Below are 47,231 nucleotides of genomic sequence, written 5' to 3'. Positions count from 1 at the left end.
CGAAAACGATGGTCTTTTGGGAACGATAGATCTTTCCCAAAAGCCGTTTTCACACGAGAAGGGAGAACACTAGAACCGCTTGCGAACGCCCACAGGCGGTAGAGCGCGGCACGCTAAGCGCCGCGCTCGATCGGATTATTCAGCGAGGCTTTCGATAATTGGGCACTCCGGGCGATCATCGCCGTGACAGCGCTCAACCAAGTCGATCAGCGCCAATTGCATAGCTTTCAACGCGCGCGCCTTGCGGCCCAGCTCGGCAGCGCGCGCTTTCGCCAGCGCCTTAACTTCGGCGCTCGACCGATCCCGATCCGACCACAAGCCGAGTAGCGTGCGGATCTCCTCGATTGGAAACCCAAGGTCTCGCGCGTTGGCGATGAACCGCAGCCGATGAATGTCCACTTCCGAATAATCCCGGTAGCTCCCGCGCCGGAGCGGTGCGGGCACAAGGTCGATCTTCTCGTAGTGGCGGATCATGCGTTGCGAGACGCCGCTGGCCTCCGACGCCGCCCCGATGTTCATAGTTTCACCGTGTTCAGACGCAGCGCGTTGAGCACGACGGTGAAGGAAGAGAGGGCCATCGCAGCGCCAGCCAGCATTGGTGACAGAAGGATGCCGGCAACGGGGTAGAGCACGCCGGCCGCGACGGGCACGCCGACCCCGTTGAACAGGAATGAGAAGAACAGGTTCTGCCGAATGTTCCGCATCGTCGCACGGGCGAGCTTGCGCGCGCGCACGATCGCCGAAAGATCGCCGCGTGTGAGCGTCATGCCCGCGCTTTCTATCGCTACGTCGGTTCCCGTCCCCATCGCGAGCCCAACGTCGGCAGCGGCCAGCGCCGGGGCGTCGTTGATACCGTCGCCGGCCATTGCAACCTTGGCACCATCAGCTTTCAATTCGCCGATGATCCGCGCCTTATCTTCCGGTCGCAGATCGGCGCGTACATCGTCCAGGCCGCCCACGGCGCGCGCAACCGCATCGGCCGTCCCGCGATTGTCGCCCGTCAGCATGATAACGCGCAGACCTTCCTTGCGAAGAGCCGCGATGGCGTCGCGCGCCGAAGGGCGCACCGGGTCAGCAACCGCGAGCAAGCCCGCGAGTGCGCCGTCGATCGCGATCAGGATGACGCCGGCTCCCTCGCTCCGATGGCGATCGGCCGAAGCGTCGAGTGACTGGGGATCGGCACCGACCCGGCTCATTTGTGCGGCATTGCCGATCACCACCGATCGGCCGCCAACCGTGGCACTGACACCCATGCCGGTCTGCGAAGCGAAGTCTGCGACCGTGGCGAGTTGCAATCCGCGTTCCTTGGCGGCGACGACGATCGCGTGGGCTAGCGGGTGTTCGGACTGTCCTTCGACAGCCGCAGCGAGCGCGAGCATGTCGTTCTCTCCAACGGTGCCGGTTGCCTCGATCGCGACCAGCGACGGCTTGCCTTCCGTTAGCGTGCCCGTCTTGTCGATGACCAGCGTATCGACCTTATCGAGTGCCTGTAGGCTTTCGGCATTCTTGACGAGCACGCCGGCCTGCGCGCCGCGGCCGGTGCCAACCATAATCGACATAGGGGTCGCGAGCCCGAGCGCGCACGGGCAGGCGATCACCAGCACGGCGATCGCATTAAGAAGGGCGTGACCCATGCGTGGCTCGGGACCGACCAGCGACCACACCACGAAGGTCGCGACCGAGATCAGCACGACCAAAGGTACGAACCAGCCCGATACCCGGTCGGCGACCGCCTGGATCGGGGCACGGCTGCGCTGCGCTTCCGCGACCATGCGGACGATGCGCGCCAGCATCGTGTCCGAACCGACCGCGCCGGCTTCCATAACGAGGCTGCCCGTGCCGTTCACCGTCCCCCCCGTGACTGCGGCATCGACTTCCTTGAGGACGGGGGCCGGCTCGCCGGTGAGCATGGATTCATCGACCGAGGAGCGACCCTCGACCACCACGCCATCGACCGGGATCGCATCGCCGGGGCGGACCCGCAACCGATCTCCGGTTGCCACGTCGGCAAGGCTGACTTCTTCCTCTGACCCGTCAGACCGCAACCGTCGCGCTGTCTTGGGAGCGAGGTCCATGAGGGCGCGTATCGCGCGGCCAGTCGCCGCTCTGGCGCGCAATTCGAGAACCTGTCCGAGCAACACCAGTGTCACGACGACGCCGGCAGCTTCGTAATAGACTGGGACCATGCCCCCGTGCATCCGGAACGTCGCAGGGAAGATGCTGGGCGCGAGTGTTGCGACCAGGCTGTAGAGGAATGCCGCACCGACGCCGATCGCGATCAGCGTGAACATATTCAGATGGCGGGTGCGAAGCGACATCCACCCCCGCTCGAAAAACGGCCATCCCGCCCACAGCACAATTGGCGCAGTGAGTGCGAGTTGGACCCAAGGCGAAGCGGTAGGGCTAACAACATGGAGCCCAAACATCTCGGCGAACATCGAAACAATGAGCAGCGGAACGGTGAGCGCTCCTGCTACCCACAAACGCCGGGTGAAATCGACTAGTTCTGGATTGGGACCGTCATCGAGCGACGGCTCTTCCGGTTCGAGGGCCATGCCGCAAATGGGGCACGTTCCCGGCCCTTCCCGACGAATCTCAGGGTGCATGGGGCACGTCCACATCGCTCCCGGGGTTGCCACCGGCTCGGGCTTTGGCTTGGCCCCAAGGTAGGCATCAGGGTCAGCGACGAACTTGGTTCGACACCCTGCACTACAGAAATGATACTCGTGCCCGGCATGCTCGGCATGGTGCGCTGTTTTTGCCAGATCAACGGTCATGCCGCATACCGGGTCGGTCACTGTGGCAGAAGGTTCTCCGCCCGCTTTCCCTGAGCAGCATCCTTCCTTGGCAGCTTGTGGAACAGCCGGAGATTTGGAGGACGAGCAGCAGGACGCGCCCGCCTCGCGCTCGATCGCAGCAGCTTTATCAGCTTGCTTGTTCGAGCACCCGCAGCCCCCGGCCAAATGGGCGTGGAAATCAGGGTCGTTCATAGAAAAACTCCTTCAACCCGAGAGCATGTAGGGTCTGACACCGTGTCAGGGTCAAGCCCCCCTTCCAACGACTCACGGCACCTAATTAAATTACGTCGCAAAGCTCGATTGCCCTCAAACCAATAGCTACATGGCCGACGCAGGGGGTTCGAGCGTGCCGAGCCAACCTACCAGCACGAGGATCGCGACCACGCACGAAGCCTCGACTGCAAGACTTGTTCGCAAGGTTCGCAGCGCGCCTTTATAATCGCCTGCTGACACCGATCGTTCGAATGCCGGTGTAAAGCGGAAGCGGTTAAGGGAAGCGAGTCCGAGCATCCCACCCAACAGCACAAGCTTGGCGATCAAGAGCCTGCCGTAGACCGTCGTGCCGAGGGTCGGGAGATTGCCAAGGCCAACCAACAGCCAAGCGTTGATGAGGCCGGTGATGACGATCGTACCGACGACAATCGTGCCGGTCAGACCGAACCCGTGCAGCGCTCGATAGGTCAGTGCGAGGTGGGCGGCATCGGTGCGCCGCGCTGGTCGTGTCACCAGCAGCCCAAGCCCGAGCAGCGCTCCCACCCACGCACCAGCGCTCAGGAGATGGAGGATATCGGCCGCCAGATGCACCCACCCGGTCGCGCCTTCGTCCATCGCCCCGTGCCCCGTCCAGGCGAGCGTTGCGAGAGCGACGCCGGAAAAGATGGCGACCAAGCCAAGCGGCATCGTGCGCCGCGCCGCTATTAGGGCAGCGATAGACGCCACCAAGAGCGCGATCATGCGTACTTTCCATGCCGTGCCCGTTGCGGAGTCAGAGAGCAGCATTCCGACTGCTTCCCGATCGATCGGCCACGGAGGTGCACCTGCCATCGCGGCTGCGAGCAGCGCGACCGCTATGCCGGAGAATAGCAGGGCGAGAAGCCCGGTCCCGAACAGCCAAGGGCGGAAGGCAAGCGCGTTGCCGCGCTCACCGACCTTCAACCCGTAGAGGCCGAATGCCGAGAGGCCGAACAGCCCGCTCAGCGTCACGTAAAGCGCGAAGCGAACCGCGATCAGCGGCCAGTCGGCTTCCACCTTACTTCACCGTGAAGGCGTAGTTTCCGGTGATGCGGTGTGTGTCGGTCGAGACCACATGCCAGGCAAGCTTATAGCTACCCGCGCCGAGCGGCGACTTGGGCGTGACGACGAGGGTGCGACCGTCCGAGCCGACAGTTGCGGTCCCGACGACTTTCATTGGTGCGTGCGTCATGCCGCCATGCCCGGTCATCATCAGATCCGCACCGGAAAACTTGGGCATCAGCTTCTCGCTGAAGCGCAGTGTGACATTGGCGGGCTTCGCGACCATCGCATTCGGTGCCGGGGATGCGGATACGAGTTTGGGATGGGCCTGGGCGGCTCCGGCAAGGCCGAGAAGGACGACAGCGGTAGGAAGGAAGACGCGACGCATGGGAATACTCCGATCAGGTTCGTGCCTGTTCTACGCGGCCCGGCCGCTCGCCCCTCATGACGGAAGTCGAGGGGTGATGGGCATCGCTGCGTAACAAGTGGTAGAGGCGCGGAGTGGACAGCATGGACGATCTAGACAGAACATTGGCGAGGCTCGCGGGCGCACCCGTGCCGGCATCGCTGGACGGGATCGAAGCGCAGGTGTTCGCACGCATCGGTGCGCAGCCCGTCGCACGGTTGACCGGATTGGGCGTCGGGGGCGTGATGGTCGCAGCGCTCGCGATCGGCATGGTTGGCGCGGAACTTCCGGCGACCGCCAGCCCTGCGGTGTCGCTTTCGCCGCTCGGGGGCGCATCACCACTGGCGCCATCGGTCTTGCTGATTGGTGAGCCATGACATCGACCAAGCGGCTTATCGTCTGCGTTGTACTGGCCTTCCTCGCGGCTATCGCAGGCGTATTTCTTGCGCGCGTGTTGCTGCCCCAGCCTAAGCAACCGGGCACCGCCTTGCACGAGGTCCTGCACCATAAGCTGGCGCTTGATGGCAATCAGCAGGCCCGGCTGAAAAGCCTAGAGGACCGGTTCGCGGTGCAACGCCACGCGCTGGAATTGGAAATGCGCGCGGACAATGCACGGCTAGCCGAGGCCATTGAGACCGAGCATGGCAACGGCCCCAAGGTGACCGCCGCGGTCGATCAGAGTCATGCGGCGATGGGCGAGTTACAGAAGGCAACGTTGGCGCATATCTTCGCCATGCGGCAGCTTTTGCGCCCGGATCAGACCCCCCAATTCGATGCTGCGGTGGTGAAGGCGCTCACCGACGACCAGGGGTGAGCCTCGATTGGACCACCCTGTCCGACGGCGAACTGGCGACGCTCAGCATCGCTGGCCGACAAGCGGCATTCTCCGAAATCATGCGTCGCTATCGTCAGCCTATATTCCGGCTCGCGCGCGCCTTTGTCGGCGAGGCCGACGAAGCGCTCGATTTGGTTCAAGAGACGTTTGTCGCGGCGCATCAGGCGATGCCGCGCTACGATACACAGCGGGCGATGAAAGCATGGCTTTCTACGATCGCCGTCAACAAATGCCGGGATTGGGCAAGGAAGCGCGCGGTCCGTCGGTTTTTCTCCTTTGCCGCACCGCTCGACGAACAGGCCGAGACGATCGCGGACGATCAGGTAGCAATCGATGACGCAGCAGCCGATCGGCAGGAACTTGCCAAAGTGACGCGCGCCATCGCGACCTTGCCGATGAATCTCAAAGAACCGTTGGTGCTCCGCACGATCGAGGGTTTGAGCCAGGCGGAAACGGCCGATGTATTGGGGATCAGCCAGAAGGCGGTCGAAACCAGGCTATATCGGGCTCGCGCGCGCCTCGCCGAAAATTTGAAAGAGAACCAAGGGGTAGGCGCACGGGACGCGTAAGAGGTGAGACGGGCCGGCAGCGGCTCAATCCCAAGGAGCTACCATGTCGCGCGTTCTAGACCGCCGCCAATTGCTGCGCGGTGCCACTCTTGCAGGAGGCGGTGTTGCGCTGTCGGCATATATGCCGGCATGGGCGCAGCCTGTTTCCGCTGGTATTGTGAAGCCGCTGCCTACTGTATCGGGTGATGAAATCCGGCTCCGGGTCGCGCACCAGATGATGATGATCGACGGACGGCAGAGCCACGCCATCGGCATTAACGGCACTGTGCCCGCACCGCTGATCCGGCTGCGGGAAGGTCAGACCGTGCGGCTGCATGTCGAGAACGGTCTTGATGAGCAGACCTCGTTGCACTGGCACGGCCTGATCGTGCCGTTCCAGATGGACGGCGTGCCGGGCGTTGCCTTCCCCGGCATCGATAAGCGCACGACCTTCACCTACGAGTTCCCGATCGTGCAGGCCGGCACCTATTGGTATCACAGCCATTCCGGGTTGCAGGAGCAGATGGGGCTCTACGGCCCCATCGTGATCGACCCCAAGGGCGTTGACCCGATCCAGTCGGATCGCGAGCACGTTATCGTGCTGTCCGACCACAGCCAGCTCCACCCGCATCGCATCTTCATGAAGCTCAAGAAGCAGTCGGGCTATTTCAACCGGCAGCAGCAGACGCTCGCCGGCCTGCTCAAGGGCGAGGACCAGCCGCTCAAGGATCGCCTCGATTGGGGCAAGATGCGGATGGACCCGACCGACGTCGCCGACGTGACGGGTTCAAACTACACCTATCTCGTCAACGGGCATGGGCCGCAGGACAATTGGACGGGGCTGTTCAGGCCGGGCGAGCGGGTGCGGCTGCGTGTCATCAATGCGTCCGCGATGACGACCTTCAACGTCCGGATTCCGGGGTTGAAGCTGAGCGTTGTCCAGGCGGACGGCCTCAACGTCCGTCCCGTTGAGGTCGACGAGTTCCAGATCGGCGTGGCCGAGACCTACGACGTGATCGTCACTCCATCGGACGAGCGCGCCTACACGCTGGTCGGTGAGAGCGTGGACAGGTCCGGCATGGCGCGCGCAACGCTAAGCCCCCGCGAAGGCATGGCCGCTGAAGTCCCTCCACTTCGCAAGCGCCCTGTCGCCACCATGAAGGACATGGGGATGGACATGAACATGGATATGTCGGGCGGCGGTTCGATGCAGGGCATGGACCATAGTGGCATGCCTGGAATGGATCACGGATCAATGGCCACGGCTGAAAAGCCCGCCGCTGCGATGGACCACGCGCAGATGGACCACGGTGCTGCCGGTGCCGGCGCGGGCGGAATGGCCGGGATGGATCACGGCGCGATGCAGTCGGGTGCTACGATGCCAGGCATGGCAGGTGCGCCCGACGCCGCAGGTGGTATGGCAATGGGCGGCATGGCGGGCATGGACATGAACATGCGCGACTTTTCGAAAGCGCCGGGCGTGAAGAAGGGGCCGGGTGTCCAGACCATCTCGCCGATGCCGATGGATCGTACCGGCGACCCCGGTCAGGGTCTGGAGAATGTCGGGCATCGTGTGCTGAATTACCGCGATCTGGTCGCGGTCGATCGCAATCCCGATCTGCGCGCGCCGTCGCGCGAGGTGCAGATCCACCTTACCGGCAACATGGAACGCTACATGTGGGCGCTCGACGGTGAAAAGCTGTCCGAGGTGAAGGCACCGATCCCATTTCTTGCTGGCGAGCGCGTCCGCGTCACGCTGGTCAACGACACGATGATGGGCCACCCGATCCACTTGCACGGCCACTTCTTCGAATTGGTGACGGGGCACGGCGCGTACAGCCCGAGAAAGCATACCGTCATGGTCCAACCGGGGGGCAAGGTCAGTTGGGACGTGACCGCCAACGAGGGCGATTGGGCATTCCACTGCCACATGCTCTACCACATGCACGCGGGCATGATGCAGGTCGTCCAGGTCCGTTCGGCGAAGGGAGAGGCGGCATGAAGGCGCTGCTTCTCGCCGGGATCGGCGCGCTGGTCGCCACGGCACCTGCCACGGCGCAGACGATGGACCATTCAATGATGCCGGGCATGAGCATGCCGGGCATGAAAATGCCGGCGAAAAAACCGACCGCTAGATCGAGACCGGCCACAAAGCGGGCCCCTGCCAAGAAGGCAGCGACTAGGAAGGTCCCGGCAAAGCGTCCCTCCAAGCCTGCAGCCGATCCACATGCCGAACACACGATGCCCGGCATGGACATGAGCGGTGCGAACGCGGCCGATCCGCACGCCGGCCACGACATGTCCCAAATGTCAGGCATGAACCCTGCTCCGGCTACCGCAACAGGCGAGCACACCGGCCATGATATGTCGGCGATGCCCGGCATGGATATGGCACCCGGCCAGCCAACGCAGCATGACATGTCTTCAATGCCGGGAATGGCGACCGTGCCTGTCGGTACAGACCTGAAGCCGGGCAATGCGCCCGCGCCTGCACCATCTCCGGTGCTGGCAGCGTCTCGCTATTACGGCGAGGCAGCCATGAGCGATGCCAACCGCGACCTGCGCCGCGAGCATGGCGGAATGACCTACTACCAAGTGCTCTTCAACCTTGCCGAGTATCAGGCGCGCAAAGGCGGGGACGGCTATCGATGGGATGGCGAGGCTTGGATCGGGGGAGACATCAACCGTCTCACCCTGAAGAGCGAAGGCGAGGGCACATTTGGCAAACCGCTCGAAGCGGCCGAGGTGCAGGCGCTCTACAGCCGTGCGCTCGATCCCTATTGGAACCTTCAGGCGGGCGTCCGCTACGACTTCAAGCCGAACCCTTCTCGCACCTACGCGACGGTCGGGATCGAGGGGCTTGCGCCCTATTGGTTCGACGTCGAGGGGGCACTGTTCCTTTCTGACAAGGGCGACGTGCTTGGCCGAGCCGAGGCATGGTACGACGAGCGAGTGACACAATTCTTCGTCCTTCAGCCTCGCGTGGAAGCCAACTTTGCAGCCCAAGACGTGCGCCAGGACGGCATCGGATCGGGGCTTACGGACCTCGAACTCGGGCTCAGGCTGCGCTACGAAAAGTCGCGTGAGTTTGCGCCCTACATCGGCGTGTCGTGGGAAAGGCAATTCGGCGACACGGCACGCTTCACGAGAGCACGCGGTGATGACACGGGCGGCTTCAGCTTCGTTGCCGGCGTGAGGACCTGGTTCTGAGGAGCGGCAGGCTCCGCCTTCATGTCGGTGCCAGCAAGCTTCATCGCTGGCTGGCACTGATTATCGGGGTGCAGCTACTGCTCTGGTTCTCCAGCGGCTTGTTGATGAGCATCCTGCCGATCGAGCGGGTACGAGGAGAACACCTCGTTGCACGCGAGAACACGGCGACGATCGATCCGGCTCAGGAGTTTGCTTCCCCGGCATCGGTGTTGGGCGCTGCCCCCGGCCCGGTGCGCGAACTGCGCTACACGACCTTGTTCGGACAACCCGTCGCCGAGTTGACGATGGCTAACGGCACGGTCCGGATGCACGACGCCCGGACCGGTTTGCCGATGCAGCGTATCGATGCGCCCTTTGCGCTACGAGTTGCACGCGCGGCATATCGCGGCCCCGGTGTCCCTGTTGCGTCCGTCATGTTTGCTCGAACAGCGAGCACGGAGTTTCGTGGCAAACTGCCGGTCTGGCGTGTGGAGTTCGAGGACGCCGAGACGACGCGCGTGTTCGTGTCACCGGAGAACGGTAGGATTGTCGGTGTCCGAACGGGTACGTGGCGGCTCTATGATTTTTTCTGGGGCCTCCACATCATGGACTGGAAAAACCATGAGAACTTCAACACCCCTTGGATGATGGCATTTGCAGCTGGGGGGCTAGCCCTTGCGGTGGCAGGCGTGGTGCTGCTCTACATGCGCTGGCCGCGCCGCAGGCAAAGAAAAGTCCAAGGGGTGCACGACGTTGCCGCGTAACTCTCTCTAGGTGGGGGATACCTCGGGAGAACGACTATGAAGACCATTACCACGATCGGCATGTTAGCCGCAGCGCTCGCCGCCAGTCCGCTTGCCGCACAGAGCAGTATGGCGGGCATGGATCATAGCCAGATGCAGGGAATGGATCATTCCAAGATGATGAATGATCCGGGCAATCCTTACGCCGCATCCGAGATGGACATGCATCAGAAGATGATGGCCGCGAAGCAGGGAGACGCATCGGAGATGTGGACCCGCAAGATGATCGAACATCATCGTGGAGCCGTTACCATGTCGCGCGTGGCGCTTCGGGACGCGAAGGATGCCGACACGAAGCGGATGGCGCAGATGACCATTACGAAGCAGGAAAAGGACATCGCCGAGCTTCAGGGCTGGCTCAAGTCGCATGGCAAGCGCGCCCAATAAGGCCGCTGGCAGGAACCCCGCCCCCGGGCGGGGCTTCACCAAAGGAGTTTAGCAATGAAGTTTACGATCCGGAGTGCGATCGTCGCCGCAGCGATGATGACCCCGGCTGTGGCCTTAGCGGCGAACAGCATTGCCATGCACCGCGATCCAGGGTGCGGCTGTTGCGAGCAGTGGGCCAAGCAGGTCCGTCAGCAGTTCGGGCGCAACGTGCAGATCATCGATGACGCTCACCGCGATGTGCTTCAGCGCAAGATGGGTGTCCCCGCCGACCTCAGTTCATGTCACACCGCGGTAGTCGACGGTATGGCATTTGAGGGCCATGTACCGATTGCCGACATGAAACGGGTGCTTGCCCAGCATCCCAAAGGCGTAAACGGGCTTGCCGTGCCGGGTATGCCGGTGGGATCACCTGGCATGGAAATGCCGGGCATGAACGCACAGCCCTATGAGGTGATCGCGTTCGGACCAACCGGACGCAAGGTGTTCGCCCGCCATTAAAAGAGGGAGGCGCGGACGCCTCCCTCCCATTTACTTTTCATGCCCGACATGTCGTGGCCGGCATGGTCTTTACGCCTGCCGCTTTCATGTCGGTGCAGGGCGTTGTCGGAATCGATAGTGGTTTGAAGATCGTGAGAGCTTTCATAACTTAACATATCCGCTATGCCGGATGCATGGATAACGATTCGGCTATCATTGCGCTTGGTGCGCTCGCGCAAGGCACACGCCTCGACGTGTTTCGCCTGCTGGTTCGCCACGAACCGGACGGCATGGCGGCGGGTGAAATTGCCCGTCAGCTCGACGTGCCGCAGAACACCATGTCCGCGCACCTCGGCATTCTCGCGCGCGCCGGCATCGTGCGCTCGGAACGGCATAGCCGGTCGATTATTTACCGTGCCGATCTAGACGGGCTGCGCGCGCTAACGCTGTTCCTCGTCAAGGATTGCTGTGCCGGCTCGCCTGAACTGTGTGCGCCGCTCCTGGCCGAACTCACCCCCTGCTGCTGAAAGGACGCCCCGTGGCCGTCGATATCGTGATCTATCACAACCCCGAGTGCGGCACGTCGCGCAACACGCTGGCGATGATCCGCAATGCTGGCATCGAGCCGCACGTCATCGAATATCTGAAAACCCCACCCTCGCGCGTGTTGCTGGTCGAGCTGATCGACCGCGCCGGGATCACGCCCCGCGATCTGCTACGCGAGAAGGGGACGCCCTATGCGGAGCTGGGCCTTGGTGACGATGCGCTGTCAGACGACACGCTGGTGGACGCGATGATGGCGCATCCGGTCCTCATTAACCGGCCGCTGGTCGTCTCGCCGCTCGGCGTGAAGCTGTGCCGACCGTCCGAAGCGGTCCTCGATCTGCTGCCTGATGCCCAACAGGGCGCGTTTGCCAAGGAAGACGGCGAACAGGTTGTGGATGCTTCGGGCCAGCGCATCGCCTGATGCTGCTCGCGTTCGCTATCTTCGTCGTCACGATCGCGCTCGTCATCTGGCAGCCCAAGGGCCTGGGCATCGGCTGGAGCGCGCTAGGCGGCGCGGCCGTCGCGCTACTCGTCGGGGTCGTTTCGCTCTCTGACGTGCCGGTGGTGTGGGGCATCGTCTGGAACGCGACCGCGACGTTCGTCGCGATCATCATCGTCAGCCTGTTGCTCGATGAAGCCGGGTTCTTCGAATGGGCGGCGCTCCACGTTGCGCGCTGGGGCGGGGGGCATGGTCGTCGGCTGTTCGTGCTGATCGTCCTGCTCGGGGCGGCGGTGTCGGCGCTGTTCGCCAATGACGGCGCCGCGCTGATCCTGACGCCGATCGTCATCGCGATGCTGAGGGCCCTGGGATACAAGGACAAGGCGACGCTGGCGTTCGTCATGGCGGCGGGGTTCATTGCCGATACCGCAAGCCTGCCGCTGATCGTCTCCAACCTCGTCAACATCGTGTCGGCCGACTTCTTCCGGATCGGCTTTGCCGATTATGCCTCGGTGATGGTGCCGGTCGATCTGGCGTCGATCGCCGCGACGCTGGTCGTGCTGCTGCTGTTCTTCCGGCGCGACATACCCGCCAGCTACGATGTGGCGCAGCTCCGCGCGCCCGCTGATGCGATCCGTGACCATGCCACATTCAAGGCGGGCTGGGTCGTCCTCGCCCTGCTGCTCGCCGGCTTCTTCTTGCTCGAACCTATCGGCGTGCCGGTCAGCGCCGTCGCTGCTGCCGGTGCCGTGCTCTTGCTGGTCATCGCCGCGCGCGGCCATGTCATCCAGACGCGCAAGGTGCTGGCCGGCGCGCCGTGGCAGGTCGTGATCTTCTCGCTCGGCATGTACCTGGTCGTCTATGGCCTGCGGAATGCCGGACTGACCGACCATCTTGCCGGCCTGCTCGATCGCACCGCGCAAGGCGGCGTTTGGGGTGCGGCGTTCGGCACCGGGATCATTGCCGCGCTGCTGTCGTCGGTGATGAACAACATGCCGACCGTTCTGGTGGGTGCGCTGTCGATCGACGCGACGCACGCCACGGGCGCGATCAAGGAAGCCATGATTTACGCCAACGTGATCGGGTGCGACCTTGGCCCGAAAATCACACCGATTGGCTCGCTCGCGACGCTGCTCTGGCTGCACGTCCTCGGGCAAAAGGGCATCCGGATTGGCTGGGGCTATTACTTCAAGGTTGGTGCGACACTAACGATCCCGGTGCTGCTGGTAACGCTCGCGGCACTCGCGATCAGGATCAGCATGGTATGACGGCACTCGTCTATCTTGCCGCGTCGCTTGCGGAAATCGCAGGGTGCTTTGCCTTTTGGGCATGGTTGCGGCTGGACAAATCGCCTCTGTGGCTGGCTCCGGGCGTGGTCTCACTTATGCTGTTCGCCTGGCTACTGACACGCGTGGATAGCGACGCAGCGGGGAGGGCCTATGCTGCCTATGGCGGCGTCTACATCTGCGCATCGCTGATCTGGCTCTGGGCTGTCGAAGGGGTAAGGCCCGATCGCTGGGACGCGGGTGGAGCTGCACTTTGCCTGATCGGCACCTGTATCATTCTGCTTGGCCCAAGGACCGCCTGATGCCGCTCCGCACTCTCTCCGATCCTGATAATCTGCCCGCGCTTGATCGGCGCTATGCGCTCGATCGTCCTGCCCTTGGGCTGGGCGCTGGTGATCCACCTCCGCGCATACTGTTGCTCTACGGCTCCCTGCGGGAGCGATCCTTTTCGCGGCTATGCGTCGAGGAAGCTGCTCGCCTGCTGCAATTCTTCGGCTGCGAAACGCGGATCTTCGATCCTTCGACGTTGCCGTTGCCCGATCAGGTGACGGGGGACGACCACCCGGCCGTTCACGAGCTGCGCGAACTGTCGATGTGGTCGGAGGGGCATGTGTGGTGCAGCCCCGAGCGGCATGGCCAGATTACTGGCATCATGAAGCTGCAAGTCGATCACCTGCCGCTGTCGATGGGCGGCATGCGCCCAACGCAAGGCCGCACGCTTGCCGTCATGCAGGTGTCGGCGGGATCGCAGTCGTTCAACAGCGTGAACACCCTGCGCGTCCTCGGCCGTTGGATGCGAATGGTGACGATCCCCAACCAATCCAGCGTAGCCAAGGCGTTTGCGGAGTTTGACGACGCCGGTCGGATGAAGCCGTCCAGTTATTACGATCGGATCGTGGATGTGATGGAGGAGCTGGTGCGCTTCACGGTCCTGCTACGCCCGCACACCACGCAGCTTGTCGATCGCTATTCCGAGCGAAAGGAGGCAGGTATGCCGATCGATAGCGCCACGGACCTTTCGAGCATCGCAACCTCACCAACGTATCGGAAAGGCCAGTAAAGTCCGCTTAGTGTGGCAAACCGCTCCTGCGACATTGTGCATCACTGAGTGTGCTTCTAGATGCATCCAATGAAACGCCGGGCTCGCCCACTGTCCAAGATATTGCATTCCATGGCGTTTTTCGTCCTGGCCGTGATGTTGCTGGTCCGGCTTGGCCCGCTCTGCGAGACGATGGCGATGGCCGCGCCTCCGGCTGCGTCCGCGATGATGGACTGCGCCAGCAAATCAGCAGGCGCTCCCATCAAAAAGGCGCCTGCGTCGGCTTGCGCTATACCGTGCGTTGCAGTTGCCGGCGAAACCGTCGAACATATCGAGCTGGTTCCGTCCTCCCGTCTATCGCCATGGCCAGCTCCACAGACGGGCCTTTTAGGCGTGGCATACGCTCCGGCCACACCCCCTCCGCAAACCGTGTGAAATTGAACATCATCACACGTAAGTTTCGGAGAATATCATGACCAAGTTTAAGCTCATCAGCGCTGCCTTCGCCCTCACTCTGTCGACTGGCGCATTCGCCGCTGTCGCCAATTGCTGCGCCGACATGGCGTGCTGCAAGGACGGTGCGGACTGCTGCAAGGATGGCGCAAAAGCCAAGGCCGCGGACTGCTGCGATCATGCTAAGGGCGGCATGAAGCACGGCTGAAGCTGGATAGGGGCGGGCAACCGCCCCTATTTTTCTAGTCTACGTCTACTCGGCGCGGCACGCCGTCCCGCCACGGTCGCTGCGACGAGCGGAGAGTTACCTTCAGGGTTGAGGCTCTCCCCCGAACCGCATCCATCGTTCGTCCCATCTCGCGCGCGATTACCGCCAGAGTCTGCTTGGCCTCGATACGCCGACGAAGCTCGGCGTCATCATTATCGGTCCAAGACGTTCCACGTCGAGCGGTCAGCCCAATACCTCCTCGATCAGGAGCAGGCCCAAAAACCCGATGAAAAACATCGCGCTGATAAGCGGAGTGTCCGGCTTCTCGTGTGCCTCAACCAACAGCTCTTCCGTCACGAGGTAGAGCAGCGCCATCAGACCGAAACTGAGAAACCCGGCGATCACGACGGGCGGAAACGTCGCAACGGGAGTCGCTATCGCCGCACCGATCGGCAGCAACAAGGCGATCCCCATCGTAATCGCGATGATCCGCGCCTTGGACTTGATCGTCTCGCCCAACTCGGTCGTCACGGTCAGTCCGAGAAACAGCACCTCCAACGTCAACGCGATCGTCAGCAACACGCCGGCCTTCCCGCCAGCGACGAACGCCAACCCGAGAACAAGCCCGTCGATCAGGATATCCACTGCGACCGCGCCCAACATAGCGATCGGGCCACTGGCGCGACCCTCAAGAGCTTTGAGCGACAGCATCACGAGAATGCCAAGCGCGCCGCCTGTGAATGTCGCGATCGGTGAACCTTCGTGCATCACCTGGGGCAAGATCTCGGCTGCCGCTGCGGCGAACACGACGCCTGCCGCCAAGTGCTGCATAGCGCTTACGAAGGCATCACTTGGCCGTCTCGATACCGCGAATAGCGAGCCGATCAGTACGGCGACGACGGGAATGAGCGTGAAGGCAACGGCCTGCATAGCTTAAGCCCTCACGCTGTCATGATTCAAAGGCGGCAGTTCGATGTGTCCCCCTGATGGGGCTGGCAGCTCGCGCCGTCCGAAACGAGCGTAGAGCGTCGGCAGCACGAACAAGGTGAGCAAGGTTGCGGATATCAGGCCACCAATGACGACGGTCGCCAGCGGCTTTTGCACCTCGGCTCCAGCACCATGACCAAGTGCCATCGGCACAAAGCCAAGCGATGCGACGAGCGCCGTCATCGCAACCGGCCGGAGCCGCGCCAGAGCGCCTTGATGCGCCGCTACCGCACGATCCATGCCTTGCCGCATCAGATCATGGATGGACGACACCATGACCAGCCCGTTGAGAACCGCGACACCCGATAGCGCGATGAAGCCGACTGCCGCTGAAATGGAGAACGGCATGCCTCTTAGCACCAGCGCAAGGATGCCTCCGACCAACGCCAGCGGAACGCCGGTAAACACGATCAACGCATCCCTGACGGAACCAAGCGCGCCGTAGAGCAGGAACATGATGACCACGAAGCAGATCGGCACCACAACGCTGAGCCGATCGCGGGCAGATGCCAGGTTCTCGAACTGACCGCCCCATTCGAGATACGTGCCGGGCGGCAATTTCACCTGAGCGTCGATGGCTGACCGGGCATCAGCCACGACACCCGCCACGTCTCGATCGCGCACGTTGGCCTGCACCACGACACGCCGCTTGCCGTTCTCGCGACTGATCTGGTTGGGACCATCGACCACGGCGATATCCGCCACAGTCGATAGCGGTACGAAGCCGCCACTGCCGGTCGGCACCGGCACCTGAGCAACCGCCGTCAAATCGGATCGTGAGCTTTCTGCCATCCGGATCACGACGGGGAAGCGACGATCGCCTTCAAAGATCACGCCAGCCTGTCGGCCGCCAATGGCTGCGGCAACCGTGTCCTGCACGTCACCGGCCGTTACCCCGACGCGGGACATGGCGGTACGGTTCGGCCGGATATCGAGCATCGGCAAACCTTCGGTTTGTTCGACCCGCACGTCTGCTGCACCCCGCGTCTTTCGAAGGATGCCGGCGATCCGATCTGCGGTCGCGTTCATCTCGCCAAAGTCATCGCCAAAGACCTTGATCGCGATATCGCCGCGCACGCCTGCAATCAGCTCGTTGAATCGCATCTGGATTGGCTGGGTGATCTCATAGGCGTTGCCCGGCAGGGTGGAGAGGCGCTTTTCCAGCCGCTCCACCAGCTCTTCCTTGGACAGGCCGGGGTCGGGCCACTCCTTCTTCGGCTTCAAGATGACAAACGTGTCAGTCGCGTTAGGCGGCATTGGGTCCGATGCGATTTCGGACGTGCCGGTGCGGGAGAAGGCGAAACGGACCTCAGGGGCCTTGGCGAGTGCCTTTTCCACCTGGAATTGCATTGTCTGGCTCTGATCGACCGATGTGCCGGGGATGCGAACTGCCTGCACGAGAATGTTGCCCTCATCGAGCTGCGGCAAGAACTCTTGCCCCAATGTCGTGAAAGCTGCCCCGGCAAGCGCCAGCGCACCGATCGCAACGCCGATGGTAAGGGTGGGCCGGCGCATCGCCGCATCAAGTCCCGGCTCATAGCGCTGCCGGAGGAACGTGACGACGCGGCTTTCCTTCTCCTCGACCCGCTTGCTGAGCCAGATCGCAATCGCTGCCGGTATGAAGGTCAGCGACAGGATGAAGGCGAACACCAAAGCAATGATGACGGTGAGCGCCATCGGCTCGAACATCTTGCCTTCGACACCCGTGAAGGTGAGCAACGGCGCATAGACCAAGATGATAATAGCCTGCCCGTACACCGATGGGCGGATCATCTCGCGCGCCGATGCCGCGACAATCCCGAGACGTTGCTCGATCGTCAGCACGTCATCGCGACCATGCTGCGCCTCGCCCAAACGCCGTAATGCGTTCTCCACGATAATGACCGCGCCATCCACGATCAGACCAAAGTCGAGCGCACCAAGGCTCATCAGATTGGCCGAAACGCCCGCCTCCAACATGCCGATGCTGGTCAGCAGCATCGTAATCGGAATGACGCAGGCCGCGATCAGCGCCGCACGGAAATTGCCAAGCAGCGCAAACAGGACGACGATCACCAGCACCGCACCTTCGGCAAGGTTGCGGGCAACCGTCGAAATTGTGGAGTTCACAAGCTCGGTCCGGTTCATCACCGGCTTCACAACCACATCGACCGGCAACGAGCGGCCGATCTGCGTCAGCCGTTCGGCAACGCCAGTCGATACCGTGCGGCTATTTTCCCCGATCCGCATGACCGCGGTCCCGACGACAACCTCATGGCCGTTTTCCGACGCCGATCCCATGCGCAGCCCTTGTCCGGTGCGAACGGTCGCAATCTGGTTGAGCAGGATCGGAACGCTCTCGCGGGTGGCAACGACGGTACGGGCCAGCTCGTCGGCGTTGCGGACACGCCCATCCGATCGAACCGCCAGCCCTTCGCCGTTGCGGTTGACCACGCCCGCGCCCGCGCTGGTATTGCTGCGCTGAAGGGCGGTCGTTAGATCCTGAAGCGTTAGCCGCATCGCTGCCATGCGCTGTACGTCTGGAACGACGAGATATTCCTTGGTGTAGCCACCAAGGGAGTCGACGCCGGCAAGCCCGGCCGTGCTTTTTAGCTGCGGCGTGACGATCCAATCCTGCACAGTGCGCAGGTAGGTCGCCTTGTCGGCGTCACTGACGAGGTGATCCCCCTCGGGGGTGATATAGCTGGCATCGCGTTGCAGGCCGGGTTCGCCGTTGCGGTGATGGACCTGATCCAGCTCGCGATATTCGACCGTCCACATGAAGATATCGCCAAGGCCCGTGGCGATCGGCCCCATCTCGGGGTTCACACCTTCGGGAAGGTCTTCCTCAGCGGTTCGCAGGCGTTCCGCGACCTGCGCCCGCGCAAAGTAGATATCGGTCTTCTCGGTGAACACCGCTGTGATCTGGGCAAAGCCATTGCGGCTTAGCGATCGAGTATAATCAAGGCCGGGAATGCCAGCGAGCGCGGTTTCGACCGTGAACGCAACCTGCTTCTCGATCTGATCGGGAGAGAGGGCAGGAGCAACGACGTTGATCTGCACCTGGTTGTTGGTGATGTCGGGTACGGCGTCGATCGGAAGCTGACGCAGCGCGCCAATTCCGAGCAATGCAGCCGCGATGGTGAGAAGCAGGACGAGCCAGCGCTTCTCGACGGATAGGGTGACGATGCGACCGATCATGGCTCAGTCCTCATCCCCGCCCGCGCCCTTGCCGAGTTCGGCCTTGAGCGTGAAGCTGTTGGTGGAAGCGATGCGCTCCGAGCCGGTAAGGCCTGCCGTTACAGTGACCTGCCCGCCATTGGTGCGGCCAAGCGTCACCGGGATTGCCCGGAAACCTGTCGCGGTGCGGACGAACACGAACGACTTGTCCTCGATCATCTGCACTGCGGCCGATGGCACGGCGACGGTGCGGTCCCCGGTCGCAGGAACGAGGATCGATACGTTGACCGTCTCGCCGACGCGCCATGTGCTGCCGGCGTTGTCGAGGGTGGCGATCACCGGCACCAATCGGGTCGTCTCATCCAGAATGGGGGACACGAACGTGACGCGCCCCTCCTGACGCCGCCCCGGTGCCGTCACTTCGACACGCACGCCGGGTTTCACCCGACCGGCATCGGTGGGGACGAGGGAGGTGGTGACAGTGACCTTCGACAGATTGGCGACACGGAACAGCTCTGCATCGGCCGCGACTGCCTGCCCGAGGGTGGCCGATCGCGCGATGACCTGGCCGGCGATCGGCGAGCGAACCGCGATGCGGTTAAGCGCACCGCCCCCGCTACCCGTCGCCGACAACTGCTGCTGTGCCAGGCGAAGGGCAATGCTGGCTTCTGTCGCGGCCGTCCGCGCCGCGACCAGATCCTGCTCTGGCGAAACGCGTTCGGCGAACAGCCGCTGTTCGCGGCGAAGGTTGGATTGGGCGAGCGCGGAACGCGCGCGCGCGGCCTCTACCTCCGCTTTCAGTGATGCCGCTTCCCGGCTTTCGATGATAGCCAGTGGGTCGCCCCGGCTGACTGACTGCCCGAGATTGCGGGTGAGGGAAACGAGCCGACCGCCTACGGAGGTGGACACAACCTGCACACCTTGAGGATCGCCCTCGATCGTTGCCGACAGCTCGATCGCTCCGGCCACGCCGCCCACGGTAGGACGCGTAACCTCTATCCCGGCATCCGCGATCTGCTGGGCGGACAGGGTAACAATATCCTTTGGGCCCTTCTTGGCTTCGCCGGCCTCGGCACCTTCCGCCTTCTCGGCTCCGGCTTTCTCACCGGCCTCGCTGCTGCCACCCCCGCCGCATCCGGCAAGGAGGATAGCCAGGGTCACAGGCGCGAGCGCCCGCATGATGGTCTTCGTCATTGATTGGTTTCCTCGGGCGAGGGCGCTGCGGCAACGAGCCGTTCGAGGCGTGCCTTGGCGTCGTGATAGGTGGCGAGCGCATCGATCGCGGCGGTTCGTGTTTCGGACAGGGTACGTTCGGCATCGAGCAAATCGAGCTGACCGAACTTGCCCTCCCGGTAGCCGATCCGGGCGATCCGAGCGGCTTCGCTTGCCGACGCCAATGCCGGCCCGCTGGCGTTGCGAGCGGTCGTCGCGGCATTCGCGACGTTCGCCTGTGCGCTTGCGATATCCTGCGCGGTATCCAGCTCGGCCGCGCGACGTAGCGCCTGCGCCTGATCAGTCTGCGCCCGCGCCTGCGCCACTGCCGCCTTGCCGTTGTTGAACAGTGGGAACGGGATCGACAGCCCGAACACCGCTGCCACGTCGTTCGTAGCCTCAAGCCGTCGTGCGCTGGCGCTGAGTGTCACGTCGGGAATGCGCTGCGACCTAGCAAGCCGCACCTGTGCCTCTGCCGTTGTCACGTCCGCGCGTGTCGCCGCCAATGCCAGCGTCCCGGCGGTCTCGATCGGCCGCGCTGGACCAAAGCCCTCGACACGGCCGAACCACACCAAGTCCAACGGTCCCGTGAGGGGTTGGCCGATCCGTCGGGCAAGATTGCTCCGCGCGACCTCGGCAAGCCGCTCTGCGCGCTCCACAGCCGTCTCCACGTTGATCCGCAATACATCGGCGCGCTGTTGTTCGAGCGGTGATGCTCGCCCCGCTTGAACGCGGACGCCGGCTGCGCGCGATGCTTCGCGGGCGATACCGGCCTGCTCGCGCGCGGTCACCAGTCGGCGTTCCGCTGCGGTCGCCTCGATGTAGAGCTGCGTGATGGCAAGCCGTAGATCAGCCTCGGCCAACGCCGTGCCTATCCTCGCTCGATTACCAATCGCATCTGCGACAGCGATCCGTGCCGATCGTTTGCCACCCAACTCGATCGGTAGTGCCAGACCTGCCGTTGTCTCGGCGCTTCGAAGACCGCGATATTGGCCGCTGCCGGCAATGTTCTCGGTCTCGGCGACGATCGACGGGTTCGGGCGGTAGCCGGCAACCGTGCGGCCTGCTTGTGCTGCCCGGACGCCAGCCGTGGCAGCCTCAAGGCTGGGGGCGCTGGCTCCGGCAAGCGAAAGCGCCTGCTCAAGGGTGAGCGGGGGACTGGTCGATGTTGGATCGGCTGACTGCGCCTGTGCGATCGACGCGCACGACGCCACGGCCAATAAGGCCGCAATAAAACGGTGCATGGGTAACGGACTCCTGACGAACCTTGGGCATCCGCACGGGCTTTCCCGGCGGAATTAGGCGTTGGTCAGGCTTGGGGAGGACGTAGGGCTGGGTCCGACGCTACCGGGGCCTTGGGCGCATTGCGCCACATCGATGCAGTCATACGAACGCTGCTGGCTGGTCCGGTTGAATCGGACGCGATCGGCACGCCGACATGATGGCCGTGGCAACCACCATGATGGTGAGGATAAGCCTTGTCGGCGTCTGCCGGCACTTGGTCGGCATCGCCGTCGCAATGATCGAGGGAGCTGACCGCTGTGGTATCAACGCACGTCACGCCTTCGGTCGCATGCGCGACTGATCCAAGCCCGAGCATAAGCACGAGCATGAAACTGAGGAACAGGGCGGAGAGGCGGTGCATCGGCCCGCGCCTTAGCAGCTTACCGACTGCCATGTAACGACTGCTGGTAAGTAGCGGGGGCGGGTGAGGGCTCGCTACGCATTTCGGCGCGTGCCTGCCGCATGATCTGAACACCGCCCGATATTCCCAACACAGCCATCAAGGTGGCGACGGCGAGATCAGGCCACGCGCTGTTGAGGCCGAACACTCCGCCTGCGGCCAGTACGACGGCGATGTTGCCAATCGCGTCGTTACGCGAGCAAATCCACACTGACCGCATGTTCGCATCACCGCTTCGAAAGCGGTACAGCATGACCGCGACTACAAGGTTCGCGATCAACGCGGCGATGCCGACCACGCCCATAATTTCGGCATGGGGCGTTGCTTCGTGGAGCGCCCCCCATCCCGCCGCGAACAAGACATAGACGCCTAGCAAAGCAAGCGTCGCCCCCTTCAACATCGCAGCGCGTGCGCGCCAGGCTATCGCCATTCCGGCAACGCCAAGGCTGATTGCGTAGTTCGCAGTATCCCCAAAAAAGTCGAGCGCGTCGGCTTGCAGCGCCTTCGATCCACCCGTGATGCCGGCAACGATCTCGATAACGAACATGCCGCCATTGATGGCGAGCGCAATCCATAGCGCGCGCCGCCACTTAGGGTCGTTGAGAGTGTCCGCCTTGTCGGACGCGCAGCTTGTGCAGGCCATATTCGCCACCTCGATAGAATCGATCTGACAGCCTATATGCACCCTCTAGTCGCTAGAGGGTCAAGCGCTGTGTCTGAGAAACTGACGATCGGAAAACTGGCTGGTGCGACCGGCACGAAAGTCGAGACGATCCGCTACTATGAGCAGATTGGCTTGCTGCCGGCTCCTGAGCGATCGGCGGGGAACTATCGGACCTATGAGGGCGCGCATCTACGCCGCCTGTCCTTCATCCGTCGCGCGCGTGATCTTGGCTTTTCAATCGATCAGGTGCGCGAGCTTATGGGGCTTGCCGATCGGCGCGATCAGTCCTGCATCGCCGTCGATGTCGTTGCCAACCAACACCGCGACGCGATTAGACGCAAAATTGCAGACCTCACCGCGCTTGCTGGTGAACTCGACGCGCTAATAGATTCCTGTAGCCGCAACACCGTCGCCGACTGCCGGATCATCGAAGCACTTGCCCCTTCCGCATAGCGCATCGCTGCTGTCCGGTGGAATGATCGGCTTGCACCGCTTGGGCACTTCAATCCGTGGAGCTGACGATCGCACTTCTTGCCGCCACGTCATCCCGACTGATCTCGATGGTACAGCGCACCGTCTTCTTAGTCCTCACAGCTATCTTGTAGCAGGCTTGCACAGCCTTGCGATTTGCGGTGATGATCCGATCGGCTGCCGCGATGTTGGCGAAAGCATCCGGCCCAGCAGCTCGCATGAGGCGCTGCCCGGCTTCCCATTTCGGTAGGTCAAGCGTGCGCGCTGCCATCCACTCGGGCACCTGCCACTTCCCCGGGAGCTCGCGCGCGATGATCCCCGGCACGATCGTCCATAGCAGCGCCCCGCCCAGGCACGCTCCCGCACCGACCTGCCACAAGGTACGGCGCTGCTCGTCCGCACGGCGGGCAGAACCGCCGATACCGTGCAAAGCGGTCGTCGCCTTGTCCATCTTCTCACCGGCGGTCGCGATCATGCGCCGATCCTCGTCGCGGGCATGGCCGCCAGCCGCGACGATCCGGTCGGCGACATAGCGCGGCGCGACATTGTCCTCGGCCGTTTTCGCCAGCACGCCGACATTTTGCATGGTCGCGTTGAGCGCCTTCGCCATTTTCCCCAGCGTCTCGCTGTAATCGGGTATCTCCGGCACCTCGGCGCGCTCCGCGGACAGCCGCTCGACGGCGCGGCGCAACAGCGCAAGCTCACCGCGGACACCTTCAAACGCCTCCGCTGCGGCGTCCGGTTCGTGATCGTCACTCATGCACTTCTTCCCCTTTACTGCATGAAACCACAAACCGGATCGTACCCGAAAGCACGAACCGTCACCGGCTCATCCCCCGATCCCGGTCGCGCCCACGATCGAGCGACGACGACAGCGCATCGCCGATCGACCGCTCGCTTTCCTGCTTCAGCGCCAGGTCGGGTGCATGGCGACGCAGTGCGGATTCGAGCTGCGGGTCACGGTGCAGCCCGCCCGCCGCCTTCTCCATCCGCTCGCGCAACCGCTCGGCACCGGCACTGTCGCCGGCCCGCTCCATGCCTGCCCGCGCCTGCTGCATTTTCTGCCAGCCTTCCACGAACCGCTCGGCACGCGCGTCCGGGTCTAGCCGCACACGCTTCTCGTCGGCCATCGCGCGTGCCGCGCCAACTGTATTGCCGCCCGACACCTGCTCGATAAGCTTCGGATCACGCGCAAGCGCCGATGCAAGGTCGCGCGCGGCATGGGGACGGGTCGCGTCCAGCCTCTCGCCAGCCTTCTGCAAAGCGCTCTCCTGATGCGGCAGCACGGGCAGACCCTTGTTGCGCATCCGGCCGATATCGCCCGCGGCACGTGCATAGCGTTCGATCGCCTTGGCCTGAGAGACGTCCAAGGTGGTGTTAATCGGCCCCCCCTGGCTGCGATCACGGGCGGTGTTAATCGGACCCCCCTGCCCGTGATCGCGGGCAGTGTTAATCGCCCCCTCTTTCGCGACAGCCGGCTTTGGCCGGAAACCGGCAAACATGCCCTTGGCCTTGTCGCGCACCTTCTCGACCATCTGGCGTGCGAGTTCCGGGAACCGGATCTCGCGCCGATCGGCGAACGCCCGCGCCTGATCCTGCTCGGGCTTAGCGTAATCGCCCGCCATGTCCTTGCCGCGTTCGCGCGACAGAGCGCGAACAAGCTGGCGCTGGTCGGTGAAGTCGTCGCGGCCATAGTGAAGCTGCACGTCGTCGCGGTGCCGCGACATGCCGACATAGGCGCTGTGGCGGTCCATGCCCGGAGTGGCGAGGACATGGGCGCGATCGACCGTCACGCCTTGGGATTTGTGGAACGTCGCCGCATAGCCGTGATCGACATGGGCATAATCCTTGGTGTCGAACGCGACCCCGCGCCCGTCATCGAGGCGCACCGCCATGCCCTCGGGCGATACCCGCTCGATCGTCGCCAGCGTGCCGTTCTTGACCCCCATGCCGCGCTCGTTGCGAAGGAACATGATGCGGTCGCCGGTCGCGAACTGCCGCTCGCCGCGCTCGGCCTTCACCGTCACGTCATCGCCAAGGTCGCCGCTCGCGCGCAACCGGTCGCGCGCCTCGCCATTGAGGCTCTGCACCTCGGCGTTGGTGTGGGTGAGGATGATGCGGCTCTTGCCCGGCTCGGTCTGGCGCGCGCGATCCCAACCATCGACCAGCGCGCCCCGCGCCGCCTCGCGCGTGTCGGCCGCGTGGACCGTGCCCTTGCCGTCATAGGCGTGGATCGCCTCGCCGGTGCGCCCGGTCGCCAGCGCACGTGTGGCGTCGCGCTGCCAGTCCTCGCGCTGCCGGCGTATCTCGGTGATCTCGGCCGCGCCGTGCCGCTCGGTGACGCTGCGGAACGCCGCGCCCGCCTCGATCGCCTGCAACTGCTCAGGATCGCCGACCATCACGACCTTGGCCCCAGCATCGCGTGCCTGGGACAGCACCCGCTCCATCTGGCGCGAGCCGATCATGCCAGCCTCGTCCACTACCAGCACGTCCTTGGGGCCTAGCTGCTCGCGGCCCTGCCCCCATGCGTGTTCCAGGCTAGCGATGGTGCGGGACTGGATGCCCGATCCGCCCTCAAGGTTCTCGGCCGCAATGCCCGACAACGCCGCGCCGCGAACCGTGTAACCCTGCCCCTCCCATGCCTCGCGCGCCACGCCAAGCATCGCCGACTTGCCGCTGCCGGCATAGCCGACGACGGACGCCAGCCCCGCGTCGCCGGTCACATGATCGAAGGCGTCGCGCTGCTCGCCCGACAGGACAAGGCCACGCCCCTCGGCCGCGCCGATCGCGACGTCACGATGCCGATCGGCGACGCCATGCTCGCCCCGGCCCGCCAGATCGTCGCCGGCACGCTCAAGCCGGTTCTCCACCGCAATCATGTCGCGCGACGTGAACCGCTCCTGGTCGCGTCCATCCTTCCCCAATGCGACCAGCTCAGGGCTGGCGCGCACCGCCCCCATCACCTGGTCGAACTGCTCCTTGCCGTCGCTGTGCCGGAACGCGAACGTCGCAAGGTCACGGACGGTGAACGTGGCCTGCTGCCGCGTGAGGGCGTCCAGCGCGACATTGGGATCGGCGATGATCTTCTCGCCGTTCTCACGAGCGATGCGCGTGTGATCCTCGATCCGCTCCGCCTCAAGCCCCTGCTCCGGACGACGCGATGCGGCCGGGCCGATCTTGTGCTGCGGCTCCAGCCCGATCCCCTGCGCCTCGTAACTGCGGTGGTCGATGCGACCCTCAAGCCCAAGCTCGGCCATGCGCTCATTAACGTGGGCGCTCCACGCCTCGCGCCAGTCCTTCAAAAGCTCGGTCGAGTTCCAGTCGCGGTTCTTCTTCCCGAACCCCTCCAGCCCCACGTCGCGCATCGCAAGCATGACATGCGCGTGCGGCTTGGGCGTGCCGTCCTTCGCCTTGTCCCAATGCACGTTCAGATCAGCGACCATCCCGCGATCGACAAACTGCTTCTTCACGAAATCGCGTGCGAGCTGGACGCCCTGCTTCTCGTTCATCTCACGCGGAATCGAGAACTCCACCTCACGGGCAAGCTGCGCGTCCTTGCGTTTCTCGCCTGCCTCCACCTCGTTCCACAAGGTCGTGCGGTCGTTTAAACGCTCCGGTGCGCCCTGTGGCAACATCACTTCGGAGTGGATCACGCCTGCCTTGTTGCTGAAGTCGTGATTCCGGTTCAACCGATCGTCGTGCAGCTCGGATGCGGAGCGATAGGCGGCGCTCGCGACGGCGCTCGATCCGTTCGCGCGGCTCACAACCTTGGCGGAGAAATGGTAGATCGCCATGACGCCCTGCTTATTGCACTTCTGAGCGCACGTCGGCAACGACGTATAAGCGCGCACTCATCCTCCGCTTCGCTCCTCCTGATTGACTTGGTGCTGCGTTCTGCTCGTTCTGGCTTTACCCATATGCTCGGCGCGCTAAGATGTTGATGAGCGATACGCGGAAGGGTAAAGGCGATGCGGAAGGTTCGCGATTACGATGCCGAGCTGAAGGCACTGGGTGACAAGGCCCGCGCGCTCAAGGCAAAGCGGGTCGAACAGCTTGGCCAGCTCGTCGTTGCGACCGGGGCCGATGCGCTTGATCCGGAAACCCTCGCCGGGGTGCTGCTCGATGCGATCGGATCAAAGGATGCGGGCGCGAAGGAGGCATGGCGCGCGAAGGGCGCGGCCTTCTTTCAACGACGTGGGCGCAAAGGTGGCGGCGCTGCTGCAATCGACGGATCGGGCACTGCGACTGAACCAGGCGGCGACGCTGCGGGCGGAAGCGGCGGAACGGCGAACGGATAGCAGGGGCTGGGTCGTGCAACGTCGCGAACGAACACGCCATCTGATTGAACTGGGCGGGCTGGTCCAGAAAGCCGGGCTGGTCGAGCTGACCGACGACGATCGCGCCACGCTCTACGGCGCGCTGCTCGATCTCGCCGGGCGTGGTCGCGGCGACGATGCTGGCGACGTGCTGGCGCTATGGAAGCGGCGCGGCAAGCGGGCGTTCGACGCGGAAGCGGAAGGGAGCGAAGCGCAATGAGCGATTTCGATATCGAGACGATCCGTGCCCAAGTCCGCGCGATGAATTTCGTGCGCGGCACGCCGGCGGAAATCGCGATGTGGCATGAGGACATGGCGGACTCGCGCGCCAACCTGGTCATCGAGGACATGATCCCGACGCCTAACGACGATGCGTTTTTCACAATGATGCTGGATGAGGGTGTACCCCCTCCCCTCGTCTCGCAAATCCTGCTTCGGCTGCTCGATCATCCCGACGCCGATCGGTCTCTGCCGATCACGCCGATGGCGGCGCACTGATGCCCAGGCGACGGATCAGCCCGCTTCTCGCCGTCTTCGTCGCCTTTGTGGTGCTGATGGCGAGCAATGCCTGGCTCAAGAGCATCTTCGGTTATGGCGAGATAGCGACCGACATTCCGTTCCTGCTGGCCGGCGCGATCCTGTTCCTGGCGTGGCGCTTCAACCGGCGTGCCGCCAACCAGCGCAATGATCTGCTCGGCTCCGCCCGTTTTGGCGACCGTGCTGACGTGCGGAAGCTGGAAGCGAACGGGGATCTTCTGATCGGCCGCTCGGCGAGGTCGGGGAAGCTGCTGCACTACGACGGCGCGGCGCATTTGCTGACGATGGCACCCACCCGCTCAGGTAAGGGTGTCGGTACGATTATCCCCAACCTGCTGCTGCTCGATCGCTCGGTGATCTGCATCGACCCCAAGGGCGAGAACGCTCGCGTCACCGCCCGTGCGCGTGCCGCCAAGGGCAAGGTCTGGTGCCTCGATCCGTTCGGCGTGTCGGGTCAGCCGCCTGCCCGCTACAATCCGCTCGACCGGCTCGATCCCGCCAGCCTCGATCTCGCGGAAGATGCCAACACCCTCGCCGACGCGCTGGTGCATGACGCGCCGGGACAATCGGGCGAAGCGCACTGGAACGAGGAAGCCAAGGCGCTGATCGCCGGGCTGATTCTGCACACCGTCGTCCACGAACCCGCCGATCGCCGCGTGCTGGCAACGATACGCGACAAGCTGACGCTCGCCCCTGCTGGCTTCGCCGCGTTGCTGGCCGATATGCAGGACAGCGCCGGGGCCGGTGGCCTGATAGCGCGCGCGGCCAACCGCCAGCTCGGCAAGTCCGATCGCGAAGCCGCTGGCGTGCTGTCCTCGGCACAGCGCCATACCCACTTTCTCGACAGCCCTCGCATCGTCGCCAGCACCGCCGCGTCGGATTTCACCTTCGCGGGGCTGAAGGACACGACCGCCACCGTGTTCCTGTGCCTGCCGCCCGATCGGCTCGACACCTATGCGCGCTGGCTGCGGCTGCTGGTGAGCCAGGCCGTCACCGACATGGCGCGGTCCACCGCCCGTCCTGCCCGGCCCGTGCTGTTCCTGCTGGACGAGTTCGCCGCGCTCGGCCGTCTCGAACCGGTTGAACGCGCGATGGGCCTGATGGCGGGCTATGGCCTCCAGCTCTGGCCGATCCTCCAGGACATGCACCAGCTTAAGGCCACCTATGGCGAGCGCGCCGGCACCTTCATGTCCAACGCCGGCGTGATCCAGACGTTCGGGGTCAACGATCATGCCACCGCCGACATGCTCTCGCGCACGATCGGCGACACCACGATCGAATATGATACCGTCAGCACGTCGCGCGGCACCGGCTGGGGCGAAAACCGCGCTGGTCCCTCGGAGAGTGTCAGCGGGCACGTCTCCGCTCGCCGGCTCGCCACACCGGACGAAATCATGCGAATGCGGCCCGATCAGCTTCTGCTGCTCCGCCAGGGCGAAAACCCGCTCGCGGTCGAGAAAATCCGCTACTACGATCAACGCGAGTTCACTGGCCTGTTCGATCCTGCGTGACGATGTGCGAAAGGTGAGTTTTGGGGTAGCGCCTCACCTTCCGAAGGTGACGGAGCTGGTGATCGGATTGACGATCTACGAAACCGATCGCGAAGGAGCTGATTTAAGCACCAACAGCGAGGTTCGGTGCTGCAAGGGTGCGGATCGTGGCAAAGCCCTCTTCCCTGCCCTCATGGCGCTCTTGGTCGGCTCTGGCGTAGTATCTGGTCGCCAGCTTGCCTTTCTTCTTTTTCCGCTAAGCACGCGGCGTTTGCGCCGCTCTGGTGACAGCGCAGCTGGCACCAGACGAATAGTGCATCGGCCATTAGGCCGATTCCATTTGCCTATTCTGACGGTGGTTATCCACAGGCTCGCCACCCCAAAGCTCACCTTTCGCCGTTCAGATTCTCTAATTCTTCTGATTCAAGATTCAGAGCCCTGAAAGGTCCGTATTTCTGCCGAAAAATGCCTCCAATAGTGAGCGTTGGGGTCGATTCGCGTGAGTTTCGGGGTAGCATGCGGTGAGCTTTGGGGTCGGTAAAAGTGAGTGTTCGGGCAGGGTCCAGTGAGTGTTGGGGTACCCCAATGGTTGGGTTAAAAGGATCGGTGAGTTTTGGGGTATCCGCCTCTCTGCTCCACGGGGGAGCTGAAACATTTGCCTAGCTCACTTTTCGTGATTAGGGTGAGTTGGTAAGTTCCTCTAGCTCACCGTTGGTCAAGCCTATGTCGCAACCTGCCGTGGTCGATATGACATTCCGCACGCTGGCCCAGAAGGGACGTGGAAATCCTTTTGATCCCGCCAACTACGGTGAAATCGTCAAGCCCGGCGAGTTGGTCGATATTGTAGAGCTAAGCCCCCTCACCCTCGCGGATCGCCGTATCTACAACCTGCTGATCGCCAATGCCTGGGAACGCATTGGCGAGCCGATCATCCATCGCATTGCGAAATCCGGACTGAAAGGGACGCACCAAGGCAACGAGCGCATAGAGAGTTCACTGCTGCGCCTCATGGGCACCATCGCGATCGTCACGATCCGCAAGGATGGCAAGAGCTACAAGCGCCGTGTCCAGCTGCTCGGCCCAAGTGATGAAAGCCTCGAAAAAGACGGCTTCCTTCACTATCGTATCCCAGAAGAGCTAATCGAGATACTGCGGAACAGTCAGGTTTATGCCCGTCTCAAGACGCAGGTAATGTATTGCTTCGAGTCAAAATACGCACTTTGTCTCTATGAAATGATCGAGCGGCGCATTGGTCTCGAATACAAACAGAAAGAGGAGTTTACGATCGAAGAGCTGCGCGGCCTGCTTAACGTGCCTGAAGGTAAACTCGAACGCTTCGCTGATATGAACAAATATTGTCTGAAGGTGGCTGTCGAGGAAATTAACAAGCTTTGCCCCTTCTATGTCGATTTCACGCCGATCAAGAACGGGCGCAAGGTCGAACGGGTGGCACTCCACTGGTTCCCAAAAACGTCCAGCGGCAAGCGCGACGCACAGAACCTGATCGACCAGCACAGCATTGTACGACGGGCAAAGCTGCGCGGCGGAATTCCCGAACTGCCCGTGCTGGTAGATTTCAGCGCGTCGGCCCAAAGGTGAGCCGCTACCCCAAAACTCACCGATAGGCTTTGCTACCAACCTCTACATGCCAGACACGTGTTCACGTTCCATCGTGTTCTCGTGTTCTCGTGCTATCATGTTCACATGCCAACAAGTGGGCTGGCGGATTCCGGGGTGCCCGTTACAGATGCCGGGCATTCACCCAGCCCTTGCATGTTCCACTCGGGACGGATCATTCGGATCGCCCCCTCTTCGGGGTCGGTACATAGAACGGACCCAGATATACGTTAAGCGCCCTCATCCGGGTTCAGGCGGCGCAAATCACCCGTTTGTCGCGCATCTGCGATGGCGACAGGGTTTTCCGTCATCCCTAGTACCTAGCGACGACTTTTGGGACAAAGCCGTCGTAGCAAGTCCAGTCACATCGCGACGATCTACGGGAAAGGCTGTCTGGCGCTCGGCGCCTTTCGCGCGACGGCATGGTGATCGCTCCACCGCCGTCTAGAAAGGGATAGGCTATCGAAAGAGTCTGGGTGACATCGCCCAGCAAAACGATCGATTTCGCTACTGATTTCATCATGGTAGGCCGCTTGCATGACCGCATCCGATCGCGCCGAACAGAATCTGATCCTCCGCTGTCCGGAGCCGCTCAATGCGGAAACGCCCCCGGATAAACTGATCACGTCCTTCCTGACGCCGCAGGCGAACTTCTACATCCGCAGTCACGGACCAACGCCGGAGCTGGCCGACGATCATCGTATAGCGCTGGACGGCTTAGTCGACCGCCCGCGCTCCTACACGGTTGCCGAACTTCAAACGGCATTTGCGACCCGGACAGTGACCGCGACCATGCAGTGCGCCGGCAATCGTCGGGCACATCTTCAAGACGTGGAAAAGACTTCGGGCGATCCCTGGGACGTGGGCGCGATTGGCAATGCGGCGTGGACCGGCGTCGCACTGTGCGACGTGCTCGCCGCAGCCGGCATCCAGGACGGCGCGTCGTTCGTCGGCACTACGGGGGCCGACAACGTGGATGTCGATGGTGAGACGGCACCGTTCGGTGCCTCGATCTCGATCGCCAAGGCGCTAGAGCCCGACGTGCTGATCGTCTGGGCCATGAATGGCGAGGCGCTGGCCCCCGAACATGGCGCACCGCTGCGGCTCGTCGTGCCGGGTTATGCGGGCGTTCGTAGCGCCAAGTGGCTGACGCGCATCGAGGTGCGCGATCGCCCGTCCGATGCGCCGATCCAGGCCAAGGACTACAAGCTCTTTCCGGCATCGGTAGCGAAGGAGGACGCGGACTGGGATCGGGGTCTGACTATCGAGGAGATGCCGCTCAATGCTGCGATCTGCGCGCCGGTGGACGGCGCGCATGTCAGCGCCGGCGCGTGCGAAATCGCGGGTTATGCGGTCGCCTTCGGCCGAGCGGTCTCGCGCGTCGAGGTCTCCGTCAATGGCGGCACCGACTGGCTGCAGGCGGAACTGACTGCAAAACCCGATGCGCCTTGGAGCTGGACGCAGTGGCACGTCACGGTCGATCTGTCTCCCGGACTCCACGTCCTGATCGTGCGCGCCGTTGACGGTGCCGGGCAGATGCAGCCCGAACGGCCCGAGGCGATCTGGAACTTCGCCGGCTATCTCTCGACTGCCTGGCATCGCATCGCCGTTACCGCTGGCTGATGGACGCGCCGCACGACGCCGATCGGGCCCATGCGAAGCTGGCGGAGAGCGCGAGCAAGCTGAAGGACAGCGCAGTCCAGCAGGTGGACAGCGCCGACCGTCGCACAGAGCTTGCCGCGGACCGCACAATCCTCGCCGGCGAACGCACCTATGCTGCCTGGGTACGTACCGGACTGGCGGCGCTCGCTTCCGGTATCGGCGCGCGCGCGCTGCTCAAGGACGTCGTGTTCCCGTGGCTGGCGACGGCGACCGGGACCATGCTGATCTTGTTCAGCGCCTTTTGCTTCGCCGCTGCGGTGTGGCGAGAGATGGGCGCAGGCGCCCCGCCGCCACGACCGGACATCAAGCGCCTGCCAGCGACGTTGCTCCTAGTGATGAACGGGTTTCTCATGCTCGTGTCACTGGCCGCGCTCGTCGGCATCTGGACGGCACGCTCGTAGCAGCCATCCCTAGGTTTGCTGCGAGCCGATCAGACCCCGCAGCGCATCCGCGGCTTTCGTGCGGTATCACCCCCTTGTGACGAAGCCCAAAAACGACGTGGGCCAAAGCCGATCGGTCCCGCATGCAGCGTACCCGGGGTCGGTACATAATAACGGGCTTAGATAGACGCTGCCGACTGCCCGGTCCGAGCATTTGCCCGACCAACATGCCCATTGACGGTTGGGGCAAACGTCTCATAGATCGACTTTGGCAATGGATTTCTGCCGGGCAATTTGGCCGAACCGCTCTGATAAGAGCTGATGATTCCTACTTGGCGCCTTCAGGCAGCAAGGAGGAATTGTGCGCGCTACCTTTCGCAATCTCGTCGGCACGCTGAATGTCGCGGCATTCATGCGCGATCGTCACGACCATGCGATCTCTGTCCTGCGCTGGGCGCTGATCTTGCTGCCCATGGCGGCACTCGTCGGGACGCTATGTGCGGCGTTCCTGCTGAGTCTCGATACCGTTACGCGACTGCGGTTTGCATCGCCTTGGCTGCTCTATCTGCTACCGGTGGGCGGGTTCGTTGTCGGATTCCTCTACCATGTCACCGGGCGCACAGTGGAAGGCGGCAACAATCTGATCGTCGAGCAGATCCACGAGCCTGGCGGCGGGGTGCCTCTGCGGATGGCGCCGCTCATCTTCTTCGGCACAGTGGTGACGCATCTTTTCGGTGGCTCGGCCGGACGTGAGGGCACCGCCGTCCAATTGGGTGGAAGCCTTGCCAGCGGTTTCGGCCGCGCGCTCCGCCTCGATGCGGGCGGCACGCGCATCCTGTTGATGACGGGTATCGCAGCCGGGTTCGGCGCGGTCTTCGGCACGCCGATCGCAGGCGCGGTCTTCGCGCTCGAAGTGCTGGCGATCGGCCGCGTTGAATATTCCGCGCTAGTGCCTTGCCTCGTTGCAGCGCTAGTCGGCGATTGGACGTGCCTCGCCTGGGGTATCCATCACGGTGTCTACCCGATCGGTGCGTTGATACCGGTCGATGCGCTGCTCGTGACGAAGGCGGGTATTGCGGGGATCATATTCGGATTGGTCGGTTTGGCCTTCGCCGAAGCCAACCACGTGGTCGGGGGATGTCTGAAGCGGATCGTCCCCTATGGTCCGCTACGTCCAGTGATCGGCGGGGTCGTCGTTATCGCGCTCGTCTTCCTGTTCGGCACGCGCGACTATCTAGGCCTGGGTGTCCTGGCAGCGAGGCCCGAGAGCCTTACCATCGCCAGCTTCTTCGGACCAGACACGCATCCGTGGAGTTGGGCGATCAAGCTGCTGTTTACTGTCGTCACGCTCGGTGCGGGTTTCAAAGGCGGTGAAGTCACGCCGTTGTTCTTCATCGGCGCGGCGCTCGGTAACGCGCTGGCGCCTTTCTTGGACGTACCGACGGGCCTGTTCGCCGCGATCGGCTTTGTTGCGGTCTTTGCCGGGGCTGCCAATACCCCGCTCGCCTGCACCTTCATGGGGATTGAACTGTTTGGCGCCAGCTATGCGGTGCCGATCGCCGTCGCCTGTTTCGTGGCCTATCTCTGCTCGGGCCACAATGGCATCTACCTGTCGCAGCGCGTTGCGATACCCAAGGTGCCCGCGAACGGCCTCGCGCCCAATGCAACACTGCGCGAGACACGTACACGCCGCACAGCACTTCGCGCGCAGAACCGCGTGTCGTGAGTGATGTGCTTAGCCTGATCCCCCCGATACGTCGGGCGCAGCCTTCGGATCGGGGTCTTGCGCCTTGCCCTTCGCGGCGCCCGGCTGCTTTGCGCTCATGGCGGTCAGATAAGCGACGATCGCCGGCACGTCAGCCTGTGCAACAGGAGCCTTGTAGACCTCGCGCATCTTGGTGACCTCCGCGGTCCACTGATCGGAGGAGAGTGGCGGCTGGTTCAGCGCCATGCTCGCCGAATGACACGAGGTGCAGTTGGCGTTGATGACGTCGGCATGCGGGCCGGCGGGATATTGCCCTTCGTCGGTCGGGAGATCGACCGAGGTGGACGCCAGCGAGAAGCCGCGCGCCGAAACGCTTGGCGGCGGTGGTGCGGTCGGGGCGGCAGGCGGCGGGGCGATGCGGCTGTTCGGGGCACCGATCGCGAGTAGAAGAACGACGGTCGCGCCGACGAACCCGAACGACAGCGTGCCGATGGAAGGCGTTTTCATGGGGGAGCGCTCCTCAGCCGACGACGATGTTGGTGGTTTCGATGTTGCCGCGCATGAACCCGCCCGGGTTCCAGATCGGCGTCATCGGCTGCGCGATGCCGGCGGTGTTCCAGCAGCGCGACATCAGTCTGGTCGGACCCGCATGCGTGAGCGGCACCTGCGCGTCCCAGCGGCGGAAACTGTATTTGCCGTGATCGGGGCCGAGCGTCGTCTTGTACCAGGTCTTGCCGTTGTCGGTCGACACATCGACCTTGGCGACGCCGCAATCGCCGCCCATCGCAATGCCGCCCAGCGGGATCGACCGGTCGAACGCGATCGCCTGCCCTTCGTCGAGGCTCGTGACCCAACTGCGCGGGATCATCTTGTTGATCGGGACGGCCGGGAAATCCTTCTGGCCAGGCCGCACGTTCGCGCCTGGAGTGTCAGGGATCTTGTACGCCTTAGCCATCCAGTAACCGTCGTCGGGCGCGGCAAGCACCTCGATGTCGTTCAGCATCTTGACCCAATAGGTCGAATACCAGCCGGGTACGATCAGCCGGACCGGGAAGCCGTTGAGGAGCGGCATCTGTTCACCGTTCATCCCGAAGGCGAGCATCACTTCGCCGTCGCGTGCGTGGTCGATCGACAGCGACTTGGCGAAATCCGGTGCGCCCGCAACCACCGGCTGGTCGAGCGCACCGAACCGTACCGCGACCGCGCCCGGCTTCACGCCGGCGATGTCGAGCACATCGCGCAGCCGCACGCCTAGCCATTTGGCGTTGCCCATCGCCCCGTGGCGCCACTGCGCGCCCGCGACGGGCGGCTGGAACAGCGCACGCGAATTGCCCGAGCATTGGTTGATCGCCGCCAGCTCGACGCGCGGCAACTTCAGCAGTTGCGCGAGCGAGATCGACAGCGGCCGCGTGACCGCGCCGTGCACCTTGATCCGGAATGCCTCGACATCGATCGCGGTCGGAATGTCGGCCCAGTGCCAGCGGACGAAGAACTGGTCGTTCGGCGTAAAGACGTCGCCATTGAACACGCTCATCGGCGTTTCCAGCAGCGGCGGGTGGATCCGCTGGAGGATCATGCTGCCCTTGCCGGGGAACGCACTGGTCATCGGCCGTTCCGATGGGCCACCCGGCAGATGCAGGTCGACCATGCTCTGCGCCAGCGCGGGTGCGGCGATCAGCGCGCCGCTGCCGATCGCAGCCTCTGCGAGAAAGCGACGGCGGTTCGTCTCCTGCGCCAGTTTCATATCCAGGCTGTCCACCAACATTCTCCCGTTTCTGTCATGATCTGTATGCGCGACCTGTCCGCCGGTCTGCCCGGTACGGGTCGATCGGATGCGCCGGTTCGATCCGGCAGGACGATCAGTTCGGCCCTTTAATTGGCTTGGGCGATGCAGGGCGACACGAACAGGTTTCCGCGCCAGCCGCCTGCGACCGTCTTGGCGCCGACCAGCAGCCACATCGCGGCGAGTGCGATCGTGAGGACGGTGCCGACGATCCCGAAAAAGCCGAGCTGGAGCGTCGTGCTGAGCTTGAAGGTCGCGACCGTGTAGACGCCGAGCGGGAAGGTATAGCCCCACCACCCAAGGTTGAACGGAATGCCCGCGCGCCAGTAGCGGATCGTGATCAGCGTCGCGAGCGCCAGCCACCACAGGCCGAAGCCCCAGAGCAACAGCCCGGCGATCGTGCCGATTCCTTGCGCCACTGCGCCGATCTGGCCGAGGCCGTTGGCGGCGAGGATCGCGGGCGCGTCGCTACCGAGCACCAGCATCCCGAGCGCACCGGTGCCGATCGGACCGAGCGCGAGCCAGCTCGAGGCGGCCATGCTCTCGTGCGGCAGCTTGTGGAGAGCCATCCGCAGGATCAGGATCGCGAGAATGCCGAACGCGACCGGCACCGAATAGGCCCACAGGACATAGGAGGTCGCCAGCACCACGAACTGATGATGGGCGTCGGCCAGATGCGGTGCGAGCAGGCCTCCGCTCGCGCCTGCGACCTCGGCCGCGACCACTGGCAGGAGCCACACCGCGGTCATGCCGTCGAGCGAATGTTCGTGCCGGGTAAACATGAGGTAGGGGATCGCTACACCGCAGGCGAGCGACATCGCGACGTCGATCCACCACAATGTCTCGGCGATCGGGATCACGCCGGCGCCGAACCGCGGCAGGCCGAACGCCAGGAACCCGTTGATGATCGTCGCGAGGCCCATCGGGATCGTACCGATGAACATCGATACGGTGTTGTGCCCGAAGATCCGCCGCGCCTCGTGCCCGAACATGGTCCAGCGCGCGGTGTAGAGCCCGGCGAACAGCGTGAAGAGCGCGATGTTGAAATACCACAGTGCCTCGCCGACCGGGTGCAGCGATGCGCCGACCCCCGGAACCTGCGGCAAGGCCAGCGCGAGGATGCCGGTGCCCATCGTCGCGGCGAACCAGTTGGGGGTGAACTGCCGGATCATCTCGCGTGGAGAGTCGAGCCGGCTGAGCGGCTTCAGGCCATCGAGAACGGGTTTCAAATCGGCGGTCACTTGCCAGTCTCCTTGATGAGATCGGTCAGCGCATCGGCCGCCCGGGTACGATAGCGCTCTTTGTGCCTCAGCGCGTAGAACGGACGCCGCGGCAGACCGAGCGGCAGATCGTGCAACGTTCCGGCCGCGATTGCAGGTGCGACGACATGCTGCGACAGGACCGCGACGCCTGCGCCAGCCTCGACCGCGCTGCGGACCGCCTCGTTCGACGGCAGGGTCAGCGCGGTGGTGAGGTCCGACGGATCGACGCCGCGCTGGCGCAACACCTCCTCGAACGACGAGCGCGTGCCCGATCCCTGCTCGCGGATAATCCAGCGCGCGGCGCGGATCCAGTCCTCGTCGATCGTGTCGGCAGCGCGGTTGCTAACCAGCACCATGCGGTCGTTCGCGACCGTCCAATGCGCGAGCGCGGGCTCGTCGATCACACCTTCGACGAAGCCGAGCTCGACTGCGCCGTCGAGCACGCGCGCCGCGGCCCCTTCCGTGTTGTCGATCGCCAGTTCGATCGTGATCGCGGGGTAGCGCGCATGGAACGCCGCTAGCTGGCGGGGCAGCCAATAGCCCGCGATCGTCTGGCTTGCGACCAGCCGCAGTGTGCCGCGCTCCAGCCCGGCATATTCGGCCAGTGCAAGTTCCGCGCTCGCCGCACGGCCAAGGACGGCGCGCGCGTCGATCAGAAACATGCGGCCCGCTTCGGACAGTTCGATCCCGCGGCCGACCCGGTGGAACAGCGGCACGCCGTGCCGAGCTTCTAGCGCGGCGATGGCAGCGCTTGCGGCCGACTGCGTCACATTGAGCGCTTCGGCAGCGCGCGTCATGTGCTCGCGCTCTGCGACACCGACGAAAATCCTGAGTTGTTCGAGGGTCATGCCCGATCTCCTTGCCCCAATGATAGGGAAAGGAGATCAATCGTACCAAGCAAAGATTACGGTCATTCCAATCAGATATACCGATTGGTCATTTCAGAATGTCGATAACCGCCTCACGTTCATCGACCAGTTCGGCAATCGTGCGATCGAGCATCGATCGCTGGAACGGATCGAGGGTCAGGCCTTCGATACGCGCATACCCACCGCTCATGCAGTGCACCGGCACGCCGCACACCAGTCCTTGCGGGATACCGTAGGAGCCATCTGACACCACGCCCATCGACACCCAATTATCGCCTGCGCCGTGCACCCAGTCGCGCAGATGGTCGATCGCTGCATTTGCGGCCGACGCGGCCGAGGACGCACCCCGTGCTTCGATGATCGCGGTTCCGCGCTGCGCAACGGTGGGGATCAGGGTTTCGCGGTACCAGGCCTCGTTTCCGATACGGTCGGCAAGCTTTTGGCCATCGAGTTCGGCATTCCCCCAGTCGGCAAACATCGTCGGCGAATGGTTTCCCCAGACGACGAGCTTTGTAATCGCATCGACACCTACACCCGCCTTGGCCGCAAGCTGTCCCTGCGCGCGGTTGTGATCGAGGCGGATCATCGACGTGATGTTTTCGGCAGGAAAACCCGGTGCGCTTTGCGCAAGAATCCAGGCATTTGTGTTGGCGGGATTGCCGACGACCAGGATCTTGGCGTCACGTTTGGCCACTGCGTCCAATGCTGCGCCCTGCGTCTTGAAGATCGCTGCGTTGGCAGCGAGCAAATCACGGCGCTCCATGCCCTTTGAGCGGGGACGAGACCCAACCAGCATGGCCGCATCGATGTCCTTGAAAGCCACCATCGGATCATCAGTAATGATCACACCTGCCAGTAGCGGGAACGCGCAATCCTCCAGTTCCATGACCACGCCGCGTACGGCGTCCATAGCCTGCGGCACGTCGAGCAGTTGAAGGATAACGGGCTGGTCCGGTCCGAACACGTCACCCTGCGCAACCCGGAAGAGCAGCGAATAGCAAATTTGTCCTGCGGCACCGCTGATCGCGATCCTGACGGGGGGCTTGGTCATTTTAGAAAGGGCTTTCCTTGGGAAATTACAGACGGTGTAAGACCGATCAACGCGCCGCCACGGCAAGCGCCGCATCGCGCCCGGATGGCACCAGATTGGCGAGACCTTTTCCTGATCGCACGGCACCAGGAACGTAGATCAGGCTTTGCGCATCCGTACTGATAGGGATTGTCGACACGGTGGTGTACGTCAGCGTGTCGATCCCAGCGACCTTGTTGGTTCCGGCCAGGCTGGCATAGATTCTCGTACCATCGCCCGACGGCCAAACCGCACTTGGAGCCGCTTGTAGCGGGACGGTTGCCACAGCCTCCAGGCTGTCGGTTCTATAGACCTTGATTGCAGGTTGATCGCCGCCAATGCTGACATAGGCAAAGGAATCGTCCGCGCGCTGGGCGAAGTTGACCGCGCCCGTTGCTGGACCAGTGTTTATCACTTCGCGTACCGCAAACGGCGGTTTGGCAGCAAAAACCGTGGTCGTGCCGCTCTCGCGGCGTGTTGCCCAAATCTGTTTGCCATCTGGCGAGACCGCGATTGCTCCCTCACCTGCACCGTTGCTGGCAACGTGTCCGACGACGCGCCGATGCTCGACGTCGACAACCAGGATGGACGGCCTTTCAGTAAGCGATACAAAGGCATAGCGTCCGTTTGGCGACAGGATGGTCGCGCCCGCTCCGCCACTTGCTGGTACGCGGGTGATCTCCCGCGCGGTCTTAGGATCCACGACTGCGATGGCATGTTCATCGCCGAGCGAAACCCAGAGTTCGTGCCCATTGGGCGTAAACGCGACGGCGGTAGGCGACGTCTGGAACACGGTCCGGCCTCGTTCCGTGTTCGTGGCCAGATCTACGAGCGTCACACTGTGCTGCGCTAATGCCGATACCGCCAGGGTCCGCCCGTCACGCGTTGCAGCCAGGTGCTGGACTTTGGGGCTGGAAAAGCTGGGCTCAGCTATCGCGCTTTTGGTGAGGTCGATGCGTCCCAGTTCGTTGCCCGCTGCAGGATCGATGACAACGATCTTTGTCGATGTCGGGTCAGACACATAGATCCGGTCATGATGACTAAGGTCGATATCAGCCTTCGACCACGGTGCCTGAACCGCCTTGATATCGCAGGGAAAGTCGTCCGCCGCAGGTGCAGCCCAATAGGCCTGAGCGATCGCCGGGACTGGGGCTACGGAGGCCAACATCGCGGCAACCAGAACGATCGCAGCTTTCATCGTTTGATCCTTATCGCGGATCCGGCGGGTGATCGTGCCAGTCCGATGCCGCTAGATCGACCGATATCTCCCCTGCGTCCAACGCATGGTAACGATGGTTTCAATACGAAAACGCGATCATAGATTGTCTACCGTTCTTTTTAGATGATCAGAACAACCATGCTTATGCGTTGGATCGATGGCTGCGCCGCGATCATTTACGCTGTCACGCTCGGCATTCATCGCTCGCGTGTCATAAATGGGAATACTAAAGGCATGACGATGAAATCTCGCACGGCCTTGCTAACGGCGATAGCCGTGTCCGTATCGACGGGTGCGTTAGCGCAAACGGACGGTTTCGCGTCCGCAATGGATGCGGCGATGGCGCGGATGCACGGCGCGATGATGACCGGTTATTCAAGCGATCCCGATCGCGACTTCGCAAGAATGATGATCCCGCATCATCAGGGTGCGATCGACATGGCCGAAGTCGAACTGCGGTTCGGCAAGGATGAACGCCTGCGCCGGCTCGCCCAGGGAATCATCGTCGAACAGCGTCAGGAAATCGCGGTGATGCAGGGCATCCTATCCGAAGGCGGCGCGTTGCTGCCTCACACCGAACCGACCGCGACCGGTCACCCCCATCACGGAGACCGTCCATGAAGCGTTTCACCCTAACCGCCTGCGCCGCCTTGTGTTTCTCGGGCCCTGCGTTTGCCCAGCAAGTGCCGAACGCGACCCCCGACGTCCCCGTCAGCGCGCAGGACCGGTTCTACACCTCGGACCAGTTCTCCAACACCGTGTCGGTGATCGATCCGTCGACCAACACGCTGCTCGGCGTGATAAAACTCGGCGACCAGACCCCCGCGAACCTCAGCCCGCTCTACAAGGGACAGCTGCTCGTCCACGGCATGGGCTTCTCGCCTGATCGCAAGACGCTGGCGGCGATCTCGATCGGCTCGAACTCGGTGACGTTCATCGACACTGCGACCAATGCCGTGAAGCATACGACCTATGTGGGCCGATCGCCGCACGAAGCGTTCTTCCGCCCCGACGGTCGCGAAGTCTGGGTCGCGGTGCGCGGCGAGGATTATATCCAGGTGCTCGACGGCAAGACCTTCGCGCCGACTACGCGCATCCCCGTTCCTAATGGCCCCGGCATGACGATCTTCTCGCCGAACGGGAAATACGGTTACGTCTGTTCGAGCTTTTCTCCCGAGACCGTTGTGATCGACACCGCCTCGAAGAAGATCGTCGGTCGCGTCAAGCAGGCGAGCCCGTTCTGCCCCGACATCGCCGCGACGCCCGACGGCAAGCAGGTCTGGTTGACGCTGAAAGACGTCGGCAAAGTCATGGTGTTCGACGCCAAGCCACCCTTCGCAGTGCTCAAGACGTTCGACACAGGCGCGATCACCAACCACGTCAACATCGCCCGCACCAAGGCTGGCCAGTTCGCCTATGTGACGGTCGGCACCGAGAACGTCGTCAAGGTGTTCCGCACCACCGACTTCGCGCAGGTCGCGAACATCCCGGTCGGCGCGCTCCCGCACGGCCTTTGGCCGTCGGGCGACGGTACGCGGATGTATGTCGGGCTGGAGAACGCCGACGCAGTCGCGGCGATCGATACCGCCAGCAACACCGTTATCGCGACGATTCCGATCGGTCAGGGGCCCCAAGGCGTGGCCTACGTTCCCGGCGCGGTGCCGGTAGGCGATGGCCGTGCAAACCTGATGCCGCTCGCCCAGGCCGGCATGAAGATCCAGCTGACTCTTTCCGGGACTGGGCGCAGCCAGGTCACGCTGTTCGATCAGGGCCAAGTCCAGATTTTGCAGGCGGCGGTTGCGGGCCTCAGTCCAAAGATGCCCTATGTCCTTGGGCTATCCTCCCGCGCTGATGGCAGCGGCGTGATCCAGCCTCTGGCGAAGTTCATGACCAATCCGGCGGGCGGCGCGATAGTCAACACGCTCGGACCGCTCCGCCAGATCGTCAGCGACGCAAAAGGCGACATGCGCCGTTACCTCGTCATTGCTCCGGGCGACCCGATGATGCCGGGCGCCGTCGTTCAGGTGCAAAAATGAGGATTCCGGTGAAACCTGCGATCTCTTGTCCGTATCCGGTATCTTGGTCATGACGCTGGTATAGGCTGCCGCAGCGTTTTGAGACTGTCGGAAAACACATGCTTTCGGACAGGGTGCGCTCCGGCCTTGGGTCGTGGCGCCAACAGGATGGCAGAGTGTGCGACAAACCCTGTCGCTTTGGTCAGCTGTACGGAAACCCGAATCTGGGGGTTTGCTGACACCCGATCGCGTTAGCGTACATCTGGGTCCGTTCTATGTGCAGACCCCTCTTCAAAGCTGCGCGTCACCGCTCCCCGAACGGGTGCTTGCCGTACTGGCGCATGAGAAGGTCGATTGCCTCGCCCATCAAGGCCTGAAGGGTAGTTCCGTTCTCGGCCGCCAGCACATTTAAGCCTCGGCTAACTTCCGGACTAAAGTATGCGCTGACAGCCTTCTTGCCCTGCCGCGCCGCCGATCGCACCGACGCCGAGCCCTCAATGGCTGGGGTCGAGACGCTCGGCTCCACCTTCGCGCGTTCTGCACGCTGCTGCCTCATGGCGCCAAATTTGCTCATGTCAGCCTCGCTTCTTTCTGCCCTGCTTACTTGTGGGCAAGTTCACACGTTCGCTTGTCCACGTCCATAGCGCGGCGATCTCCTCCGCCGCCTTACCGTCAGGCTCCGCCTCTATCGCGGTTTTCCCTTGCGCCGTGCTGTGGTGATAGATCGCGCGCATCGTGAGCATGACGGGCGCGACCGGCACACCCATACCCTCAACGCCTTCGCTGCCCTCAATCAGCTCCCGCGCGTCTCTGTAAGTAGTTGGCGCGCGCTGAGGACCGCCCATGAAGAGCACGAAGGCCGGCTTGCCTGCTGCCTTCACCAGCTCGGCCGTCGTTTCAACGGCTGACAAGTCGAACGCTTGGGGACGACAAGGAATAAGGATCAGGTCCGCAGCCTTGCACGCCTCGCGCGCCATGATGTCCGCGTGTGGGGGCGTATCGATAATGACTAGGTCCGCGCCTAGATCGGCTGCTTGCTGCACCTTGCGCGGAAGGAGGGTGGGGGAGGCACAATCTACGACCTCAGGGTCCGCGCCGCCTCGCCAGTGGTTCCATTGGCTAGCGGTCGCTTGCGGGTCCGCGTCGAGGATCAGCGCGGAGAGGCCCGCACTGGTGGCGGCACCGGCAAGGTGGATGGCAAGCGTGGTCTTACCCGCTCCGCCCTTCTGGCTGATGATAGATATGGTCTTCATGTAGCCCCTGCACGTGTTCGCGTGTGAACATGATGGATAGCACACAAGTGAGCAAGATAACAATCTCACTTGTGAACTGATAGCCTTCGTGGCCTGTAGCAGCGTGGTTGGGTGGTCGTAAGCTGCACCCGAGGTTCGCGGCATAAGGGAGCATACGTGACAGGAATATCAGGGGGGTCAGGATCAGGCGGCTGGACGTGGGTGCAGGGCTTCGGAACGGCCTTTGCGGGCGTGCTTGCCTACCTTGGCGCGCGTTTTGGCGCGCAGGCCGGGAAGGAGAACGCAGACAAGGCCATCTTCGTCCAGATCGTCACCAGCGAGCGCGCGGTATGGCGAGAAGCAATGCGAGGGCTGGTTGTAGAGTTAACGGCCGAGGTGCGGCGTGGTGCAGTTAGCCCTGCCAAGCCGGTGAATTGGCGAAAGGTACATGCCGCGCGCGCTGGTATCGTACTCCGCCTAAACCCGGCCTGCCGCGACGTAGGGACTGAGGACAAACATGCCCTGGATCGCGCGCTCTTCCGCGCAGTCGAGGAGCTAGTGAGTGCGCGGCATACTCCAAAGCCCGATTGGCTCAAAAAGGCGGATACGGTCGAGAAAGCAGCCCAACGGCTCATCAAGAAGGAATGGGACAAGTCGAAGAAGGAGGCTCGCACAGGCAGGCTTGAAGAATGAGGCTGTGAGGGCCGCAGGATAGCAACTGTCGACTGTCTCAAATGTTCTAAGTTTCGCAACAGAGCCCTTAGAGCTCGTGTTCTCTCATGTGCTGATGTCGCAAAAGTCGGTTGCAAAATACTTTTATTACGATACAATTTTGCAACATGCTGATTGGCTATGCTCGTGTGTCCACCGATGACCAAGATCTCCGGCTGCAACGCGCCGCGTTGAAGGAGGCCGGATGCAAGCGGACGTTCGAGGAGAAGATCTCGGGCGCGAAGCGTGACCGGCCCGAGCTGGCCAAGATGATCGAGCAGCTGCGCGACGACGACACGGTGGTAGTGACGCGGCTCGACCGACTGGCGCGCTCGACGCGCGACCTGCTGGACATCGCCGAGAAGCTGAAGGAGGCTGGTTCCGGCCTGCGCTCGCTGGCCGAGCCCTGGGCCGACACGACCTCGCCAGCTGGTCGCATGGTGCTGACCGTGTTCGCCGGCATCGCTGAGTTCGAGCGTGAGCTGATCCACCAGCGCACCAGCAGCGGACGAGTGGCGGCTAAGGCGAGGGGAGTCCGCTTTGGCCGTCCGCCAAAGCTCACCCCCGATCAGATCACGCTCGGCGAACGATTGATAAGCGAAGGCACATCGGTGCGCGAAGCCGCCAAGCTGCTCAAATGCCACCATGCCACACTCTACCGGGCGCTGACCGCAGCGACGGTGGCTTTATAATGCGGTGGACTGCGCAGCCTGACACTTCGGCAGGGAAGGCCTGATGCCTATCCGGCCCGAGCACGTGTTCTTGTACCCGATCGACTGGGTGCAGCTATCACACCAGGTACGCTTCGTGCGGGCGGGGGGACACTGCGAGCATTGTGGACGTCCCCACAGGCAGAAGGTCTTCCACCTAGGCGACGGACGGTGGTGGGATCGGAACCGGCAATGCTGGCGCAATGGCCGGGGCCGGCGCGTGCGACGGCCTACGGAAAACATTCTGGTACAAGGCCGGTGGACACCGGTGGTCCTGGCCTGTGCGCACCTTAACCATGATCCGAGCGACAGTGCGCTTCACCAGCTCGCAGCGCTCTGCCAACGCTGCCACATGCTCCACGATGGCCCGGAGCATCGACGCCGGCGCTGGATGAACGCGCACTATCGGCGTGCGCTGGGTGATCTGTTCTACGGTCCATACCCCAAGCTGGGAGGCGACTGGATTACGCCCACCCCGCTCAGCATGCTCGACGATCACCGCAGTGGAACGTCTTCCCGTTGACACTCGTTTCACTTATTGCGTTTACAACTCGCAGTCACTAGATGGCTTCCGCCCTGGGAGATGAAACATGGCCGCCGTGGCCTTCAATATCGACGAGGCCTACGAGCCTACTGCACACGAGATCGAGGCGGCCGGTAACGCCGCGCGTGCACTGTCGAGGGTAGATTCCAGCCGCCCTATTCACCTGACTGTAGAAGGGGCAGGTGAGGACGTTATCAGCCTGCCGTCTGGTGTGTTCAACAGCATCGTCAAGATGCTAGTTGAGATCGGCAACGGTCATGCCGTCACTGTCGTGCCGGTACAGGCAGAGCTTACAACTAGCCAAGCAGCCGACCTGCTCAACATGTCGCGTCCACACCTCATTAAGCTCTTAGAACGCGGTGATCTGCCGTTCCGGATGGTCGGCACGCATCGTAAGCTGCTCGGACGCGACGTGCTGACCTACCGCAGCCGCATGGATGCGGCCCGGCATGAGGCCCTGCAGGAAATGGCGGATCTGGATCAGGAAGCTGGCCTCTTCGACGATCACACGCCTCTCGATCGTCCCTGATGCTGGTCGGCCGCTACACCGTCCTGCTCGATGCCAACGTCATGCACCCCTCCATCGTGCGGGGTGCGCTTTTGTGGTTCGCCGCCAGCCGGCTGTTCCGGCCGCTCTGGAGCGAGGCCATCCTGGCCGAGTGGGAGGAAAGCTTAAGGCGACGGTTTGCCGATCTGGCAGCTGACCATTTCCAACGCCAGCGGACCTACATGGACAGCTTCGGAGAGGCGCTGGTGGAAGGCTACGAACCGCTGATGCCTGCCCTGACACTGCCTGATCCCAAGGACGTCCATGTTCTTGCCGCAGCGATTCACGGCAGAGCCGACGCGATTGTCACGTACAACCTCAAGGATTTTCCGGTCGAAGCAGCCGCCCGCCACGGTATCGAGGTGAAGCATCCCGACGACTTCATCGTTAATGTCATCGACCTCGATACGGCCAAGGCGCTGACCGCAATCGGAAACCAACGCCGTCAGTTTCACAATCCCGCTGTCACCGCCGAAGATTACCTCGACCGCTTTCGGAAAAGCGATTTGGTCCAAGCAAGCCACCGACTGCAACCCCTTGTCGAGCTATTCTGAATGAGGGTTCTGACACCAGTAAGCGCTTGAAAGGCGGCGACCTATCTCAAGCGTCAGAACCGTTCGGTTTTGACACAAAGCTTCCTCGAAAACGATGGTCTTTTGGGAACGATAGATCTTTCCCAAAAGCCGTTTTCACACGAGAAGGGAGAACACTAGAACCGCTTGCGAACGCCCACAGGCGG

General features: G+C 63.1%; 48 protein-coding genes and 1 riboswitch. Of the genes, 29 read left to right on the top strand and 19 right to left on the bottom strand.

Features of this window, described 5'->3' with window-relative positions; translation table 11 throughout:
• Positions 1-135: 135 nt before the first annotated feature.
• The 4 genes from SOM18_RS18575 to copC form a co-directional block, all read right to left on the bottom strand.
• Entirely contained in the window at positions 136-519 is a 384-nt protein-coding gene (locus SOM18_RS18575) for a MerR family DNA-binding protein (protein WP_055763348.1), read from the bottom strand.
• Complete coding sequence (locus SOM18_RS18570; RefSeq protein WP_082445487.1) at positions 516-2,990, bottom strand: heavy metal translocating P-type ATPase; 2,475 nt, start codon at positions 2,988-2,990, stop codon at positions 516-518. The genes SOM18_RS18575 and SOM18_RS18570 overlap by 4 nt, the downstream gene beginning before the upstream one ends.
• A 126-nt stretch (positions 2,991-3,116) precedes the next feature.
• Entirely contained in the window at positions 3,117-4,046 is a 930-nt protein-coding gene (gene copD / locus SOM18_RS18565; RefSeq protein WP_055763342.1) for a copper homeostasis membrane protein CopD, read from the bottom strand.
• A gap of 1 nt (position 4,047) precedes the next feature.
• Complete coding sequence (gene copC, locus SOM18_RS18560) at positions 4,048-4,419, bottom strand: copper homeostasis periplasmic binding protein CopC (protein ID WP_055763339.1); 372 nt, start codon at positions 4,417-4,419, stop codon at positions 4,048-4,050.
• Positions 4,420-4,541: 122 nt separating this feature from the next.
• Here copC and SOM18_RS18555 point away from each other — a divergent pair, with 122 nt between their 5' ends.
• The 14 genes from SOM18_RS18555 (at position 4,542) to SOM18_RS18490 (ending at position 14,647) form a co-directional block, all read left to right on the top strand.
• Positions 4,542-4,814, top strand: coding sequence for a hypothetical protein (locus SOM18_RS18555; RefSeq protein ID WP_055763369.1), 273 nt, complete (start codon positions 4,542-4,544; stop codon positions 4,812-4,814).
• The gene (locus SOM18_RS18550) at positions 4,811-5,251 is read left to right on the top strand and encodes a periplasmic heavy metal sensor (RefSeq protein WP_055763336.1); all 441 of its coding nucleotides are present in this window, start codon (positions 4,811-4,813) and stop codon (positions 5,249-5,251) included. The genes SOM18_RS18555 and SOM18_RS18550 overlap by 4 nt, the downstream gene beginning before the upstream one ends.
• Positions 5,248-5,841, top strand: coding sequence for an RNA polymerase sigma factor (locus SOM18_RS18545; protein WP_055763333.1), 594 nt, complete (start codon positions 5,248-5,250; stop codon positions 5,839-5,841). Before SOM18_RS18550 ends, SOM18_RS18545 begins: the two co-directional genes overlap by 4 nt.
• A gap of 43 nt (positions 5,842-5,884) precedes the next feature.
• Positions 5,885-7,822, top strand: coding sequence for a copper resistance system multicopper oxidase (locus SOM18_RS18540; RefSeq protein WP_056405756.1), 1,938 nt, complete (start codon positions 5,885-5,887; stop codon positions 7,820-7,822).
• Positions 7,819-9,030, top strand: a complete 1,212-nt coding sequence (locus SOM18_RS18535; protein WP_055763326.1) for a copper resistance protein B — start codon at positions 7,819-7,821, stop codon at positions 9,028-9,030. Before SOM18_RS18540 ends, SOM18_RS18535 begins: the two co-directional genes overlap by 4 nt.
• The gene (locus tag SOM18_RS18530; RefSeq protein WP_055763323.1) at positions 9,021-9,773 is read left to right on the top strand and encodes a PepSY domain-containing protein; all 753 of its coding nucleotides are present in this window, start codon (positions 9,021-9,023) and stop codon (positions 9,771-9,773) included. Before SOM18_RS18535 ends, SOM18_RS18530 begins: the two co-directional genes overlap by 10 nt.
• A 36-nt stretch (positions 9,774-9,809) precedes the next feature.
• Positions 9,810-10,199: a DUF305 domain-containing protein gene (locus tag SOM18_RS18525; protein ID WP_235516307.1), complete on the top strand. Its 390-nt coding sequence runs from the start codon at positions 9,810-9,812 to the stop codon at positions 10,197-10,199.
• A gap of 54 nt (positions 10,200-10,253) precedes the next feature.
• Positions 10,254-10,697 (top strand): DUF411 domain-containing protein, encoded by a 444-nt coding sequence (locus tag SOM18_RS18520; protein ID WP_055763320.1) that lies wholly within the window; start codon positions 10,254-10,256, stop codon positions 10,695-10,697.
• A 173-nt stretch (positions 10,698-10,870) separates the two neighbouring features.
• Positions 10,871-11,203 carry an ArsR/SmtB family transcription factor gene (locus SOM18_RS18515; protein WP_055763316.1) on the top strand — a complete coding sequence of 111 codons (333 nt, stop codon included), beginning with the start codon at positions 10,871-10,873 and terminating at the stop codon, positions 11,201-11,203.
• Positions 11,204-11,214: 11 nt separating this feature from the next.
• Positions 11,215-11,643 carry an arsenate reductase (glutaredoxin) gene (gene arsC, locus SOM18_RS18510; RefSeq protein ID WP_082445493.1) on the top strand — a complete coding sequence of 143 codons (429 nt, stop codon included), beginning with the start codon at positions 11,215-11,217 and terminating at the stop codon, positions 11,641-11,643.
• Complete coding sequence (locus SOM18_RS18505) at positions 11,643-12,929, top strand: arsenic transporter (RefSeq protein WP_055843162.1); 1,287 nt, start codon at positions 11,643-11,645, stop codon at positions 12,927-12,929. Before arsC ends, SOM18_RS18505 begins: the two co-directional genes overlap by 1 nt.
• A complete protein-coding gene (locus SOM18_RS18500) occupies positions 12,926-13,249 on the top strand; it encodes a YnfA family protein (protein WP_031393241.1) in 324 nt (107 codons plus the stop codon). The genes SOM18_RS18505 and SOM18_RS18500 overlap by 4 nt, the downstream gene beginning before the upstream one ends.
• Complete coding sequence (gene arsH, locus SOM18_RS18495) at positions 13,249-14,007, top strand: arsenical resistance protein ArsH (protein ID WP_031393242.1); 759 nt, start codon at positions 13,249-13,251, stop codon at positions 14,005-14,007. The genes SOM18_RS18500 and arsH overlap by 1 nt, the downstream gene beginning before the upstream one ends.
• A 451-nt stretch (positions 14,008-14,458) precedes the next feature.
• Positions 14,459-14,647, top strand: a complete 189-nt coding sequence (locus tag SOM18_RS18490; protein WP_041394287.1) for a hypothetical protein — start codon at positions 14,459-14,461, stop codon at positions 14,645-14,647.
• Between the two features lie 243 nt (positions 14,648-14,890).
• Here the strand turns inward: SOM18_RS18490 and SOM18_RS18485 are convergent, their stop codons facing one another.
• The 5 genes from SOM18_RS18485 to SOM18_RS18465 form a co-directional block, all read right to left on the bottom strand.
• Positions 14,891-15,577 carry a ZIP family metal transporter gene (locus tag SOM18_RS18485; RefSeq protein WP_031393017.1) on the bottom strand — a complete coding sequence of 229 codons (687 nt, stop codon included), beginning with the start codon at positions 15,575-15,577 and terminating at the stop codon, positions 14,891-14,893.
• A 3-nt stretch (positions 15,578-15,580) separates the two neighbouring features.
• Positions 15,581-18,814, bottom strand: a complete 3,234-nt coding sequence (locus SOM18_RS18480; protein ID WP_055843160.1) for an efflux RND transporter permease subunit — start codon at positions 18,812-18,814, stop codon at positions 15,581-15,583.
• Between the two features lie 3 nt (positions 18,815-18,817).
• Complete coding sequence (locus tag SOM18_RS18475; protein WP_031393019.1) at positions 18,818-19,987, bottom strand: efflux RND transporter periplasmic adaptor subunit; 1,170 nt, start codon at positions 19,985-19,987, stop codon at positions 18,818-18,820.
• Positions 19,984-21,249: a TolC family protein gene (locus SOM18_RS18470; RefSeq protein WP_055843158.1), complete on the bottom strand. Its 1,266-nt coding sequence runs from the start codon at positions 21,247-21,249 to the stop codon at positions 19,984-19,986. Before SOM18_RS18470 ends, SOM18_RS18475 begins: the two co-directional genes overlap by 4 nt.
• A gap of 420 nt (positions 21,250-21,669) precedes the next feature.
• Positions 21,670-22,332: a cation transporter gene (locus tag SOM18_RS18465; protein ID WP_055843156.1), complete on the bottom strand. Its 663-nt coding sequence runs from the start codon at positions 22,330-22,332 to the stop codon at positions 21,670-21,672.
• Between the two features lie 36 nt (positions 22,333-22,368).
• On the opposite strand from SOM18_RS18465, the gene SOM18_RS18460 reads away from it, so the two are divergent.
• Positions 22,369-22,806, top strand: a complete 438-nt coding sequence (locus SOM18_RS18460; RefSeq protein ID WP_056677700.1) for a MerR family transcriptional regulator — start codon at positions 22,369-22,371, stop codon at positions 22,804-22,806.
• 49 nt (positions 22,807-22,855) lie between these two features.
• On the opposite strand, the gene SOM18_RS18455 is transcribed toward SOM18_RS18460, so the two are convergent.
• Positions 22,856-23,584, bottom strand: coding sequence for a DUF6118 family protein (locus tag SOM18_RS18455; protein WP_192143182.1), 729 nt, complete (start codon positions 23,582-23,584; stop codon positions 22,856-22,858).
• A gap of 61 nt (positions 23,585-23,645) precedes the next feature.
• Positions 23,646-26,618, bottom strand: a complete 2,973-nt coding sequence (gene traA, locus SOM18_RS18450; RefSeq protein WP_320482139.1) for a Ti-type conjugative transfer relaxase TraA — start codon at positions 26,616-26,618, stop codon at positions 23,646-23,648.
• Positions 26,619-26,792: 174 nt separating this feature from the next.
• Here traA and SOM18_RS18445 point away from each other — a divergent pair, with 174 nt between their 5' ends.
• The 8 genes from SOM18_RS18445 to SOM18_RS18410 all read left to right on the top strand — a co-directional run bounded on the left by SOM18_RS18445 (position 26,793) and on the right by SOM18_RS18410 (position 34,552).
• Entirely contained in the window at positions 26,793-27,122 is a 330-nt protein-coding gene (locus tag SOM18_RS18445; RefSeq protein WP_031393025.1) for a conjugal transfer protein TraD, read from the top strand.
• Positions 27,123-27,135: 13 nt separating this feature from the next.
• On the top strand, positions 27,136-27,360 hold the full coding sequence (locus tag SOM18_RS18440; protein WP_031393026.1) for a conjugal transfer protein TraD: 225 nt from the start codon (positions 27,136-27,138) through the stop codon (positions 27,358-27,360).
• The gene (locus tag SOM18_RS18435) at positions 27,357-27,638 is read left to right on the top strand and encodes a hypothetical protein (RefSeq protein ID WP_055843152.1); all 282 of its coding nucleotides are present in this window, start codon (positions 27,357-27,359) and stop codon (positions 27,636-27,638) included. Before SOM18_RS18440 ends, SOM18_RS18435 begins: the two co-directional genes overlap by 4 nt.
• Positions 27,638-29,188 (top strand): type IV secretory system conjugative DNA transfer family protein, encoded by a 1,551-nt coding sequence (locus tag SOM18_RS18430; RefSeq protein ID WP_201780962.1) that lies wholly within the window; start codon positions 27,638-27,640, stop codon positions 29,186-29,188. Before SOM18_RS18435 ends, SOM18_RS18430 begins: the two co-directional genes overlap by 1 nt.
• 702 nt (positions 29,189-29,890) lie before the next feature.
• Positions 29,891-30,766, top strand: a complete 876-nt coding sequence (locus tag SOM18_RS18425; protein WP_031392895.1) for a replication initiation protein — start codon at positions 29,891-29,893, stop codon at positions 30,764-30,766.
• Positions 30,767-31,321: 555 nt separating this feature from the next.
• Positions 31,322-32,407: a sulfite oxidase gene (locus SOM18_RS18420; protein WP_055843150.1), complete on the top strand. Its 1,086-nt coding sequence runs from the start codon at positions 31,322-31,324 to the stop codon at positions 32,405-32,407.
• Positions 32,407-32,847 (top strand): YidH family protein, encoded by a 441-nt coding sequence (locus SOM18_RS18415; RefSeq protein WP_051916165.1) that lies wholly within the window; start codon positions 32,407-32,409, stop codon positions 32,845-32,847. Before SOM18_RS18420 ends, SOM18_RS18415 begins: the two co-directional genes overlap by 1 nt.
• A gap of 240 nt (positions 32,848-33,087) precedes the next feature.
• A riboswitch (Fluoride riboswitch) is annotated at positions 33,088-33,164 on the top strand.
• Positions 33,165-33,187: 23 nt separating this feature from the next.
• Positions 33,188-34,552, top strand: coding sequence for a voltage-gated chloride channel family protein (locus SOM18_RS18410; protein ID WP_031392892.1), 1,365 nt, complete (start codon positions 33,188-33,190; stop codon positions 34,550-34,552).
• Between the two features lie 9 nt (positions 34,553-34,561).
• Here SOM18_RS18410 and SOM18_RS18405 read toward each other — a convergent pair whose 3' ends face one another.
• From SOM18_RS18405 to SOM18_RS18380, 6 genes are all read right to left on the bottom strand, one after another.
• A complete protein-coding gene (locus SOM18_RS18405; RefSeq protein WP_031392891.1) occupies positions 34,562-35,038 on the bottom strand; it encodes a hypothetical protein in 477 nt (158 codons plus the stop codon).
• A 13-nt stretch (positions 35,039-35,051) separates the two neighbouring features.
• Positions 35,052-36,296: a molybdopterin-dependent oxidoreductase gene (locus tag SOM18_RS18400; RefSeq protein ID WP_197977952.1), complete on the bottom strand. Its 1,245-nt coding sequence runs from the start codon at positions 36,294-36,296 to the stop codon at positions 35,052-35,054.
• 107 nt (positions 36,297-36,403) lie between these two features.
• Positions 36,404-37,555 carry a TDT family transporter gene (locus tag SOM18_RS18395; RefSeq protein WP_055843147.1) on the bottom strand — a complete coding sequence of 384 codons (1,152 nt, stop codon included), beginning with the start codon at positions 37,553-37,555 and terminating at the stop codon, positions 36,404-36,406.
• Positions 37,552-38,424 carry a LysR family transcriptional regulator gene (locus SOM18_RS18390; RefSeq protein WP_055843145.1) on the bottom strand — a complete coding sequence of 291 codons (873 nt, stop codon included), beginning with the start codon at positions 38,422-38,424 and terminating at the stop codon, positions 37,552-37,554. The genes SOM18_RS18395 and SOM18_RS18390 overlap by 4 nt, the downstream gene beginning before the upstream one ends.
• An 88-nt stretch (positions 38,425-38,512) precedes the next feature.
• Positions 38,513-39,496, bottom strand: coding sequence for a malate dehydrogenase (locus tag SOM18_RS18385; RefSeq protein WP_031392887.1), 984 nt, complete (start codon positions 39,494-39,496; stop codon positions 38,513-38,515).
• A gap of 46 nt (positions 39,497-39,542) precedes the next feature.
• On the bottom strand, positions 39,543-40,712 hold the full coding sequence (locus SOM18_RS18380; RefSeq protein ID WP_051916164.1) for a hypothetical protein: 1,170 nt from the start codon (positions 40,710-40,712) through the stop codon (positions 39,543-39,545).
• Positions 40,713-40,877: 165 nt separating this feature from the next.
• Between SOM18_RS18380 and copM the strand changes: the two genes are divergently transcribed.
• Both copM and SOM18_RS18370 read left to right on the top strand, forming a co-directional pair.
• Positions 40,878-41,354, top strand: coding sequence for a CopM family metallochaperone (copM, locus tag SOM18_RS18375; RefSeq protein WP_234387257.1), 477 nt, complete (start codon positions 40,878-40,880; stop codon positions 41,352-41,354).
• On the top strand, positions 41,351-42,769 hold the full coding sequence (locus tag SOM18_RS18370; protein WP_051916163.1) for a YncE family protein: 1,419 nt from the start codon (positions 41,351-41,353) through the stop codon (positions 42,767-42,769). Before copM ends, SOM18_RS18370 begins: the two co-directional genes overlap by 4 nt.
• A 283-nt stretch (positions 42,770-43,052) precedes the next feature.
• Here the strand turns inward: SOM18_RS18370 and SOM18_RS18365 are convergent, their stop codons facing one another.
• Both SOM18_RS18365 and parA read right to left on the bottom strand, forming a co-directional pair.
• On the bottom strand, positions 43,053-43,322 hold the full coding sequence (locus tag SOM18_RS18365; RefSeq protein ID WP_031392883.1) for a ribbon-helix-helix domain-containing protein: 270 nt from the start codon (positions 43,320-43,322) through the stop codon (positions 43,053-43,055).
• A 1-nt stretch (position 43,323) separates the two neighbouring features.
• Positions 43,324-44,001, bottom strand: coding sequence for a ParA family partition ATPase (gene parA, locus SOM18_RS18360; RefSeq protein WP_031392882.1), 678 nt, complete (start codon positions 43,999-44,001; stop codon positions 43,324-43,326).
• Between the two features lie 201 nt (positions 44,002-44,202).
• Between parA and SOM18_RS18355 the strand changes: the two genes are divergently transcribed.
• From SOM18_RS18355 to SOM18_RS18340, 4 genes are all read left to right on the top strand, one after another.
• Positions 44,203-44,673: a hypothetical protein gene (locus SOM18_RS18355; RefSeq protein WP_031392881.1), complete on the top strand. Its 471-nt coding sequence runs from the start codon at positions 44,203-44,205 to the stop codon at positions 44,671-44,673.
• Between the two features lie 146 nt (positions 44,674-44,819).
• Positions 44,820-45,383 carry a recombinase family protein gene (locus SOM18_RS18350; protein WP_031392880.1) on the top strand — a complete coding sequence of 188 codons (564 nt, stop codon included), beginning with the start codon at positions 44,820-44,822 and terminating at the stop codon, positions 45,381-45,383.
• 608 nt (positions 45,384-45,991) lie between these two features.
• Complete coding sequence (locus SOM18_RS18345; protein ID WP_055763354.1) at positions 45,992-46,474, top strand: helix-turn-helix domain-containing protein; 483 nt, start codon at positions 45,992-45,994, stop codon at positions 46,472-46,474.
• Complete coding sequence (locus tag SOM18_RS18340) at positions 46,474-47,046, top strand: PIN domain-containing protein (RefSeq protein ID WP_055763351.1); 573 nt, start codon at positions 46,474-46,476, stop codon at positions 47,044-47,046. Before SOM18_RS18345 ends, SOM18_RS18340 begins: the two co-directional genes overlap by 1 nt.
• Positions 47,047-47,231 lie beyond the last annotated feature (185 nt).

Origin of the sequence: Sphingomonas sp. CFBP9019 (assembly GCF_034045155.1) — a bacterium.
Classification (GTDB): domain Bacteria; phylum Pseudomonadota; class Alphaproteobacteria; order Sphingomonadales; family Sphingomonadaceae; genus Sphingomonas; species Sphingomonas aerolata.
The sequence above is the reverse complement of the archived record's forward strand: the minus strand, read 5'-3'. Positions and strand labels throughout refer to the sequence as shown.

Coding starts and splice junctions, on each gene's coding strand:
- SOM18_RS18425 (WP_031392895.1), top strand. CDS start 29,891: ATGTCGCAACCTGCCGTGGTCGATATGACATTCCGCACGCTGGCCCAG.
- arsH (WP_031393242.1), top strand. CDS start 13,249: ATGCCGCTCCGCACTCTCTCCGATCCTGATAATCTGCCCGCGCTTGAT.
- parA (WP_031392882.1), bottom strand. CDS start 44,001: ATGAAGACCATATCTATCATCAGCCAGAAGGGCGGAGCGGGTAAGACC.
- SOM18_RS18385 (WP_031392887.1), bottom strand. CDS start 39,496: ATGACCAAGCCCCCCGTCAGGATCGCGATCAGCGGTGCCGCAGGACAA.
- SOM18_RS18535 (WP_055763326.1), top strand. CDS start 7,819: ATGAAGGCGCTGCTTCTCGCCGGGATCGGCGCGCTGGTCGCCACGGCA.
- SOM18_RS18575 (WP_055763348.1), bottom strand. CDS start 519: ATGAACATCGGGGCGGCGTCGGAGGCCAGCGGCGTCTCGCAACGCATG.
- copM (WP_234387257.1), top strand. CDS start 40,878: ATGCGTTGGATCGATGGCTGCGCCGCGATCATTTACGCTGTCACGCTC.
- SOM18_RS18400 (WP_197977952.1), bottom strand. CDS start 36,296: ATGTTGGTGGACAGCCTGGATATGAAACTGGCGCAGGAGACGAACCGC.
- SOM18_RS18500 (WP_031393241.1), top strand. CDS start 12,926: ATGACGGCACTCGTCTATCTTGCCGCGTCGCTTGCGGAAATCGCAGGG.
- SOM18_RS18525 (WP_235516307.1), top strand. CDS start 9,810: ATGAAGACCATTACCACGATCGGCATGTTAGCCGCAGCGCTCGCCGCC.
- SOM18_RS18515 (WP_055763316.1), top strand. CDS start 10,871: ATGGATAACGATTCGGCTATCATTGCGCTTGGTGCGCTCGCGCAAGGC.
- SOM18_RS18415 (WP_051916165.1), top strand. CDS start 32,407: ATGGACGCGCCGCACGACGCCGATCGGGCCCATGCGAAGCTGGCGGAG.
- SOM18_RS18460 (WP_056677700.1), top strand. CDS start 22,369: ATGCACCCTCTAGTCGCTAGAGGGTCAAGCGCTGTGTCTGAGAAACTG.
- SOM18_RS18455 (WP_192143182.1), bottom strand. CDS start 23,584: ATGAGTGACGATCACGAACCGGACGCCGCAGCGGAGGCGTTTGAAGGT.
- traA (WP_320482139.1), bottom strand. CDS start 26,618: ATGGCGATCTACCATTTCTCCGCCAAGGTTGTGAGCCGCGCGAACGGA.
- copC (WP_055763339.1), bottom strand. CDS start 4,419: ATGCGTCGCGTCTTCCTTCCTACCGCTGTCGTCCTTCTCGGCCTTGCC.
- SOM18_RS18430 (WP_201780962.1), top strand. CDS start 27,638: ATGCCCAGGCGACGGATCAGCCCGCTTCTCGCCGTCTTCGTCGCCTTT.
- SOM18_RS18370 (WP_051916163.1), top strand. CDS start 41,351: ATGAAGCGTTTCACCCTAACCGCCTGCGCCGCCTTGTGTTTCTCGGGC.
- SOM18_RS18340 (WP_055763351.1), top strand. CDS start 46,474: ATGCTGGTCGGCCGCTACACCGTCCTGCTCGATGCCAACGTCATGCAC.
- SOM18_RS18520 (WP_055763320.1), top strand. CDS start 10,254: ATGAAGTTTACGATCCGGAGTGCGATCGTCGCCGCAGCGATGATGACC.
- SOM18_RS18485 (WP_031393017.1), bottom strand. CDS start 15,577: ATGCAGGCCGTTGCCTTCACGCTCATTCCCGTCGTCGCCGTACTGATC.
- SOM18_RS18480 (WP_055843160.1), bottom strand. CDS start 18,814: ATGATCGGTCGCATCGTCACCCTATCCGTCGAGAAGCGCTGGCTCGTC.
- SOM18_RS18380 (WP_051916164.1), bottom strand. CDS start 40,712: ATGAAAGCTGCGATCGTTCTGGTTGCCGCGATGTTGGCCTCCGTAGCC.
- SOM18_RS18435 (WP_055843152.1), top strand. CDS start 27,357: ATGAGCGATTTCGATATCGAGACGATCCGTGCCCAAGTCCGCGCGATG.
- SOM18_RS18365 (WP_031392883.1), bottom strand. CDS start 43,322: ATGAGCAAATTTGGCGCCATGAGGCAGCAGCGTGCAGAACGCGCGAAG.
- SOM18_RS18350 (WP_031392880.1), top strand. CDS start 44,820: ATGCTGATTGGCTATGCTCGTGTGTCCACCGATGACCAAGATCTCCGG.
- SOM18_RS18405 (WP_031392891.1), bottom strand. CDS start 35,038: ATGAAAACGCCTTCCATCGGCACGCTGTCGTTCGGGTTCGTCGGCGCG.
- SOM18_RS18475 (WP_031393019.1), bottom strand. CDS start 19,987: ATGACGAAGACCATCATGCGGGCGCTCGCGCCTGTGACCCTGGCTATC.
- SOM18_RS18505 (WP_055843162.1), top strand. CDS start 11,643: ATGCTGCTCGCGTTCGCTATCTTCGTCGTCACGATCGCGCTCGTCATC.
- SOM18_RS18470 (WP_055843158.1), bottom strand. CDS start 21,249: ATGCACCGTTTTATTGCGGCCTTATTGGCCGTGGCGTCGTGCGCGTCG.
- SOM18_RS18445 (WP_031393025.1), top strand. CDS start 26,793: ATGCGGAAGGTTCGCGATTACGATGCCGAGCTGAAGGCACTGGGTGAC.
- SOM18_RS18555 (WP_055763369.1), top strand. CDS start 4,542: ATGGACGATCTAGACAGAACATTGGCGAGGCTCGCGGGCGCACCCGTG.
- SOM18_RS18420 (WP_055843150.1), top strand. CDS start 31,322: ATGACCGCATCCGATCGCGCCGAACAGAATCTGATCCTCCGCTGTCCG.
- SOM18_RS18490 (WP_041394287.1), top strand. CDS start 14,459: ATGACCAAGTTTAAGCTCATCAGCGCTGCCTTCGCCCTCACTCTGTCG.
- SOM18_RS18345 (WP_055763354.1), top strand. CDS start 45,992: ATGGCCGCCGTGGCCTTCAATATCGACGAGGCCTACGAGCCTACTGCA.
- SOM18_RS18465 (WP_055843156.1), bottom strand. CDS start 22,332: ATGGCCTGCACAAGCTGCGCGTCCGACAAGGCGGACACTCTCAACGAC.
- SOM18_RS18550 (WP_055763336.1), top strand. CDS start 4,811: ATGACATCGACCAAGCGGCTTATCGTCTGCGTTGTACTGGCCTTCCTC.
- SOM18_RS18570 (WP_082445487.1), bottom strand. CDS start 2,990: ATGAACGACCCTGATTTCCACGCCCATTTGGCCGGGGGCTGCGGGTGC.
- SOM18_RS18540 (WP_056405756.1), top strand. CDS start 5,885: ATGTCGCGCGTTCTAGACCGCCGCCAATTGCTGCGCGGTGCCACTCTT.
- SOM18_RS18390 (WP_055843145.1), bottom strand. CDS start 38,424: ATGACCCTCGAACAACTCAGGATTTTCGTCGGTGTCGCAGAGCGCGAG.